The organism is Nocardioides sp. Soil777 (genome assembly GCF_001428425.1).
In the GTDB taxonomy this organism is placed as follows: Bacteria; Actinomycetota; Actinomycetes; order Propionibacteriales; family Nocardioidaceae; genus Nocardioides; species Nocardioides terrigena.
Genome location: NZ_LMSN01000005.1, coordinates 1 through 55,284, shown reverse-complemented (window position 1 = coordinate 55,284; position 55,284 = coordinate 1). Strand labels below are relative to the sequence as shown.

The window sequence follows — 55,284 nt, the reverse complement described above, 5'->3', positions numbered from 1 at the left end:
CGAGCGCACCGGTGACCTCGACCCCGCCGCGGCCCTGCGCCAGCAGGCCCGCCGGACGCCCACGGCCCGCGCAGCCGCCGAGCGCGCCGAGCTGACCGCCGCCGCCAAGTCCGTCGCCAAGGTCTGGCTGCTGCGCCACGAGGTCCAGGGCGTGCCGCTGCCGGCCGACTTCGCCGAGCGCCACCCCGAGGCGATGCTCTCCACCCAGGCACGCGACACGACGACGACCACGTCGACGAGCACCCCCGTGGCCCCGGCCGCCGCGTCCCCCAAGACCGCGGCCGACTACCCCGAGACCTTCACGATCCTCAAGCAGAAGCAGGTGCGCCCGCAGCAGCGCTACTACTGGTGCGGCCCGGCCACGGCGCAGATGATCGGCTGGGGCTGGAACGGCTCGCGGCGCGGCCAGGCCTACTGGGCCGACGAGCTCGGGACCACCACCGCCGGCACCGCGATCACCGACATGGTCCGCACCGTCAACGAGACCACCGGCTGGGGCGGCGCCGACTACGCCGGCGAGTACATCGTCCTCGACATCGGCGACTTCAGCTTCAAGCAGTGGTACCTGCTGATGATGAAGCACGTCCACGACTACCGCGCGCCGGTCGTGCTCCACCCGATCCTGCTCAAGCAGTACTTCCCCTACCTCGACGACGACGCCTCCGGCCACTTCCAGGTCGGCCGCGGCTTCGACCAGAACCCGGGCGGTCGGCCCAAGCTCGGCTACTTCGAGCCGTGGGACCAGAGCAAGTTCGACCCGTCCGAGCCGCGCATCGCGCGCACCCAGTGGCAGAACGCCTACAAGAGCTTCCGGGCCAACAAGGCGCACTTCCAGCACAACGTCGGCGTCTGATGCTCCGCACGCGCACCCGTACGACGCTCGCGGGCGGCCTGCTCGTCGTCCTCGGCGCGCTGACGGCCTGCGGGGGCGGTGCCGACGAGCCGGACGGCACCACCAGCCCGACGCCGGAGCCCACGGAGCAGACGACGGAGACGTCGGAGCCCGAGGACACCGGGACCGCCGGTCCCCTCGACTGGCAGCCGACCGGCCACACCGTCGAGGACCGGGTCGTCCGCGGCGCCGGCTGGACGGCAGTCGCCACCGAGACCGAGGTGTCCTTCGAGCCGGTCGGTGACGGCGAGCCCGTCGTCGTACCGGCCGTCGAGGGCCGCACCGTCGACGCGGTGCTCCTCGAGGGCGACCGTGCCGTGGTCTCCTTCGCCGCGGGCGACGCGACCCCGACCGGGGCGGCCGTGCGGGTCGACCTGGTGACGAGCACTCCCACCGAGATCGTCTCCCCCGAGCCCGCCAACGGCGGCTCGTGGGCCATGCACGACGACAGCCTCTGGTACCCCACGCTCGGCGAGGGCGGCGCCTACTGCCTGGCCACCCTGGCGGTGTCCGACGGCAACGGCGAGGACGGCTGGTGCGCGCCCGAGCGGACCGGCTTCAGCAACCTCACCGCGGGTGAGCACGGGGTCGGACTGATGACCTTCGACGACGTGCGCCCGGTCGCCTGCCGCACCGTCCACGTGCTCGACCAGACGGGCCAGCCGCAGCCCGTCGAGGGCCCGACGGAGTGCACGGCCTGGGACGTCGCGCCGACCTCGACCGGGGTCGTCTGGTCCGAGGTGCCCCGCGAGCAGCGCCAGGAGGTCGCCCGCTTCAGCGCGAGCGTCGACGGCGCGGTGGAGTCCCTGGGCCGTGGCACGACCGGCACGCTTGTCCCGTGCGGCGGGGACGCGTTCTTCGTGCGCGACCCGGCGCGACGTACGGACCCGGCCCGGCTGATGCGCTGGGACGGCACCGCACTGAGCGTGGCCTACGAGTCGGAGTCGACCGGCAATGCCTTCCTCGGCGAGCCGGAGTGCGCCGACGGCATCGTCACCGTGTCGTCGTTCGGCGAGTCCGGCGACGAGCAGGTCTGGGCCGAGGTCGGTTAGAGCACGCCGCGCAGCCGGTCGGCGAGGTCGTGCCCGTCGGGCCCCCGCACCTCGGGGCGGGCGTGCCACGCCGGGTCCTCGCGCATCTCGGTCGGCGTGCCGTGGGCGAGGACCTGCTCCCCCATCGACAGCTCACGCAGCGCTATCGCCCGCACCCGCTCCGGGTGCTCGCGCGCGAACTCCGCGTAGATCACCGGGTCGCGCTGGCCGTCGTCGCCGACCAGCACCCAGCTGATCGCCGGGAAGTCGGCGGCCAGGCCGCGCAGGCAGGCCAGCTTGTGCTCGCGGCCGCTGCGGAACCACCCGGTGTTGGTGGGCCCCCAGTCGGTCAGCAGCAGCGGACCGCGCGGGAAGCCGTGGTGGGCCAGGAACCGCGACAGCGCCCGGGCTGCGTTCCAAGGGCCGGTCGAGACGTAGATCGTCGGTGCGGTCGGGCGGTCGGCCAGCAGCCCGGCGTACAGCTCGGCCATGCCGTCGACGGGCTTGCGCGCCTCCTCGGCGAGCACGAACGTGTTGTACGTCGCGAGCAGCAGCCGCGGCAGCCACGTCGTGATCACCGTGTCGTCGATGTCGCTGACGATGCCGAAGTCCTCGTCGTCGGCGACCACGACGACGTCCGCGGTGCCCGGCTGCGCCCCGTCGACCGTGAGGTCGACCTGGTGCCAGCCCGGCGCGAGCCCGGCCCGGGGCAGCCGGGCGTCGACGATGCCGGACCGGTCCGTGGTCACCACGAACGACTCGCCGGCCACGGTGACCGTCACCTCGACCCCGCCGACCTCGGCAGTCAGGAAGTTGCGCCAGCCGCGCCGCAGCTCGTTGCCGCGGCCGGTCCGCTCCGCAGGGCGGTCCAGGACCACGCGGGCCAGGACGCGCACGAAGTCGGCGCCGCCGTAGCCGGCGTACCCCACGATCCGCGGCTGCCAACCGGCGCGCGTGAGGAGACCTCCGAGCGCACGGTTCCACCGGTCCTCGACGACGGATGCCAGGTGGGGCCTGCTCATGGCGCCGAGTCTGGCAGAGATCGCTAGGGTCGGCGGGTGAGCTTCACCGGATTCCCCGTCGCCGCCCTCGACTTCTACGACGACCTCGAGATGGACAACACGAAGTCGTTCTGGGAGGCCCACAAGACCGTCTGGACCGAGTCCGTCAAGGCGCCGATGACCGCCCTGGTGACCGACCTCGAGGCGGAGTTCGGCAGCGCGAAGGTGTTCCGCCCCTACCGCGACGTGCGCTTCGCGAAGGACAAGACGCCGTACAAGACCCACCAGGGCGCCTTCGTCGGCGTCGCGCCGCGCACCGGCTGGTACGTCGAGGTGTCGGCGCGCGGGGTCCGCACCGGCGCCGGCTTCTACGACGCCGACGGCGAGCAGCTCGCGGCCTTCCGCACGGCCGTGGCCGAGGAGCGCCGCGGCACCGAGCTCGAGCGGGTCCTGGCCGCGATCGAGGCCGAGGGCTTCGAGGTGAGCGGCGAGCAGCTCAAGACCGCGCCGCGCGGCTACGACCGCGAGCACCCGCGGATCGGGCTGCTGCGGCACAAGCAGCTCTTCGCCGGCCGGACGATCGGCTTCGAGCCGGTGGTGCACACCCCCGAGCTGCTCGACCTGGTCCGCGACGACTGGCGGGCGCTGCGACCGCTCGTGGAGTGGCTCGCCCGCGCCTGACGCGCCTCACGCGTACCAGGCATCGCTGGTGGCGAGCGCCTCCATCTCGGCCATCGTCAGCACCGGTTCGGGGGCGACCACGACGCCCTCCTTCTCGCCGGTGCTGTTGTATGCGATCACGTCGACCTGCCAGCCGTCGACGGTGGCCAGGGTCAGTGACCGCTCGAGGAACGTCGGCGGGACCCCGGTCCCGCCGGACTGGCGCACGTCCTCGCGCAGCAGACGGGAGCCGTCGGACAGCGTCGTGCAGTCGGGTTCGACGGCCGGCTCGCAGATGTGGCTCGGCGCCAGTGGTTGCTCGCCGTCCTCCACCACCAGGGGGTTGTTGTACCACCGGATGCGGAACGAGACGAACCCGCTGCGGACGGTCCCGTAGAAGAGCCGGGGCAGGTCCTTCCCGGACTCGTCGACGAAGACCTCGTGCACGTCGCTGGCTCCGGTCATGTCCCGGATCGTCTGCGCCATCTCGCTCGGTGGGACCAGCGGCCGCAGCACGTCCGCGGGCGGGGCCACGTCCGGGGGCCCGGCGGTCGGGCCCGAGGCAGCGGGCTGGACCGGCCGCGGGTCGCGCGCGGTCTGCGGGTCTCCGCCGAGGAGCTGGGGTACGGCGAGCGCCGTGGCGCCGACGACGGCGACGGACGCGAACGTCGTACCGATCCGGGCGCGGCGACGACGGGTGCGGCCGCGGGAGACGCCGCCGGCGACGAGCCGGTCGACGTCGGGGAGGACGAGGTCGTCGGCGGTGCGCCGCAGCAGCAGGTCGACGTCGTGGTCGGGGATGGTCATCGGGAGCCTCCGGACTCGATGAGGTCGTCGAGCGAGGTGCCCAGCACGGCGCGCAGGCGGTCGAGCGCCCGAAGCGTGCGGTTGCGCACGGCCTGCCCGCTCACACCGAGCGCGGCAGCGGTGTCGGCGACTGAGGTGTCGTCGAGGTACCGCATCACCAGCACGGCGCGGTCGAGGGGCGCGAGCTCCTCGAGCGCGGCGGCGAGCGTCAGCCGGGTGGCCGCACCGTCTTGGTGCTGGGGTCCGGTCACGGCCTGCTCGGGCAGGTGCTCGGTCGGGCGCTCGTGGTTGCTGCGGCGGCGCTGGGCGCTGATGTAGGTGCGCACCAGCGTGGTGTGGGCGTAGGCGGCGGGGTTGTCGATCGCGCCGACGAGCGGGCGGTGCCACCGGACGAAGACCTTGGCCAGGGTGTCCTGGACCAGGTCCTCGGCGCGGTGCGCGTCGCCGCAGAGCATCCAGGCAGACCGGTAGAGCTGGGGCGTCCGCGCGCGGGCGAACTCCTCGAACTCGTCGTGCCTGCGCGACATCTCGCTCCTCGGGGTGGGCCGGCGTCACTCCTCAGACGCGCCCCACCACCGAGTTGTTGCACACCCCCACCCCGACGTTCACCGTCCGGTCGGCCGGGGGTGCCACGGTGCCGCCATGGCCAAGCGCACCGTGTACCTGCACCTCGGTCCCGCCGTCCCGGGCATCACCGCCCCCCACGAGGCGCTGCGCGACCACCCGGTGCTGGTCGCGGCGGGCGTCGCCCTCCCTGCGCTGGACCAGCAGGCCATGGACCGCGCCGACGTCGAGATCCGTCGCCGGCACAAGGCGGTCGGCGTACGACGCAAGGACGTCGAGGGCGCCTGGGCGAAGGTCTGTCGCAAGGCCTACAAGCTGAAGGGTGACGTGCTGGTCAGCCAGCCGGACTTCCTCGACGCGGACCCCGACCAGGTCGCGCTGGCGATGGACGGGTTGGTCGGGATGCGGCTGCACGTCATCGTCACCCCGGCCGCGCAGCCCGAAGGAGCTGCAGCCGCCGACCTGGTCGGCCCCTGGGCGGCGTACGTGAAGAAGGCCTCGCGCATCCACGTGCTGCCGGTGGGCGAGGACCCGACGGCCGACGCGCTCGCCGCAGACCTTGCACGGGTCGTCCTCGAGGCGCGGGAGGCCGAGGTGGAGCGCCGGCTGCTCAAGCTGACGAAGCAGCGCCGCAGGATCCGCGAGCGGCTCACGCGGGTCGACGCGGCCTGACTTCCTCGCTCAGTGCGGCTGCCAGGCGTCCTCGTCGGCAGTGAGCGAGGCGACCTCGGGCGGCAGGGTGCCGTCGGCGAGGTCCTGGATCGAGACGCCCTCGAAGACTCCGCGCAGGGAGCTGCGGGCCGCGATCCAGACGTGCTGCAGGACCTGGGCGGACTCGCCGTAGGCGACGGCCTCGGGCCGCAGGCCGTAGACGGAGACGAGCGGCCCGTCGACGGCGCGGATGACGTCCGCGACGGTGACGGTCTCCGGACCGCGGGCGAAGCGCCAGCCACCGGACTGGCCGCGCTGGGACACCACGATGTCGGCGCGGCGCAGGTCGGCGAGGATGGCCTGGAGGAACCCGTGGGGGATGTCCTGGGCCTTGCCGAGCTGCTCGGCGCTCACCGCAGAGCCGTCGGAGCGGACGGCGATCTCGATCAGCGCCCGGAGGGCGTAGTCGGCCTTGGCGGAGACGCGCATGGGAGCAGTTTGTCAGACATGTCGGTCAAGTCACTCCACGTTGGCCCCCGAGTGGTCCTCGCGGCGTCCGCGGGAGGGCGTGCAGACGGCGGCGACAGGAGCCAAGGACCCTGTCGCCGCCGGCCGGGGGTGCGTGACGGCGTACGCCGCTCAGGCGGTCGCCGGCTCCACCGGACGGTCGTCCGAGTCGGCCAGGGCACGCGCGAGGCGCTCCTGCTTGACCGCCCAGGCGATGCCGGTCACCCAGAGGGTGAAGAGCACGGCGGCGGCGAGGGCCACGACGACGCCGGGGGCGCCGAGGGACTCGAGCACCGTCTTGGTGTTGGTGAGCACGATGAGGCCACCGGCCGCGACGCCGAGCACACGGGCGGCGAGGTGCTTGACCAGCCAGGCCGCGATCGGCGCGGCGACCACACCGCCGGCCAGCAGGGCGCCGGCGTAGCCCCAGTTGATGCCCTGGCTGCCCAGCGCGAGGATGAAGCCGAGCGAGCCGCCGACGGCGACCACGAACTCCGAGGTGTCGATCGAGCCGACCACCTTGCGGGGCTCGAGGCGGCCGCTGGAGAGCAGCGACGTCGTGCCGACCGGGCCCCAGCCGCCGCCGCCGATGGCGTCGAGGGCTCCGGCGACCAGGCCCATGGGGGCGAGGAAGCCGGCCGAGGGACGCGCCTTGAACTGCGGGCGGCGACCGCCCAGGCGCAGGAACCGGTAGATCACGTAGATGCCGAGGCTCAACAGGATCGTGGCAACGATCGGCTTGGCGACGGCGGCGTCCAGGTTGGACAGCGCCGTCGCGCCGATGAACGCGCCGACGAAGCCGGGCACGGCCAGGATCGAGACGGTGCGCCAGTCGACGTTGCCGAGCTTGTGGTGCGAGGCGCCCGAGACCAGCGAGGTGCCGATCTCGGAGAAGTGGACGGCGGCGGAGGCAGCGGCCGGGGCGACACCGGCAGCGATCAGCAGCGTGGAGGACGTGACGCCGTAGGCCATGCCCAGGGATCCGTCGATGAGTTGTGCGATGAGCCCGACGAAGCCGAGCACGATGAGCTTGCGCATGGAGGTGCGACCCTTCGATTGCGTATGTCTATGGAGAGAGTAGAGATACGTAATCTAGGTGGTCAAGACGTGGAGATACCCAGAACCAGTGATCCGCGACATGTCGCGTTCGTGTTGCGCAGGACCGTCCGGCGAGGCATCATTTTGTTACTGGCGAGTAGCAGCACGGGCTGCTCGCCGCCGGACCCGCTCCGCGGGGACGGCCACCACTGGACCGGATCCCTCCCAGGACCGGTGCCCCGAAACGGAATAGGTGGATCGTGAGCCACTACAAGAGCAACCTGCGCGACATCGAGTTCAACCTCTTCGAGGTGCTCGGCCGGGACGAGGTCCTCGGCCAGGGTCCCTTCGCCGAGGTCGACGGCGAGACCGCGCGCGAGATCCTCGCCGAGGTCGCCCGCCTGTCCCGCGACGACCTCGCCGCGTCGTACGTCGACAGCGACCGCAACCCGCCGGTCTTCGACCCCGAGACCCACACCGCCCCCGTGCCGGAGTCCTTCAAGAAGAGCTACCAGGCCTGGATGGACTCCGAGTACTGGCGCCTCCAGATCCGCGAGGAGCTCGGCGGCACCCCCGCCCCGTCCTCCCTCGTCTGGGCCATGGGCGAGATGGTGCTCGGCGCCAACGCCCCCGTGTGGATGTACGCCGCGGGCGCGCCGTTCGCCGGCGTCGTCTACAACAACGGCAACGAGCGCGACAAGCGTGTCGCCGAGCTCATGGTCGAGCGCCAGTGGCCGTGCACCATGGTCCTCACCGAGCCCGACGCGGGCTCCGACGTCGGCGCCGGTCGCACCAAGGCCACGCCCAACGAGGACGGCTCGTGGAACGTCACCGGCGTGAAGCGCTTCATCACCTCCGCCGAGGGTGGCCTCAGCGACAACACGATGCACCTCGTCCTCGCCCGCCCCGAAGGCGTCGAGGGCGCCGGCGGCCCGGGCACCAAGGGCCTGTCGCTGTTCTGGATGCCGACCTACCACTTCGACCACGAGACCGGCGAGCTCACCGGCGAGCGCAACGGCGTCTACGTCACCAACGTCGAGCACAAGATGGGCATCAAGGTCTCCAACACCTGCGAGGTCACCTTCGGCGACCCGCAGGTCGGTGGCGGCGAGCCGGCCCGTGGCTGGCTGCTCGGCGAGGTGCACAACGGCATCGCCCAGATGTTCGACGTGATCGAGAACGCCCGGATGATGGTCGGCACCAAGGCCATCGCCACGCTCTCGACCGGCTACCTCAACGCGCTGGAGTACGCCAAGGAGCGCGTCCAGGGTGCCGACCTGACCCAGGCGGCCGACAAGACCGCCCCGCGCGTCACCATCACGCACCACCCCGACGTACGCCGCTCGCTGATGACGCAGAAGTCGTTCGCCGAGGCGATGCGCGCGCTCGTGCTCTACACCGCCACGTGGCAGGACCGCGTCCAGGTGGCCGAGCACGCCGGCGAGAAGGACGAGCTGGCCGCCGCGGTCAACGACCTGCTGCTGCCGATCGTCAAGGGCTACGGCTCGGAGCGCTCGTGGGTGCTGCTGGGCACCGAGTCCCTGCAGACGCTGGGTGGGTCGGGCTTCCTCCAGGAGTACCCGATCGAGCAGTACGTCCGCGACGCCAAGATCGACACCCTCTACGAGGGCACGACCGCCATCCAGGGCCAGGACTTCTTCTTCCGCAAGATCGTCAAGGACCAGGGCCGCGCGCTGGGCCACCTGGCGAAGGAGATCGAGTCCTTCATCGCCTCCGAGGCCGGCAACGGCCGCCTCAAGAACGAGCGGGCCCTGCTCGCCACCGCGCTCGAGGACGCCAACGCCATCGTCGGGCACATGATCAACGACCTGATGTCGGCCGACGCCTCCTCCGAGAACGGCGACCTGCGCAACATCTACAAGGTGGGCCTCAACACCACCCGCCTGCTGATGGCGCTCGGCGACGTGGTCTGCGGGTGGCTGCTGCTGCGCCAGGCCGAGGTCGCGCTGGAGAAGCTGGGCGGCGACCCGGGCAAGGACAAGGCGTTCTACGAGGGCAAGGTGGCGGCCGCGCAGTTCTTCGCGCAGACCAACCTGCCCCGGCTCACCGCCGAGCGGGCCATCGCCGAGGGCATCGACCTCGCGCTGATGGACCTCGACGAGGCCGCGTTCTGACCTGAGCGTCCCGCGCTTCCCGCGCATGCAACGCGGTGTTGGTCGGGCGAGACAGGGCTTCGATGCCTCGTCCCGCCTGACCAACACCGCGTTACTCGTCTCGGGGGGCATGACAGGTGTCACCCCCAGGTCGTGACAGCCGGACCGGGCACGCGCCGCCCGTCGCCGCCACGCTGGAGGCATGAGCACACCTGACCCTCTCCCGGCGATCCGGGCCACCGGCCTCACCAAGTCCTTCCGCCTCCCCGACGGCTCGACCGTGACCGCCGTCGACGCCGTCGACCTGACCGTCGCCCCCGGCGAGATCGTGGCCTTCCTCGGCCCCAACGGTGCCGGCAAGACCACCACCGTCGACATGCTGCTGGGCCTCACCACGCCCACCGGCGGCACCGTCGAGGTGTACGGCGAGGCGCCCGGGCACGCGGTCGCAGCCGGCCGCGTGAGTGCCGTCATGCAGACCGGCGGCCTGCTCCCCGACTTCACGGTGCTCGAGACCGTGCAGGCGATCGCCGTCCTCCACGGCCGCCGCGACCGGGTCGACGAGGTCGTCGAGCGGGCCGGGCTCGGCCCGCTCGCGCGCCGCCGGGTGCAGGCGTGCTCCGGCGGCGAGCAGCAGCGCCTCAAGTTCGCCCTGGCCCTCGTGCCGGACCCGGACCTCATCGTGCTCGACGAGCCCACCACCGGCATGGACGTCGGCGCCCGGCAGGCCTTCTGGGAGGCCATGCGTGCCGACGCGGCCACCGGGCGGACGATCGTCTTCGCGACCCACTACCTCGTCGAGGCCGACGAGTTCGCCGCCCGCACGGTGCTCATGAAGGACGGCCGCATCGTCGAGGACGGCCCGACCGCCGACGTGCGCGCCGCGTTCGGGGGGCGCACCGTCTCCTTCCGGCCTCCCGCCGACGTGGTCCACCGCGACGGCGTGGACCCGGAGTGGCTGGCCCGGGTCGGCCAGGCCCTGGCCCCCCTCGGCGTGACCGGCGTCGACGTCTCCAGCGCCAGCCTCGAGGCGGCCTTCCTGGCCCTGACCGCAACCGACGTCCCCACCCCCGACCCCGACCCCGCTCACCTCGACCGCACCGACCTCGCAGGAGCTCCCCGATGACCGCCACGACCCTCCCTCCGTCCCGGACACCCGCCCGTTCCGCCGGCCGCTCGCCCGCCGCGCTCGCGGGCTACGCCGCCCTCGACCTGCGCCGCCAGGCGCGGGACCGGGTGCAGATGTTCTTCGTGGTCGGGCTGCCGGCGTTCATGTTCGTCGTCTTCGGCCTCGGCTCCGACGAGCCGGCCGGCAGCGCCGACGTCGCGATGTACGTCATGGTCTCGATGGCGGCGTACGGCGCCGTCACGGCGACCACCGGCGTGGCCGGCAGCGCCGCCCTCGAGCGGACCACCGGCTGGGGCCGACAGCTCGCCCTGACCCCCTTGCGCCCGATGTCCTTCCTCGCGCTCAAGACCGGCCTGGCGATGGTCGTCGCGGCGGTCCCGGTCGCCCTGATCTACGCGATCGGCGCGGCGACCGGTGCGAGCGGCACCACCTCGGACTGGATTCTCTCGGCGGCCATCGTGTGGGCGGGCTCGGCGCTCTTCGCGGTCTACGGCCTGGCCGTCTGCCTGGCCTTCCGCAGCGACAACTCCGTCGGCATCGCGTCGGGCCTGATCGTGATCATGGCCTTCCTCGGCAACGTCTTCACCCCGATGTCCGGGCTGATCCTCGACATCGGCCGCTTCACCCCGCTCTACGGGTACGCCGCGCTGGCCCGCTACCCGCTCACCGACGGCTGGACGCCGACCGGCACCCACGACCCGCTGTGGCTCCCGGTCGCTAACGTGCTCGGGTGGACGGTGATCTTCGCGGCGGTGGCGCTCTGGGGCCTGCGTCGGGGGCAGGAGCGGGTGTGACCCCCGCGGACCCGTCGTACCTGACGTCACCCGTCTCCCCGTGGGAGCGGTGGGCGTGGGTCTTCGCCGGGATCTGGCTGGTGTTCCTGGTCTACCCGGTCATCGAGACGTTCCAGTCCACCGACTCGGTCGTGGTCACCACCCTCGGCCTGACCTTCATCGCGGCGTTCGCCGTGGTCTACCTGGCCGGCTACGGCTGGCTGGCCCACCGGCCGTGGCTGGTCTTCGGGCTGCTCGTCGCGCTGGCCCTGGCGACCGCGACCATCATCGGCGTCGAGGCGATCGGGCTGACGCCCTACCTCGGCGTGTACTCCGCGCTGATGCTGCCTTCCCCGTGGTGGCCGCGCACCACCCTCGCGGTGGCGCTGCTCCCCCTGCTGTCCCTGGTCGCGGGCGACGGGTTCCCGGTGTTCTTCTTCCTCATGGTGTGGCCGATCATCATCGGGATGGTCCTGCTGCGGCTCTTCACCGAGGGCGAGCACCGTGCCGACGAGAGCCGGGCGATGCTCGCGCTGGTCGCCGAGCGGGAGCGGGTCGCCCGCGACGTCCACGACGTGCTCGGCCACTCGCTCACCGCGATGAGCATCAAGGCCGAGCTGGCCGCCCGCCTCATCGACGTGGACCCCGACCGGGCCCGCGCCGAGCTGGAGTCGATCCAGGAGACGGCCCGCCAGGCGCTCGCCGAGGTGCGCGCCACCGTCGGTGGTCTCCGGGCGGGCAACCTCGAGGCCGAGCTGGCGGCGGCGCCGCAGGTGCTGGCCGACGCGGGCATCGAGACCCGGGTCCTCGGGTCCGTCGCCGACACCGACCCGCGGCACCGCACCCTGCTCGCCTGGGTGCTGCGGGAAGCGGTGACCAACGTCGTCCGGCACGCCCGCGCGTCCTGCGTGGTCGTCGAGCTCGGGCCGCGAGGCATCACCGTCACCGACGACGGCACCGGTCTCGCCGGGCCCGCGGGAGGGACGACCCCGGAGGGCAACGGCCTGCGAGGCATGCGCGAGCGGGTGTCCGACGCGGGCGGCACCCTGGAGCTGCTCGACGCGCACCCGGGCACCCGCGTGCAGGTGGTGCTGCCGTGATCCGGCTGCTGCTGGCCGACGACCAGGCACTGGTGCGCGGCGCCCTGGCCGCCCTGCTCGACCTGGAGACCGACCTCACCGTCGTCGCCCAGGTCGGTCGGGGCGACGAGGTGCTCGCCGCCGCCCGCGAGTCCGGCGCCGAGGTCTGCCTGCTCGACATCGAGATGCCCGGGCTCACCGGTCTCGAGGTGGCCGAGCAGCTGCGGGCCGAGCTGCCCGGCGTGCGGTCGCTCATCGTGACGACGTTCGGCCGGCCGGGCTACGTACGCCGGGCCCTGGACGCCGGCGCGGCCGGGTTCGTCGTCAAGGACACGCCCGCGCGCGAGCTCGCGGACGCCGTACGCCGCGTGCACGCGGGCCTGCGGGTCGTCGACCCCGGCCTGGCCGCCGAGTCACTGATGGCGGGACCCTCGCCGCTCACGGTGCGCGAGGCCGAGATCCTGCGGCTGGCGCTCGACGGCTCACCGGTGGTCGCGATCGCCCGGGCCGCACACCTCTCGCAGGGCACGGTGCGCAACCACCTGTCCGCGGCGATCGGCAAGACCGGCGCCAGCACCCGGGCCGAGGCGGCCCGGGTCGCCCAGTCACGCGGATGGCTGTGAGGCGCTAGGACCCGAGGTCGGCGAGCGGGACGTCCGGGTCGGCGAAGCCCTCGGGGACCGGCTTGCCCACCAGCGCCCGGATCGTGTCGGTCGCGTCCCAGTCGTTGGCCTGCATCCCGGCGACGACGGTGCCGTCCTTCGCCCACAGCACGGTGAGACCGGCGACCAGGTCGTCGCCGCGCACGACCACCTCGTCGGCGCCGTCGGGCCCGACGCTGCCGACGTACTCCATGCCCATGTCGTACTGGTCGGTGAAGAAGTAGGGCATCCGGTCGTAGGGCTCGTCCTCCCCGAGCATGGCGCGCGCGGCGGCCTGGCCCTGGTGCATCGCGGTGTCCCAGTGCTCGACGCGGATGCGCCGGCCCAGCGCGGGGTGGTCGTGGTTCGCGACGTCGCCGACCGCGAAGACGTAGGGGTCGCTGGTGCGCAGCGTCGAGTCGACCAGGATGCCGTTGTCGACCTTCAGCCCCGCCTCCCGGGCGAGCGTCTCGTCGGGGACGGCGCCGATGCCCACGACCACCAGGTCCGGGGTCACCTCGTGGCCGTCGGACAGCCGCACCGTGCCGTCAGCCGCCGAGTCGATGCTCGTGCCGAGGCGCAGGTCGACCCCGTGGCCGCGGTGGAGCTCGGCGAACTTCACCCCCAGCTCGGGACCGAGGACCCCCAGCAGCGGCTGCTCCGCGGGCTCGACGACCGTGACCTCCGCCCCGGCGAGGCGGGCCGCGGCGGCGACCTCGAGGCCGATCCAGCCCGCGCCCACGACCAGGATCGTGCCCATGAGGGCGTCCCGGAGGGCCAGCGAGTCGTCGAGGGTGCGGAGGTAGGTGACGGGCACGCCGGCGGAGTCGAGGTCGTCGAGCCTGCGGGGCGTGGCCCCGGTCGCGATCAGCAGCCGGTCGTACGGCGCCGACTCGGCGCCGGCGTGGACCTGGCGGCGGTCGAGGTCGATGGACGTCACCTCGGTGCCGGTGCGGAGGTCGACGTCGTTGTCGTCGTACCAGTGCTGCTCCATGACGTGCGCCGACTCCGGCGTCGCGTCGCCGAGGAGGATCCCCTTGGAGAGCGGCGGCCGCTCGTAGGGCAGGTGCCGCTCGGCGGCGAGCACCACGATCCCGCCCTCGTGGCCGTGCTCGCGGAGCTCGCGGGCGGCGTGTGCGGCGGCGATGCCCCCGCCGATGATGACGATGTCCATGAGTGCCCCTGGGTGAGTGCGCCGGCCGCGATGAGCGGACGCTCGCACGCTACGCGCGCGGAGGGTTCCACCGCCACACACCCAGGGGCATCAGGTCGGCCCTCGAGGGTCCGACCCTCCAGCTCAGACCTCGCGGCGCTCCTCGACGTGCGTGGTGCGCGAGCGCTGCTGGTTCATCACGAGCGCGAGCACGAGCGAGAGCACGCCCGCGGCGACCAGGATCCAGCCGAGGGTCTCGCTGGCGACGTACTCGTCGAGCGCGCCCCCCAGGTCCACGGCTCCGGTCAGCAGGATCAGACCGAGGACGAGCAGGACGATGCCGAGACCAATACCCATGATCCACTCCTTCGTACGACGGCGCCGGTGCGCCGCCTCTCCCCCGAGGGTATTGCGGGCTCGTCCGGATTCCGCGCACCGGCGGCCTCGGAGGGGTCCCTGCGGCCGGTGCGACCTGCGGTACCCACGACCGCAGGTCGCATGGCCCCGGCCGGGGCCCTTCCTCGCGCGCGATAGGACCTGCGGTACCCACGACCGCAGGTCGCATGTCCCCCGCCGGGGCCCTTCCTCGCGCGCGATACGACCTGCGGTACCCACGACCGCAGGTCGCACTGGTCGCGAGGCCCTCCGTGGCGCGGCGAAAAGCCCGCGACTCAGGTCGTGGCGCCCCCGAGGGGCAGGTCCAGGACACCGACCCCGTCGGCGGAGATCTGGACCGGAACACCCCAGTCCTGCTGGTGCATGTGGCAGGCCGCGCCGTCGCCGCCACCCTCGTCGCAGGAGGCGGCGCGGGCGGCGACGTGCAGCACGCCGTCGCCGACGGCCGGGTCGAGGACGAGCTCGCGACGCAGGTCGGTGCCGCGGCCCTCGCCCTCCCGGAGCAACGCCGGCGGGGTGGCCGTCACCAGGAGCTGGGAGGGCGGCCCGAAGCGGTCGTCGACCTTCTGTCCCGGCGGCGGGGTGAAGGAGATGTCGAGGACCAGCCGGGCGGCCACGTCGGTGACGGGGCGCTGGGTGGTGTGGCTGAAGTCGACCGCCGCGACGCCGGCGTCGAGGGGCACGCGGGTCAGCCGGTGCCCGGCGGACTCGACGACCACCAGGCCGCCCCCGTCCTCCTCGGACCAGTACAGCCCGCTCGGCTCGGCGAGGTCCACGGCCAGCGTGGTGAGCTCGCCGTCGGCGAAGCGTCGGACGGCGCCGTTGTAGGTGTCGGCCACCGCGACCGACCCGTCCGGCAGGACGGCCACCCCGAGCGGGTGCTGGAGCAGCGCGTCGGCGGCGGGACCGTCGCGGAAGCCGAAGTCGAAGAGGCCGGTGCCGACAGCCGTGCGGACCACGGCCGGACCGCCGTCGGAGACCGGCGCCTCGATCCACCGCAGCGACGACGTCTCGGAGTCGGCCAGCCACATCCGGTCGCCGTCGGGCGCGAGCCCGCTCGTCTGGGCGAACCACGCGGTGGTGGCCGGGCCGTCGAGCAGGCCCTCGTTGAGGGTGCCCGCGGCGACCTCCACCGCCCCCGTCACCGGGTCGTAGGTCCAGAGCTGGTGGATCCCGGCCATCGCGATCCACACCCGGCCCTGCCACCAGGCCACGTCCCACGGGCTGCTGAGCCGCTCGGTGCCGTCGCCCTGCATCCACTGGGTGCCGTCGCCGGCGAGGGTGCTCACCTCGCCCGTCGCCAGGACGAGCCCGGCGATCCGGTGGCCGACGGTGTCGGCGACCACGACGTCGTACCCGACCCGCTCGGCGATCTCCGAGGGCAGCAGGCAGAGCCCGTTGGGCTCCCGGAAGCCGCCGAAGCGGCGTACGACGGCGCCCTCCAGGTCCAGGACGACCACCTCGTCGTGACCCGCGTCGGCGACGAGCACGGAGCCGGACGGGGCCAGGGACAAGGTCAGGGACGACGGCAGCGGCACCGCCTTGGCCGGGAAGCGCAGGTCGCTCGGCTCCACGACGGGAGGGACGTACGGCGAGTCGCCCGGCTGCAGGGTCCCGCGCTCGCGGTGCTGGGGGACCAGCTCCTCCAGCAGCGAGGCGATCGCGTGGGCGTGACCCTCGCCGGCGTACTGCGCGACGACGTAGCCCTCCGGGTCGACCAGGACCAGGGTCGGCCAGGCCCGCGCGGTGTAGGCCTGCCAGGTGGTCAGCTCGGGGTCGTCGAGCACCGGGTGGTGCACGGCGTAGCGCTCGACGGCGGCGACCAGCGCGTCCGGATCGGCCTCGTGGACGAACTTCGGCGAGTGCACGCCGACGACGACCAACTCCTCGGCGTACTGCTCCTCCACCGGGCGCAGCTCGTCGAGGACGTGCAGGCAGTTGATGCAGCAGAACGTCCAGAAGTCGAGCAGGACGAAGCGGCCGCGGAGGTCGCGGATGGACAGCGGCGCGGCGGTGTTGAGCCAGCCTCGGCCGGTGAGCTCGGGGGCGCGGACATGCATCCGCCCATTCTCGCGCGGCGCCGGTGACGCCGGTGCCACTAGGGTGCGCCCCATGAGCACATCCCCCGCGGACGGCAGCGGCGACAGCGCGCTGACCGGCTACGTCGACCTGTGGTGGCAGGCCGTCAACGACTTCACCGCCCTGCTCGAGAAGGTGCCTGTCGAGCAGTGGGGCACCCCGACCGACCTGCCCGGCTGGGACGTGCACGCGGTCGCCGCGCACACCGCGCACCTCGAGTCGCTGCTGGCCGGCGGCGAGCACGTCGACGTGGAGATCGGCGACGCCCCGCACGCCCGCGGGATGATGGGCCAGTTCACCGAGCAGGGCGTCGTCGCCCGCCGGGACGCCACCCCCGACGACCTCATCAACGAGATCCGGGCGGCCGCGACCGCCCGCCACACCGCGCTGCTCGCCGACCCGCCGACCGACCCGGCCGCCCCGGCCCCCGGTGTCTTCGGCGCCATCGGCTGGACGACGCTGACGCTGCTGCGCAACCGTCCGCTGGACCTGTGGATGCACGAGCAGGACGTACGCCGCGCCGTCGGCCAGCCGGGCGGGCTCGGCGCCGACGCCGCCGCACACTCCACCGACTACCTCTGCGAGAGCCTCGGCTACGTGCTGGCCAAGCGGGTCGGCGCCGACCCGGGCACCACCGTCGTCGTCGAGGTCGAGGGGCACGAGCCCGTCGCCGCGACCGTGACCGACGAGGGCCGGGGGCGCCTGCTCGACGAGGTCCCCACCGAGCCGACCGTGGGGCTGCGCACCGACCGCGAGTCCTTCATCCTGCTGGCCGGCGGTCGTCGCGAGCCCGAGGCCGGCCGCGTCGAGGTCTTCGGCGACACCGACCTCGCCCGGCGGGTCCTCGCCGGGCTCGCGGTCACGCCGTGACCGATGGCGTCCCCCAGCCGCACGCCAGCAACGGCTGGGACCTCCACGACATCCCCGACCTGACCGCCCGCACCACGCTGGTCACCGGCACCACCCTGGGCGGGCTCGGTCACCACACGGCCCTCGAGCTCGCCCGCGTCGGCGCCCGCGTCGTCCTGGCCGGCCGCAGCGACGACAAGCTGGCCGCCACCGCCGCGGCGATCACCGCCGAGGTCCCCCGCGCCCGGCTCGAGCGGCTGGTGGTCGACCTGTCCGACCTCGGCTCGGTACGCCGCGCGGGCGACCGGGCCTCCGCGCTCGGTCCGATCGACGTGCTCGTCAACAACGCCGGCATCATGGCCGTCCCGCTGCGCCGGACCGCGGAGGGCCTCGAGTCGCACATGGCGACCAACCACTTCGGACCCTTCCTGCTGACCGGGCTGCTGCTGCCGCAGGTCACCGCCGCCGGCGGCCGCGTGGTCACCCTCTCGTCCAACATGCACAAGGCGGCCCGGCAGGCCCCGCTCGGCGACCCGCGTCACCAGGAGGGCCGCTACCGCCGCTGGCAGGCCTACAGCCAGTCGAAGCTGGCCAACCTGCTCTTCACCTTCGAGCTCGACCGCCGGTGCCGCCGGGCGAGTCTGCCCGTCAAGGCGCTGGCCGCCCACCCGGGCTTCGCCGGCACGCACCTGATGGCCAACGGGCAGTTCGGCCGCGGCCGCGGGGGTGCTGCGTCGATCCTCGACGCCGCCGTCAAGGCCGTGTCGCAGTCGGCGGCGATGGGCGCGTGGCCGACGTTGATGGCCGCGACCGCCGACCTGCCGGGATCGACGTACGTCGGGCCGAGCGGGCTGGGCGAGATGTCCGGCACCCCGCAGGTCGTCACCCCGCGCCGGCTCGCGCTCGACGCGGACGCCCAGCGCCGGCTGTGGGAGATCAGCGAAGAGGTCACCGGCATCACCTATCCGTGAGGCCTTCCCGGCGTCGGTGCCGACCCCTAGGGTCGGCCGCGTGAAGAACCTCGGCGCCGCGCTCGCCCTCCCCACGCTGCTCGTCACCCTGCTCGCGACGCTGGTCGCCGGCCCGGCGCACGCCCGGTCCGGGGCCGAGGACAACCCGTGGCTCCAGCAGCGGGTGCTCAACATGGCCCACTCCGGCGGTGAGCGCGAGGCCCCCACCAACACGATGTACGCCTTCAAGCGCGCGGTGGCGCTCGGCGCCGACATGATCGAGCTCGACGTGCAGTCCACCCGCGACAAGCAGCTCGTCGTGCTGCACGACGCCCGCGTCGACGAGACGACCGACGGCACGGGCAAGGTCGAGGCCATGCCCCTGCGTCAGGTGCGCCGCCTCGACGCGGCGCACTGGTTCGTCCCGCGGCGCGGCACCACCCACGACGCGGCCCAGCGGAAGTACCGCTTCCGCGGCGTGCGCACCGGCGACCGGCCGGCACCTGACGGCTACAAGCGCACCGACTTCGCGGTCCCCACGCTGGCCCAGGTCCTCCGGCGCTTCCCCGACGTGCCGATCAACATCGAGATCAAGGGCACCGCCGACTCCGACACGGCCTCCTACGTGCGCACCGGCCGGCTCCTCGCGGCACTGCTCGACGACGCCGGTCGCGACGACGTGATCGTGACGTCCTTCAACGACACCGCCCTCGCCGACTTCCACCGGCGCTCGCCGCAGACCGCGCTCGCCCCCGGGCAGCAGGGGATCACCGCCTACTTCCTCTACGGCACCCGCCCGATCGAGGGCACGGTGGCCCTCCAGGTGCCGGTGGAGAACTCCGGCATCCGGATCCTCACCCCCGAGTTCGTCGCCCGGGCCCACCGCGACGGCTACGCCGTGCACGTGTGGTTCAGCGGCACGGCGCCGGACGACGCGGCGACCTACAACGCGATGATCGACGCCTGCGTCGACGGCCTCATGCCGGCGCGCCCGACGCTGCTGGAGCGGATCCTCGACGAGCGCGGCATCGAGCGCCCGGGCCGCCCGGGCGTGCACCCCTGCACCTGACGGGCCCGGGGCAGCTCAGTCCGACGCGTCCTTGGGCTGCCGGTCCTGCACCCGCACCATCCCGGCCAGCGTCGCGACGTACGCCGTGCCGTCGGGCGCGAGGGTGAGCGCCGCGTGGTCGTTGTCCATCAGCACCCCGGTGCCGGTGCGCACGCTGAAGTACGACCGCCCGGTGCGCACGTCGATCCCGGTGAGGTACCACGCGCTCACGCCCCACCACGACGGCCGCTTGGCGTAGGCGTAGACCAGGCCGGACGCCAGGGACACCCGTGGGACGCTCGACGGGGCGACCACCTCGCTCGTCCACCGCACCCGGCACTCGCCCCCGGAGCGGTCGGCCGGCACGTCGACCCGGGCCATCCCCCCGGAGGTGCCCCGGCCGAGGAGGGTGCGCACCGGGCTCGCGTAGCCGTGCGTGTTGGCGACGACCACGCCGCTCCCGACGCTGGCCAGCGCGGTGCCGCTGGCGCTGGCGTCGTCCTCGAAGACGGCCGCCCGGCAGATCTCCACGCCCGTGGACCGCTCCAGCATCAGGACGTGCATGCGCGGCTCGGCGTTGTCGGTGATCGCGACGACGCCGCCGTCGAGGACGACCGGCGCGGTGCCGCTGCCCCGGGTGGTCTGGCCGGTCTTGCGCTCCGTGCCGCGGTCGTACTCCGTGCGCCAGGCGATGCCCGGGGTGCCCGACCCGTCGAGGACGAGGCGGTGGAGGGCGTGGGTGGTGACGACGTACGTCGCGCCGGTCTCGTCGGTGCTGAACGGGCCGGCGACCTCCTCGCCGAGGTCGAGGACGCGCACCTCACCGGAGTCGGGGGCGACGGTGCCCACCAGCCCGTCCTGGGTGGCCCACCAGATGCGGCCGGCCCAGTCGGGCAGCAGGGCGACCAGGCAGTCGTCGTTGGGGACATGAGGGGACAGGTCCCACGTGCGCGCCGTGGTGAGGTCGGGCTCGCCGTCGGCGTCGGCCGTGGAGACCGCCAGCACCCGGCGGTCGGACGTCGCCACCACCATCCGGTCGGCGGCGTCGAGGTAGGGGTGGGCGCCGCAGACCTCGTCGTCACCGTCCTCGGGGGCGGGGAGCCGCTTGGTCGCGAGCGGTCGCATCGAGTCGGGGTCGATGACGTGCAGCGCGCGGCCCCCACGGGCCTCGCACAGGCCGACCAGCCGGTCGCGGCTGTCGAGGGCGAGGGTGGCGCACTGCTCGAGGCCGTACCAGGCGGTGTCGACCTCGGGCTGGAGCCCGACCGGGCCGAGCCAGGGGCTGGTGCCGGTGCTCCACGCGTCGCCGAGAGCGGTGCCGGCACCGTTGCGGGCCAGGTGCGGGTTCTGCGGGATCGTGCCCGCCGGCACGGGGGTCGCGGACGCCGGCCGGCCGACGTACGACGGGGCGACGAGCACGCCCGTTGACTGCGGGACCGGCAGCCAGCCGTCGGGCAACAGGACCACGATCCCGGCGAGCACGGCCACCACCGCGGCGGCGATGCCGGTCCCGCGCCAGGTCACCCAGAAGCGGTCCAGCACCCACCACCGGACCCGGGGCACGCACAGCGCGACGGCGACCGCGACCGGCACCCACGGGCCGAGGGCCACCCAGGCGACGAGCAGCGCGAGGAGCAGCCAGATCACCGGCACTCCCCCGCGTCAGACATGGCCGCAAGGGTAAGGCCGCGGGTCATCCGATCCGGGCACCCGCGCGGGCGCGGACGCGGCGTACGACCTCGGGCCGGTGAGGTGTGCCACGCTCCCCGGCCCACGGACCTCCAGCGCCTACAGTGCGAGGGTGGGCGCACCCGAGGACTGGCTCCTCACCCAGGCCGAGCGGGGCAACCCGTCCACCCGCCTCGACGCCCGGCACCCGGGCGACCGGGCCTGGTCGGAGGGCAACCGCGTGCGGCCCCTGGTCGACGGCGCGACCTACTTCGCCGAGCTCCACGAGCGGCTCGAGGCGACGCGTCCCGGCGACCTGGTGCTCTTCACCGACTGGCAGGGCGACGCCGACGAGCGGCTGACCGGTGAGCCCGGCAGCGAGGTCGTCGAGGTGCTGGGACGTGCCGACGAGCGGGGGGTCGACGTGCGCGGGCTCGTGTGGCGCTCGCACAACGGCTCGATCGGCTTCACCGCCCGCGAGAACGCCCAGCTCGGCCGGGCCCTGCAGCAGCGCGGGGCCGAGGTGATCCTCGACATGCGCGTGCGCACCGGTGGCTCGCACCACCAGAAGCTGGTGGTGATCCGGCACCGTGACGACCCGAGCCGGGACATCGCCTACGTCGGCGGCATCGACCTGTGCCACTCGCGCCGCGACGACGCGACGCACCGCGGCGACCCGCAGGCCCTGGACTCCATGGCCGACGAGTACGGCGCCACCCCGCCCTGGCACGACATCCAGGCCGCGATCAGCGGGCCGGCGGTGCACGACGTCGAGACCGTCTTCCGGGAGCGCTGGGAGGACCCGACCACGCTGCGCCGCAGCCCGATCGTGGTCGTCCATGACCGCCTGCGCGGGCTGGACACCAGCCCGGACCCGTTGCCCGAGCAGCTCCCACCCCCGCCGCCGGCCGGCCGGCACGCCGTCCAGCTGCTGCGCACCTACCCCGACCTACGACAGGGTCGCGACTACGCGTTCGCCCGCGGCGGCGAGCGCAGCGTGGCCCGCGGCTACACCAAGGCGGTCGAGCGGGCCCGACGGCTGATCTACGTCGAGGACCAGTACCTGTGGGGCGACCACGTCGGCAACGTCTTCGTCGAGGCGTTGCGCCGGCACCGCGACCTGCACGTCGTCGCGGTCGTGCCGATGCACCCGGACGTGACCGGCCTCAACCGGACCGCCCAGCTGGTGGGCCGCCGCCGGGCGATGCTCGACATGCACCGCACGGCGCCCGACCGGGTGGCCGTCTACGGACTGGAGAACTCGGCGGGCACGCCGATCTACGTGCACGCGAAGACCTGCATCGTGGACGACACCTGGGCGACCATCGGCTCCGACAACTTCAACCGGCGGTCCTGGACCCACGACTCAGAGCTGTCGTCGGTCGTAGTCGACCCGGACGGCGAGTACGCCCGCGACCTGCGGCTCACGCTGGCCGCCGAGCACCTCGAGCGGACGCGCGAGGACGTCGAGGACCTCGCCGAGCCCGAGGCCATGTTCGCGGCGTACGCGCAGGCGGCGGCCGCGCTGGACGGCTGGCACGCCGGGGGTCGGTCGGGCCCGCGCCCGCCCGGTCGGCTCAGGCGGCTCGAGCCTCCGTCGATCGGGCCCGTACGACGCGCGCTCGCGCTCGCGCCGTACCTCTGGGTCCACGACCCGGACGGCCGGCCCCGGACGTTGCGGCGCGGCGACCGCTTCTGAGGGCAGGGTCCGTCAGAGGACGCCGTCGACCAGGTGGAGCGGCGCGAGCTTGAAGTTCTGCGTCCCGGACGTGCCCGGCGCGTCGTTGTAGCCGTCCTGGCACACGAAGAGTCCCTGGGGGAACGCCGGGCCGAGGTAGCCGCCCTGGGCGGCGATGCCGTCGGTCTGGTCGCAGTCGTCGGAGGTGGGGCCGTCGACGATCCGGAAGCGGCCGAGGTGCTGGCCGGTCACCGCGTCGTACCGGCTGTACCAGTTGTCGCGCGGCGCGACGACGTTCTGGGCCGAGGCGATCAGCTCGCCGCCCACGAGGGCCAGGCCCTCGACGTCGGCCGAGAGATTGGCGTCGAGCGAGGCGAGCCTGACCCGCGGCGGGACGGTGCCGGCGGCGGTCAGGTCGTACTTCCAGATGCCGACGTCCTCCTCGGAGAGGTAGAGGGCGCCCGTCGCGTCGTCGGCCACGCAGCCCTCGCCCTCGCTGCCGAGGAAGAACTGCCGCACGGCAGGCTGGACCTGCAGGAGGGTGTCGGCGTCCGCGTCGGTCAGCGGGTGCATCCGCACCCGGAACGTCGAGCGCTGCACGTTCACGACGTACAGCCCGTCACCGACCCCCGGCGCGCCCGGGTCGTACATGCACAGGCCCTCGCCCCCGGTCGAGGCGTTGCCGCTCTGCTCCTGCGCGGGCTCCAGCCGGGGCCCTTCCTCGGTGGTCGCGACCCGCCAGAGCCGGATGCCCGACTGCGCCGCGGCCACGATGTCCGCACGGACGTCGACGTTGCCGACGAACCCGGCCGTTTCGATCCTCTGGACGACCTGGCCCGACAGGTCGAGGACGGTGAGTCGTCGGACGGTCTTCTCGTTGGTGACCACCAGCGACGCCGCCGGGTCACCGGTGTCGACCCAGATCGCGGGATCGTCGGCCGTGTCCCCGACCACCCCGGTGGGCACGGTCTCGGTCGTGGAGGCGACCCTGACGGTCTCGCTCGGCGGCGGGGGCGGCGGGGGCGTCTCCGTCGGGGTCTCGGTGAACGTCGGGGTCTCCGTCGGCGTGGGCGTCTCGGTGCCCGTGGGGGTCTCCGTCGGCGTCGGCGTCTCGGTGCCCGTGGGGGTCTCCGTCGGCGTCGGGTCCGGCGTCGTCACCGAGACGGAGAACTGGTCCGCCCAGAATCCCTGACCGGGTGCCACCGAGGTCGCGTAGACGATGAAGGACAGGCTGTTGCCCGCGCCCCGCGCGGCGTACGAGAGGGCCAGGCGGTGCCACCCGGTGTCCGGCGCCTGGAGCGGCTGGGTCAGCACGCCGGGCGAGCTGCCGCTCGGGGTGATCTCCTTGACCTTGAGGTTGATGGTGCGGCCTGCGACCTCCGAGCGCACCCACACGCTCAGGTCGTAGACCTGGCCGGCGACGGTGCTCGTGACGTTGCTGGGCTTGTCCCGGAACCCGACGTCGCGCGCGACGGTCTGGGAGTTGCTGGCGCGGACTGCGTACGCCCCGTCGTAGCCCCCGGTGGTGCGCTCCACGCGGGACGACGCGTTGTACGCCGAGCTCCACGGCGCCAGGGCCGTCTCGACGCTCGTGTTCGTGACGAGCTCGGTGGTGGCCGCCGACACCGGCGACTCCACGGCGGCCAGGATCGGGACGAGCGAGAGGCTGGCGACCAGGCCACTCGCTGCCCAGAGTCGTCGACGCCGCCCCGGCACAGGCATGGAGGTCCCTTCGTGAGGTGTCCTTCGAGACTAGGCCGTCGACGCCGGGCCCGACCGTCACGAACGTGGTAATTCCCCGCAGCGCACCGGTCCGTCAGGTCGGCGGCGCGACCGGCTCCTCGCTCTTGGTCTCGGAGACCGAGCCCCCGAAGTACATCTGCGCGAGCTCGGGGTCGCCGAGCACCGCGGCGGCGGGCCGCTGGGTGATGACCCGGCCGCTCTCCATGACGATGCCGTCGGTGGCCATCCGCATGCCGAACCGCACGTTCTGCTCGACGAGGAGGATCGTCTTGCCGCTGTCGGAGAGCAGCATCACCGAGTCGTAGAGCACCTGCAACGACTTGGGGTCCAGGCCCAGCGACGGCTCGTCGAGGAGCAGGAGCACCGGGTCGAGCATCAGGGACCGGGCGAACTCCACCATCCGGCGCTGCCCGCCGGAGAGGTTGCCGGCGTTGTCGTGGGAGCGGTCGGCCACGATCGGGAACATCGAGGCGACCTGCTCGTAGCGCTGCTTCACCAGCGCCTTGTCGCGCCGGATGATGTAGGCCCCGAGGAGGACGTTCTCCCGCACCGACATCGTCGGGAAGAGCGCGTTGGACTGGGGGACCTGCGAGATGCCCAGCTCGAGGATCTCGGCAGCGGAGCAGGCGTGGATCGGCTTGCCGTCGAGGTGGACCTCGCCCTGGCGCGGCGTGAGCAGCCCGCTGACCGTCCGGAGGACCGTCGACTTGCCGGCGCCGTTGGGACCGACGATGCACGCGACCGAGCCCTTGGCGACCGAGATGTCGACGCCTTGGAGCACGTCACCACCGCCGTAGCCGGCCACGATCCCCTGCATCCGCAGCATCGGTCGGGCGGTGGCGTCCGGCGGGGTGGTCCCGCCGGCCCCGGTCGGCGCGCCGGCCGCTGCCGGCTCGTTCGACTCGCTCATCGGCGGGCCTCCTCGATGTGGAAGTCCTCGCCGAGGTAGGCATCGATCACGGCGGGGTCGTTCTTGATCTCCTCGGCGGTCCCCGAGGCCATCGTCCTGCCGCGACCCAGGACGTGCACCGGGTCGCAGAGCCCGAGGACGAAGGGCATGTTGTGCTCGACGATGAGGAAGGTCTTCCCGTAGGAGTTGAGCTCCCGGATCATCTCGCCCATCCGGTCGATGAGGACCGGGTTGATGCCGCCGGCCGGTTCGTCGAGCAGGATCAGCTTGGGGTCGAGCATCAGGATCTGGGCGAGCTCGACCAGCTTCTGCTGGCCGTAGGACAGCGCCTGCGCCCGCTGGTCGCGGAAGTCGCGCATACCGACGAACTCCAGCAGCTCCTCCGCGGCGCGCGCCTCGCTGCCGCTGACGGCGATCTTGCCGAGCCCACGCATCGAGAAGGAGGACTGGGCGGCGACGACGTTCTCCAGCACCGTCATCTCGCGGAACAGCCGGGTGATCTGGAAGGTCCTGCCCAGGCCGCGGTGCGCCCGCTGCCAGGACCGCATCCCGTCGATCCGCTCCCCCGCCAGCACGATCTCTCCGGCATCGGCGCGGATGGTGTCGTCGATCAGGTTGAAGAGCGTCGTCTTGCCCGACCCGTTGGGACCGATCAGCCCGGTGATGGAGCCCTCGGGGACGACGAGGCTGGCGCCGTCGACGGCCTTGACGCCGCCGAAGTGCTTCACGAGGCCCTTGACCTCCAGCAGCGGCCGGTCGGGCACCTCGGACCGGTCGACGACCTGGACGCGGTCGGTGAGCGAGGCCAGGCTGCCGCCGGTGCCGATGCGGGCACCCACGAGCCCCGCCTTGCCGTGCGTACGACGCCAGCTCAGCGCCGACTCGATCGCGGGCAGGATGCCGCGCGGCAGGAAGATGACGACCAGGACGAGCAGCCCGCCGAAGAGGAACAGGCGGGCGTTGCCGCCGCCGAAGCTGTTGTTGGCGATCTCGTTGAGCGGCTCGATGAGGAACGCGCCCAGGACCGGCCCCCACAGGGTGGCCTTGCCGCCGATGAGCATCGAGAGCACCAGCTGGACGCTGATGAGGATGCTGAACATCCCGCGCGGGTCGATGAAGGTCAGGTAGTAGCCGTAGATCGCGCCCGCCATGCCGACGAAGACGGCGCTGGCCATGAAGGCGATGATCTTCTCGACCGGCAGGTTGATGCCGATGGTGGCGGCCTTGGTCTCGTCCTCGCGGATCGCGATGAGGCCCATGCCCAGCTTGGTCCGGCGGATCCACCAGGACATCAGCAGCTGCAGCGCCAGCACGATGACGAGGGCGTAGTAGAAGGGCAGGTTGATGATGTCGCGGTCCCAGTCGGGCAGCGGCATGGTCAGCCCGGCGGTGCCGTTGGTGACCGACACCCAGTTGACCGCGAACACCTGCACCAGGAACAGGAACGCGACGGTGATGATCACGAACGCCGGGCCCGACGAGCGCAGGGACACCAGCCCGAGCACCAGGGCGATCAGTGCGGCCACGACGCCCGCGACCGGCACCCACCACCAGATGGAGACGTCGGGGTTGCGGGCCGCGAGCACGCCGATGGTGTAGCCGCCGAGGCCGATGAAGGCGCCCTGGCCCAGCGAGATGTAGCCGGCGAAACCGGAGATGATGTTGAGCCCGCTGGCCCCGATCGCGAAGACCAGCGAGAGGATGATCATGTTCTGGTAGTAGCGGTCGTCGGTGACGAGCGGGTAGACGAGCAACGCGACCGCGGCGGCCAGGGCGACCGCCCGGCCGATCCAGATCGGCTGGGTCCAGGGTCGGCCGGCGGGGGTGCGGGCGGCAGGACTGTCGGTCATGCGGCGACGGCATCCTCTCGGAGTCGGGTCCCGAGCAGGCCCTGCGGACGGATGAGCAGGACGGCGAAGACGATGGCGTAGGGGACAGCCGTCGCCCACGAGGGAGAGACGTACGTCGAGGTGAAGGTCTCGGCGAGGCCGAAGAGGATGGCGCCGAGCACCGCCCCGTTGAGGCTGCCCAGCCCGCCGAGCACGACGATCGCCAGCAGCCGGGCGATCCACTGGTAGTGCGACCCCGGCACGAAGGGGTAGAGCACGCCGGTGATCGCACCCCCGGCGCCCGCGGCGGCGATGCCGATCGCGAACACCAGGGCCGCCACCGACGCGGTGCGGATCCCGACCAGCTGGGCCGACGACGGGTTGGTCGCCGCCGCCCGGATGGCCCGGCCCAGCCAGGTGCGGGTGAGCACGATCCAGAGCACGACCAGCACCGCGACCGCGATCAGGCCGCCGTACACCTGGGCCTTGGGCAGGAAGATCCCGCCGATGGTGAACGACTCGTCGCCGTACGCCGGCCGGATCGCGGTGGAGTTGTTCCCCCAGATCTCGCCCATCGCCCCCTCCAGCACCAGCGCCAGCCCGAAGGTCAGCAGCACGGTGGAGGCCATGGGGGCGGACCTGATCGGCGAGACGACGATCTTGTAGGTCGCCCAGCCGATCGCGAAGATCACCGGGGTGGTGATCACGATCGCGAGGAGCGGGTCGATGCCGACCACGTCCCACAGGGTGTAGGTGATGAACGAGGCCAGGACCAGGAAGGCCCCGTGGGCGATGTTGATCACCTTCATCACCCCGAAGATCAGGGTCAGTCCGCTGGCTGCCAGGGCGTAGACACCGCCCAGCAGCAGCCCGAGGACGAGGCTCTGGAGGAAGACGGTCATCAGCCGGCGCCGCCCGGCGCCCAGTTGCGGGTGATCTCCGCGGTCGCAGCCTCCTCGGGGAGCACGATCTGGGGAGCACCCTCTCGCCACTGGCCGATCAGGAAGTCACCCTGGGGCGCCCCCGTCTCGTCCCACGAGAGCGGGCCGAGGATGGTCTCGACCTCGTTCTCGTGCAGCCAGTCGGCGAGCGCCGTCTGGTCCTCGATGCTGCCGACCGCCTCGACGGCCGCCTGGAGCACCTCACCGGCCGCGAAGGCGTCGGCGGCGTCCTCGGGGACCTCGCCCTCGCCGTACATCTCCTCGTACTTGGCCACGAACTCGGCATTGCCGGGGGTGTCCGCGTCGGGCGAGTGGCTGACGGCGTAGAAGATGCCCTCGGTGTTCTCCTCGCCGATGCCCTCGGTGAACTGGCTGCCGAAGGACGGGGCGTTGGTCTGGAAGAACATCTCCGGGGTGAAGTCCGCCTTGAGCATCGCGCGGGTCATGCCGATGCCGTCCTCGAACTGCGCACCGTGGACGACGAGCTCCGGGTCGGCGTTCTTCATCGCGCTGACGATCGTGTCGAAGTTCTTGGTGTCGATGGCGTAGGTCTCCTCGTAGACCGTCTCGACGCCGGCCTCCTCGAGGATGGCCTGGATGCCCGCGACGTTGGGTGCGGCGAACGGGTCGTCGAGGGTCGGGTACGCCGCGGTCTCGGGCATCTCGCCCTCCGGCAGCGCGGCCACCCACTCGGCGAAGACCTTGCCCTGCTTGTCGGCCGTCGACTGCTGGGCGAAGAAGAGGTACTCGAAGCCGCGGTTGAACATGTCGGGAGAGCCGCCGGCGGGCTCCACGTAGACCATCTGCTCGCGCTCGGCGACGGCGGACGCAGGCAGGTTGAGCAGCGAGGAGAAGGTCCCGAGGAGGAGGTCCACCTGGTCCTGGCTGATCAGGGCGTTGTAGTCGGTCACGATGGTGTTCTGGTTGGAGGCGTCGTCCTTGATGACCAGCTCGATCTCGCGATCCAGCAGCCCACCCTCGGCGTTCACCATCTCCTGCCACACCTTGTAGCCCTGCTCGGCCGCCTGGCCGGGCTGGGAGAACTCGCCGGTGAGCGGCAACGAGGTGCCGATGACGATCGGGTCGTCGCTGCCACCCTCGCCGCCACCGTCGTCGCCACCGCACGCGGCCAGGCTGGTGACCAGGACACCGGTCACTGCTGCGGCCATCAGTCCTCGGCCACGACCTCGGGAAATCTGGACCATGCTTCCTCCTCGGTGAATCCGCAATCGATTGCGGCATCGCCAGTGTTGTGAACTGCGCCACATGTGTCAAGGGATGCCGCCCAATTGCAACCTCGGGAGCGCGAGGAGCGCCCCTGCACGCGCCGAAGTCGCCCCATTCGGGGACGTCGGGCGACACTGACGCCGACGGCTGACAGGGGGCCCGGCGTCCTTCTGGTGGTTGCAATCGGTTGTGGCCGCTGCCACTCTGGCCCCGGAGAGGAGCACCACATGGAGAGCACCCCGGTCCCGGACGACCTGCCCGAGCGCGCGGAGGTGGTGGTCGTGGGCGCGGGGCACAACTCCCTGGTCGCGGCGGCCTACCTCGCCCGGGCCGGGCTCGAGGTGCTCGTGCTCGAGGCGGGGCCGACGGTGGGGGGCAACACCCGCACCGAGGAGCTGACCCTCCCCGGCTTCGCCCACGACTCCTGCAGCAGCGCGCACGTGCTGATCCAGAACAACCCCCTCGTGCGTGACGACGAGCTGGGCCTGGTCGCCGAGCAGGGGCTGCGCTACCTCACCACCGACCCGGCTGTGGTGATGCCGCAGCCCGACGGCGACGTGCTGGTCATGCGTCCCGACCTGGCCGACACCACCGACGAGATCGCCCGGTGGTCATCTCGTGACGCGCGGGCCTTCGGGGTGATGGTGCGCGCCTGGCGGGGTGGCCTCGGCGCGGCCCACGGTCGGTGGAGCTCCGCGCTCCCGCAGCCCGAGGGCCCCACCACCCACGCCTACCTGGCCCTGCGGTCGCGGAGCGCCTGGGACGTCGTCCACGAGACCTTCGAGCACCCGGTCGTCCGCTCCTTCGTGCTGTGGCTGGCGATGGCGACGATCCAGGACCCGCGCCGCCCCGGGACCGGCTTCCTCCCCTCCTCGCTGGCCGTCGGTCGCCTCGACCACGGCTGGACGACCCCGGTCGGGGGCAGCCAGGCGCTCCCCGACGCGCTGGTGCGCGTCATCACGGCACACGGCGGCCGGGTGGTCTGCTCGGCCACCGTCTCCGGCTACGTGACCGACGGCGACCGGGTCACCGGCGTCCGGGTGGGTGGTCGGACCGTCGCCGCGGACCGGGCTGTGGTGACCGGCGGCCACCTCGCCGTCGTGGCCGACCAGGTCGTCGGCGGCGCCCCCTCCCCCGACCTGCTCGAGGCGCGGGACACCTGGCGCCCGGGCCTGAGCGTGCTCGCCGTCCACGCGGCCCTGCGCGGCGACCTCGCCTTCGGCGACGCCGGGATCGCCAGTGCCGCGGCGGGTTTCGGCACCGCCGGCGGCATGGCCCGCCACCTCGACCGCTGTGCCGCGGGCGAGGTCGACACGGACGACCCGTGGCTGCTGGTCGTCAACCAGACCGTCGTCGACCCCAGCCGGGTGGCCGACACCGGAGGCACCTTCAAGATCCTCACCATCGCGCCGTGGCAGCGCGCCGACGGACGGGACTGGGCCGACACCAAGGACGAGTACGGCGCGGCGCTGGTCGAGCTGGTGCGGCAGCGCACCCGCGGCCTGGGCGAGGTCGACATCCTCTCGATGCGGACCGAGTCGCCCGTGGACGTCGCGACCCACAACCCGCAGAACCTCGGCGGCTCCTGCCACGGCGGTGAGTTCCTGCTCGACGACCACGTGCTGCCGGGGTGGCCGCGCTACGACACCGGCCTGGCGGGTCTCTTCCTCACCGGCTCCACGACCCACCCGGGCGGGTCGGTCTCGGGACGGCCCGGGCGCAACGCCGCCCGCACCGTGCTGACCGCCCTGGGCCGGGACCCGCTGGAGGTGATGGGACCCACCTGAGGGTCCTCGCTCGGGGGGCCCGGGCGCGAGCGGTCGAGCTCGTCCGCCCCGGAGCTCACGGGTCCCCGGGGCGGACGAGGGTCTCAGCGGGCGAGCAGGGCCGCGATCGCCTCCTCGGTGCCGCGCACCACCCGCTCGGTGTCGATGCCGAGCAGGCGTCCCCCGCGCTTGCGGAAGCGGCCGTCGACGATCACGGTGTCGACGTTCTCCGCCCCGGCGGCGAGGGTGAGGCTGTTGGCCACGTCGATGACCGGGGCCATGGCCACGTCGTGGCGACGGACCATCACGACGTCGGCGCGCTTGCCCGGGGTCAGCGAGCCGGTCACGTCGCCCAGCCCGAGGCTGGTGGCCGCGTCGAGGGTGGCCATCTGCAGCACCCGACGGGTGTTGATCGAGAGCTCCTGCTCGGCGACCCCGCGGTGCAGCCCGGTCGTCAGCCGCATCACCGCCCACATGTCGGCCGACCCGACGAGGGACAGGGTGTCGACCGAGAGCGTGAGCAGCACGTTGCTGTCGACCATGGCCTTGACCGGGGAGATGCCGTATCCGATCAGCAGCTCCGACATCGGCGAGATGCTGACGCTCGCGCCGGTGTCGCGGATCGCCGCCCGCTCCGCCTCGGTGGTGTAGAGCGCGTGGATCAGCTGGGTGTCCGGGCCGAGCATGTCCTGCTCGCCCAGCTGGCGCACCATCTCGAGCGCACCCTGCGCGCGGGTCGAGTTGGCGTGGTAGCTCACCGGCAGCCCGAGGGCGCGCGCGGCGTCGTACTCCGGACGGAAGACCGCCTCACCGACCAGGCCCGGCGGACGCCCGGCCAGGCCGAGGTGCATCAGCGGCAGCCGCCCGCTGTCGAACCACTCGCGCTTGACCCGCGCGATGTCGTCGAGGTCGATCACCGAGGTCCCGGGATAGCCCTGCGGCGTGCCGTAGGAGAACCGCCCCCGCAGCCCGATCTCGCGGTGGGCCCGGAGGTTGGCGTCGGCGTGGTCGGGCGAGCGCAGGTTGTGCGACCAGTCGTTGACGGTCGTGACGCCGCTGTTGAGGGCGTCGACCAGCGCGAGCCGGGCGCCCTGGTAGAGGTCGGACGGCAACGCGCGGACGCCGTTGGCGACGTTGAGGGCGAAGTACGCCGTCGCCGGCGACGAGCTCGACATCGACCGGAACAGCGTGGTCCACAGGTGCCAGTGCGTGTCGACCAGGCCGGGCATCACGATCGTGCCGCGGGCGTCGATGCGGGCCGCCCTCGCCGGGAGGTCCCGCCCGACCGCGACGATCCGGCCGTCCTTGACGTGCACGTCGCCGCCGTCGAGGTCGCCGACGGCCGGGTCCATCGACAGCACGTAGCCACCGGTGAGGACGTACTCCCGGGGACCGGGCCCGTGGTCGCGACCGCCCCCGCGCCCCGCCGCCGCGGGTGAGGCCACGGCGGTGGCGCCGAGCGCACCCGCGGCCGCCGCGGCGCCCCCGAGCACCGAGCGCCGGTTGAGCCCTGCCTTCTGGTTGTTCTCCATCTGGTGTCCTCCTGGGACCCCGGGCGCCGGGCGGCGCCGTCGATCAGGCGAGCAGCCGCACGGGGCGCTCCAGCAACCCGGTCAGCTCCGCCAGCCAGCGCGCGGCGACGACGCCGTCGACGGGCCGGTGGTCGACCGAGAGGGTCAGGCTCATCACGGAGCCGGGTACGACGGAGCCGTCCTGGACGACGGGCTCCTCCCGCACCGCGCCCACCGCGAGGATCGCGGCGTGCGGCGGGTTGATGATCGCGGCGAACTCCTCCACGCCGTACATGCCGAGGTTGGTGACGGTGATCGAGCCGCCCTCGAGCTCCTCCTGCCGGAGCCGTCCCTCGCGGGCGCGGCCGGCAAGCTCGCGGACGGCGGTCGCCACCGACGACACCGACCGGTGGCCGACGTCGCGCAGCACCGGGGTCACGAGGCCGCGGTCGGTCGCGACGGCGACGGCGATGTCGGCGGTGTGCCAGCGGCGTACGGCGTCGTCGGTCCAGGTGACGTTGAGGTCGGGCACCCGCTCGTGGGCCAGGGCGACGGCCTTGACGACGAGGTCGTTGACCGAGACCTTCACCTCACCGTCGAGCGCCTCGTTGAGCTCGGCGCGCAGGGCGAGCAGCCGCTCCACCCGCACCGTGGTGCGGACGTAGAAGTGCGGCGCCTCGCGCTTGCTGGTGGCCAACCGCTCAGCGACGGCACGCCGCAGGCGGGTGTGGGGCACGTCCTCGAATCCGGCCCCCGAGGACGGCTGGATCGCGGTCTCTGTCGGGGTCGGTGCGGCGGTCGGGGTGGCCGGAGGGGCGGGCGGTGACACGGCCCGGCGCGAGGCGAGCAGGGCGTCGACGTCGCGACGCAGCACCCGCTGGCGCGGTCCGGTGCCGGGGATCTCCTCGATCGCCAGCCCGGCGTCGCGGGCGATCTTGCGCGCCAGCGGACTGGCGAAGACCCGTCCCGGCCGACGGGCCGGAGGCGGGGCGTTCTCGGCGGCCGGCGCTGGGGAGTCCGCGACAGGCGACTCGGGCGCCGGCTTGACGACCGGGGCGCCGGAGCCCGGGTCCACGTCGGGCTCGGTGCGCTCGACCGGCTGGTCGGGGACGTCGCGCCGCTCGGCGATGACGGGGGCCGAGTCCTCGGCGACGCCGAGCTCGCGCAGCAGGGCGGCCAGGTCGTCGACCCGCTCCCCCACCGCGCCGAGCACGGCGATCGGGGCGCCCACCTCGACCTGCGACCCGGCAGCCACCAGCGCCTTGAGGACGACGCCGGCTGCCTCGGCCTCGACGTCGACGAGCGCCTTGTCGGTCTCGACCGTCGCCAGCGCGTCGGCTGCGGCGAACTCCGCCGACTCGGCCACCAGCCACTCGGCCAGCACCGCCTCGGTCGCGTTGGCCGAGACGCCCGGCATCCGCAGCACGCGTGCCACGTCAGTACCTCGCGATCTCGGTGAGCTCGGCGATGACCTCGTCCTTCTGGGCGATCGCCGCTCGCTCCAGCACCTTGCTGATGCTGGGCGAGGCCTCGGCGCCGGTGACCCGGCGGACGGGGGCGTCGAGCAGGTCGAAGAACCGCCGGTGGATCTCGTCGGCCAGCCACCCGCCGTACGACGTGCCGACCGCGCCCTGCTCGGCGATCAGCACCTGGTTGGTCTTGGTGAGCGATGCCTCGATGGTGTCCCAGTCGATGCTGGCCCGGTCGAGCCAGCGCAGGTCGATGACCTCGGCGTCGACCTGGCCGAACTCCTCGACCGCCTCGAGCACGAACGGCACCATCCCGAGGTAGGTGAGGATCGTGGCGTCCTTGCCCTCGCGGCGGATCGCCGCCTTGCCGACGGGAAGGCAGAAGTCGAGGTCGTCGACCGGGCCGGGGCCGACGGCGTTGTAGAGGTCGACGTGCTCGAGCACGACGACGGGGTCCTGACAGCGCAGGGCCGCGTTCATGAGGCCGACGTAGTCGTAGGGCGTGCTCGGCGCGACGATGCGCCAGCCCGCCGAGGTGGCGAAGATGCCGGCGGGGTCCATCGAGTGCTGGGACCCGTAGCCGGTGCCCATGGCGACCTTGCTGCGCAGGACGAGGGGGACGGCGCCGTCCCCGCCGTACATGTGGCGGGCCCGGGCGACCTGGTTGAAGAGCTGGTCGGCGGCGACCCACATGAAGTCGGCGTACATGAACTCCACGACCGGCGTGAACCGTCCGTCGAGGGCGACGCCGCAGGCCAGCCCGGTGAAGGCGTTCTCGCTGATGGGCGTGCCGAGCACCCGGTCGGGGAAGCGCTCGCTCAGCCCCCGGGTCGCGCCGTTGGTGCCGCCGTTGAGCCGGTGGACGTCCTCGCCCATGACGATCACCCCGGGGTCGGTCTCCATCCGACGGCCGAGGACGGCGGCGATCGACTCGACCAGCTTCATGTCGTGCACGGGCACGGCGTGCCCCTCGGCGGCCACCACCCGGGCGTCGTCCATCTCGGAGAGGTCGCCGCGGACGCCGACGTCGACCCACGCGGGGTCGGGCCACTCCGCCGCGCGGATCCGGCGCTGGCCGGGCTTTCCGTCGGGGACGGGCTCGAGGAGCACGCCGCCGATCTCCTCCATCACGGCCTTGGCCTGGGCCAGCGCCCGGTCGGCCTCGCCGTCGCCGAGGAGGCCGAGCCGCTCGAGGTGGGCGGAGGTGATGGTGAGCGGGTCACGCAGTCGCCACGCCTTCTCCTCCTCCTTGTCGCGGTAGCCGAACGCGCTGCCGGCGAAGCCGCCGTTCTGGTGGAAGAAGCGGTAGGTGTCGACCTCGACCACGGTCGAGCCGCGACCGGCCCGCATGTGCTCGACGGCCTCGGTCATGACGAGGTGGACGGCGAGCGGGTCCTGGCCGTCGACCTTCCAGGACGCGAGGTTGAAGCCCATACCGCGGGCGGAGAGCCGGGGCTCGGCGGTGGCCTCCTCGACGGAGGTGGACACGGCGTAGCGGTTGTTCTCGATGAAGAAGCAGATCGGCAGCGCCCAGGCGCCGGCGAGGTTCATCGTCTCGAGGGTGGAGCCGATGTTGACCGCCCCGTCGCCGAAGTAGGTGACCGACACCGCGTCCGTGCCGGAGCGCTGGTGGGCGAAGGCGAAGCCGGCCGCCTGGGGGACGCCGCCGCCGACGATGGCGTTGGTGCCCATCGCGCCGGCCTCCTTCCACTGCAGGTGCATCGAGCCGCCACGACCGTGGCTCCAGCCGCGGTCGAGGCCGGCGATCTCGGCGAGGGTGCGCAGCAGCACGTCGCGCACGTCGTCGGACGGGGGCGCGAGCGGGTCCATGCCCTTGGGCTCGACGTGGTGCAGCGCCTTGGCGAGGAACTGGTGGTGGCCACGGTGCGACCCGTTGACCGAGTCCTCGCTGGTGAGGGCGAGCACGGAGCCGACAGCACCACCCTCCTGGCCGATGCTGGAGTGGGCAGGACCGTGGATCAGCCCGGCGCCGGCGAGGTCGAGGACGTACTGCTCGAAGGCGCGGATCCAGACCAGCTGGGCGTAGAAGGTGCGCAGCAGCTGCGGGTCGGCGGCGTCCCAGTCCTCGTCGGTGGCGACGACCTCGACCCACGGGGCCGCGGGCGTGAGCGGGCGGTGCTGGGGCATGGCTCTCCTCCTCGGTGACGCCGCCACTGTGACACCGATTGGATCCAAAATCTAGAGTCGTGAGTGATGGACGCCACACTGTTGCGCGTGCTTTGCTGGCTCTCTGTCCCGTTTCGGATCCAGAAGGGGTGTCGATGGCACTGCCGGGCCTGCGTCGGATCGACCACGTGGGCTTCACCGTGCCCGACCTCGAGGAGGCCCACCGGTTCCTCGTCGACGTGCTCGGCTGCGAGTACCTCTACTCCCTCGGACCCTTCTCCCACCCGGACGCCGGCGACGACTGGATGACCCGGCACCTCGCCGTGCACCCCGACACGGTGATGGTCGAGAACCGCTGGTTCCGCCTCGCCGGCGAGACCCTCCTCGAGGTCTTCCACTACTCCGCCCCCGATCAGCGGACGCAGCCACCGCGCAACAGCGACGTGGGCGGCCACCACGTCGCGTTCTACGTCGACGACCTCGACGCCGCCGTCGACCACCTGCGTACGGCGGGGGTCGAGGTTCTCGACGGACCGACCGCGAGCCGCGGCCCGGCCGAGGGCAACCGGTGGATCTACTTCCGCAGCCCGTGGGGGATGCAGTTCGAGCTGGTGTCCGCCCCGGACGGCAAGCTCTGGGACCGGGAGAATCCCCGTCCATGAGCGAGACGAGCAGTGCCACGGGCAGCACCTCCGACATCGGCAGCACCCGCGTCGCGGCGTACCTCCGCGAAGCGATCCTGGGCGGCGAGCTCCGGCCCGGCGACCGCATCCGGCAGGAGGAGGTCGCCGAGCGGCTCGGCGCGAGCCGGCTGCCAGTGCGCGAGGCGCTGCGGATGCTCGAGGCCGAGGGCCTCACCGAGCACGAGGCCCACAAGGGGGCCCGGGTGCCGCGGCTGTCGCCGCACGAGGTCGACGTCGTCTACCGGATGCGCGAGCGCCTCGAGCCGCTCGCCCTTGCGGAGAGCATGCCGCAGCTCGGGCCCGACGAGCACGCCCGGCTCGAGGAGGTGCAGCAGCGGATCGAGGACAACGAGGACCTCGAGAAGTTCCTCGACCTCGACCGCGAGTTCCACATGCTCACCTACTCCGGGTGCCACATCGACCCCCTCATGTCCAACGTGACCCGGCTCTGGAACTCCACCCAGCACTACCGCCGCGCGTTCGTCGCGCTCGGCGGCCGCAGCCGGATGTGGGTCGTCAACTCCGAGCACCGGCTGATCCTCGACGCCGTGGTCCGCCGCGACGCCGACGACGGCGAGCGCTTCCTCGGCGGCCACATCCGCCGCACCCGCATCGAGCTCTCCCACCACCCGGAGGTCTTCGGGTGACCGGCTTCGAGGTCAACGGCGCGCGCGTCGACGTCGGCGGGGACCCGGACACCCCGCTGCTGACCGTGCTGCGCGACGACCTCGGACTGGTCGGCACCCGCTTCGGGTGCGGCCAGGGACTGTGCGGCGCCTGCAACGTGGTCCTCGACGGGGCCGTCGTGCCCTCCTGCCAGACCCCGGTGTGGCAGGCGGAGGGCCGCTCGGTCACCACCGTCGAGGGACTCTCCGCCGACGGCACGCCGCACCCCGTGCAGCGCGCGATCCTCGACCGGCAGGCCGCCCAGTGCGGCTTCTGCATCTCCGGGATCGTCGTCCGCGCGGCCGCCCTGCTCGACGAGGAGCCGACCGCCGACGCCGCCCGCGTGGCCGAGGCGCTCGACGCCAACCTCTGCCGCTGCGGCGCACACCGGCGCATCGTCGACGCGGTCCTCGCCGCCCGGGAGCCGACCGCGTGACCGACCTCGCTCCCCACGTCGTCACCAACCCCCGGCTCGGCAGCTGGGTGGCGGTGGCGGGCGGTGCGGAGAGCCCCGTCGTCGAGGTGCGGGTGGGCAAGGCCGAGCTCGGCCAGGGCATCGCCACCGCGCTGGCCCAGCTCGCCGCCGACGCGCTGGAGCTCCCCCTCGACCGGATCCGGATGGTCGCGCCGCACACCGCGCTCGGGCCCGACCAGGGCCTCACCGCCGGCAGCCTGTCGGTGCTGCAGACCGGACCTGCGCTCGCGCACGTCGGGGGCGTGGTGCGCGCGCTGGCCGGCCCGACGTGCCCGGTCGAGGAGTACGTCGCCCGCATCGCCGCCCTCGACCCCGGGCTGGACCTCACGACCGTGGCGCCCCTCGCACCGGTCGCGGCGGTGGCCGTCGGCCGCAGCGAGCCGCGGCTCGACCTGCCCGACAAGGTCCTCGGCCGGCCACGCTTCCTGGCCGACCTGCGACCCGAGGGACTCCTGCACGGCCGGGTGCTGCGCCCGCCGTCGGTGGGTGCCGCGCTGCGGTCGGTGCCCGACGGCTGGCCCCCTCGAGACGGCTCACCCCTCGCCTCCTCAGGGACCGAGGCGAGGGTGACGCTGGTGCGCGACGGCTCCTTCGTCGGCGTGGTCGGCGAGCGCGAGGCCGACGTCGACCGCGCGCTCGAGCAGCTCCGCCGGGACGTCACGTGGGACGAGCGCGACCTGCTGCCCGACGCCGACGACCTGCCCGGCTGGCTGCGGTCCGGCACCCACGAGGAGGTGCCGGTCCTCGACGAGGAGGACGCCCCGGGCCCCGGGCCGGGCGTCGTCGAGGCGTCGTACTCGCGACCCTTCCTGGCCCACGCCTCCATCGCACCCAGCGCCGGCCTGGCGGTGTGGACCGAGGCCGGCGTGCACGTCTCCTCGCACAGCCAGGGCATCCACGGCCTGCGCGACGCGATCGCCGCCACCCTCGACCTCGAGCCCGCGACCGTCGTGGTGGAGCACGTCGAGAACGCCGGCTGCTACGGCCACAACGCCGCCGACGACGCGGCCTTCGACGCCGTCCTGCTGGCCCGGGCGGTGCCCGGGCGGCCGGTGCTGCTGCGCTGGACCCGTCCCGACGAGCTGACGTGGGGGCCCTTGGCCCCGGCGATGACCGCGACCCTGCGGGCCAGGCTCGACGGCGGACGGATCACCGGCTGGTCCCACGACGTGTGGAGCACGGGCCACAGCGCGCGACCCGGCTACGCCGGCCAGCCCGGCCTGCTCGCCGGCGCCGACCTCGCCGCCCCACTCCCGCTGCCCCCCTCGACCGACCCGCCCCCGGCGGCGGGCGGCGGGACGACCCGCAACGCCCTCCCGGCGTACGACGTGGGGCCCCGGCGCGTGGTCGGCCACCGCAAGACCGACTCCCCGCTGCGGACCTCCGCGATGCGGGCGCTCGGTGCGCACCTCAACGTCTTCGCGATCGAGTCCTTCATGGACGAGCTCGCCGAGACCGCCGGCGTCGACCCGGTGGCGTTCCGGCTCGACCACCTCACCGACCTGCGGGCCCGGCACGTGGTCGCGGAGGCCGCCCGGCTCGCCGGCTGGGACGACGAGCCGCCGGAGGACACCGGTCGCGGCCTCGCCTACGCCCGCTACAAGGACCGGGGCGCGCACTGCGCGATCGTCGCCGACGTCGAGGTCACCGATGAGGTCGTCGTACGCCGCCTCGTCGTCGTCGCGGACGTCGGCCGGGTCGTCAACCCCGACGGCGCCCGCAACCAGCTCGAGGGCGGCGCGACCCAGGCGACGTCGTGGACGCTCAAGGAACGGATGGGTTTCGACTCGCGGCGGCTGCTCGGCACCGACTGGGAGGCCTACCCGGTGCTGCGCTTCTCCGAGGCCCCCGAGGTCACCGTCCACCTCGTCGACAGCGACGCCCCCTCGACCGGGGCCGGCGAGGCCGCCCAGGGGCCGACCTCGGCCGCGATCGCCAACGCGGTCCACCGCGCCCTCGGGGTCCGCGTCCGTGACCTCCCCCTGACCCACGACGCCGTCGTCCGCGCCATCGAACAGTCCGACTGACACCCGAGGAGCCACCATGAAGCAGCCCCGCATCTCCTACGTCGCCTACGACGACATGGACCCCCGCATGCAGGCCGAGATGGACCGCAGCGCCCGCGAGGGCACGCCCCGCCCGGAGACCAACGCGGTGCGCGCGCACGTGCCGGCGGCGTTCTGGGCCTTCGCCGAGCCGTGGGAGAAGATGTTCCGCAACGGCGTGTGCGACCACGCGATCAAGGAGCTGTGCCGGGTCTACATCTCCCGCACGGTGAGCTGCGAGTTCTGCGGCAACCAGCGCTCGGTCAAGGGCAGCCAGCAGGGCCTCGTCGAGGGGCAGTACGACGACCTCCTCAACTTCGAGTCGTCGGACAAGTTCGACGACCGCCAGAAGGCCGCACTCGCCTACGCGCAGGCCATCGCCTGGAACGAGGACGACCGCGACGGGTTGTGGAGCCGGCTGCACGCCCACTTCAGCGAGGACGAGCTGGTCGAGCTGGGGTGCGTCATCGCGCTGACCTTCGGCCAGCAGAGCTGGATCCGCTTGCTCGACGTCGACCACCACCAGTACATGGCCGGCACCGCGGCGTCGATGGCGCCGGGCTTCGAGGACGCCGAGGCGCTGGCCGCGTCCAAGGCCAAGGAGGACTACTGGGCCGCCGGTGCCCCGGGCACCTCCGGTTCCTCCCGGTGAGCTCGAGCGCCGTCGACTGGGGCTCGCCCGGCACTCCCGTGCTGGTCGAGCCGCTGGCCGGCTCCGACCGGCCGGCGCACTACCTGGCGGCGGAGACCCTCGACGGCCTCTACGCGCCGTACGCGCTCCGGCTGCCCGACGGGCCGGGACCACACCCGTTCGTGCTCGTCGCCTACGGCAACGGCGGCGGCGGCATCGGGTGGCTGCAGGACCGGGTCCACCGCTTCCGCCACGTCACCGACGTGCTGCTCGACGCCGGCTATGCGTGCGCGTGGGTCCGCTACCGCACGGAGGTCGAGCTCGGCTACCAGACGGGCGGGCCGCTGCGTACGACGGTGCGGCAGGGCATGGGGCTGATGAGCCGCGCGCCGCTGGAGTACGAGGACGAGGTCGCGATCCTGCGGCACGTCGCGGCCCACCCGGCGATCGACGCCGACCGGCTCTTCCACGTCGGCGTGAGCCACGCCGGCGAGATGCTCTTCAAGCTGCTCTCGCAGTATCCGGGCCTGCTCCGCGCGGGGGTCGCGGCCGAGCCCGCCTCGCACGAGCTGCTCACGCTGCGGCTCGACGACGTGCCCACCGTCACCAGCGACGGCGGCCTGCGCGACATCGAGAGCATGGAGATCCGGAGCACCGAGCGCGCCCGCGCCCGGGTCGCCGACCCCGACGAGGTGTCGGCACGGCTGGACGGGGTGGACATCCCGGTCCTGGTGCTCGGCCGCGACCAGGACGAGCTGCAGGGCATCTTCCGGCTGACCTACGAGCTGCTGGCCGAGAAGCGCTCGGACGCCGAGTGGCGGTCGTGGTCGCACGACGTGCACGGCTACATCTACCCCGAGTCCGACGCGGCCGGAGTGGCGCAGGTCGACGACGTGCAGCGCGAGGCCCTGGCGGTGATCGTCGACTTCCTGGACAGGCACAACGCGTGAGCGACCGACGACAGGCACGAGAGGAGCGAGGCATGTACAACGACATCGAACGCGTGGGATTCGTGGGGCTCGGGGCCATGGGCTCCGGGATCGCCCGGCGGATCATGGACGCCGGCCACCCCGTGGTCGGCTGGAACAGGACCAGGAGCAAGGCGCAGGACCTCCTCGACGCCGGCATGGGGTGGGCGGACACGCCCCGCGAGGTCGCCGAGCAGTGCGACGTCGTCTTCACGATGCTCACCAACACCGCGGCCGTCGAGGGCGCGGCGCACGGCGACGACGGCCTGCTGGCCGGGCTCGGCGCCGGCACGGTGTGGGCCGACCTGAGCACCATCGCCCCCGAGCGCAGCGTGGCGCTGTCCGAGGAGGTGGCCGCCACCGGCGCCCGCTACCTCGACACCCCCGTCTCCGGTTCCCCGGCGACCCTGGCCGCGGGCCAGATGTCGGTGATGGTCGGCGGCGAGCGATCGGCGTACGACCACGTCGAGAAGCTGCTGCACGCCATCGGCCCCAAGGTCACATACATCGGCCCCAACGGCCACGCGATCCTCACCAAGGTGGCCATCAACCTGTCGCTGGTGGTGTCGGTGACGGCCTTCGCCGAGGCGGTGACGCTGGTCGAGAAGGCCGGCGTCGACCGGGCCGCCGTGGTCGACGCGGCACTCAAGAGCGTGATCGCGTCGCCGGTCATCGGCTACCGCGCGCCGCTGCTGGTCGACGACGACAACGTCTTCGCCGACGTCGAGCTGCAGCAGAAGGACCTGGTCCTGGCCCAGGAGCTCGGCCGCACGCTCGGCGTCATGCTGCCGACGTGCTCGGCCGCGAGCGAGATGCTCAGCGCCGCACGCAGCAGCGAGCTGGCCGACCGCGACTTCCTGGTCAGCGTGGCCGACGTCTACCGCCGGGCCGCGGGGGTGAAGGTCCGATGACGACCCCCGACGAGGCCCGGGCGCCGTACCGCACCACCGTCGCCGACGTCCCGCTCGAGCAGGGCCTGCGGGAGGAGGAGGGCTGGATCGACATGCAGGTGCAGTACCTCATCAACTCCGAGCGCGGCGGCTCCGACGGCCTCACCGTGGGCCGCACGGTGCTGCCGCCCGGCGCCCGCCACGACCGCCACTTCCACACCGACGCCGACGAGTTCCTCGTGGTGATGTCGGGCCGCGGCGAGATCCACACCAACAAGGGTCGTGAGCCCTCGCAGGCCGGCGACGTCATCTTCACCCCGCGCGGCAACTACCACGGGTTCGTCAACACCGGCGACGAGGACGTGCTGCTCATCTGGGGCTGGAGCGGCGCCGGGTCGCTGGCCGCGGCGGGCTACGGGATGCCGGGTCCCGACGACGAGTTCGACGACCCGTCATGAGCCTCGACCCGCGCGTCGCGGCCGGTACGACGCGGATGCTCGCCGCGCGGGCCGCGGCCCTCTCCCCGGAGGTCGCCCCGCTGGGGTGGAAGCTCGGCTTCGGGGCACCTGCGGCGCTCGCCAGGTTCGCCACCGACCGCCCGCTCGTCGGCTTCCTGACCGACGACCGGCTGCTGGCCTCCGGCTCCGCAGTCGACGTGTCGGGGTGGACGGCGCCGATGCTGGAGGCGGAGGTGGCCGCGCACCTCGGCCGCGACGTGGCGGCCGATGCCTCCCCGGCCGAGGCGCTGGCCGCGGTGGCGGGCTGGTCGGTGGCGATCGAGCTCGCCGACCTCGACCCGCCGCCCACCGACATCGAGGAGGTCCTGGCCGGCAACATCTTCCACCGCCACGTGCTGCTCGGGCCGCTGTCCCCGTCGTTGCCCGCCGACCTCTCCTTCTCCGTGTCCTGCGACGGGGAGGTCGTCGCGTCGACCTCGACGCCCTTCGAGCTGACCGGTGGGCTGGGGCCGATCCTCGCCTCCGCGGCCTCGACACTTGCATCGTGCGGCGCGTCCCTGTCTGCTGGCGACGTGGTCATCACCGGATCCGTCATCCCACCCCTCGACGTCAGCGGCGGCGGGGCCTGGCACGTCGTCGCGCCCGGCCTCGGCGAGGTCTCCGTCCAGCTGGACCTGCATCCCGGTGGTTGAGGAAGGCCAGTCCCCTCCGGTGGTTGAGGAAGGACGAAGTCCTGTCTCGAAACCCCCGAGACCGCCCGAGAACGGGGTGAAGCGCTCCCACAAGCCCATGACCGGTGCCGTGGCGATCCTCGCCACCGCCCTCATCGCGATCAACCTGCGCCCCGGCGCCACGTCGATCGGCCCCGTCCTCGAGGAGGTCACCGCGGGCCTCGGTATCGGCTCCGGCACGGCGGGCATCCTCACCGGCCTGCCGGGGTTGTGCTTCGGGCTGGTCGGCGCGACGGCCGTGGGGATCTCCCGCCGGATCGGTGTCACGACGGGCATCGCCGCCGGCCTCGCCCTGGCCGGGACCTGCCTCGTCCTGCGCGGGCTCACCGACGTTCCGTGGCTGTTCCTCGTCCTGTCGGCGCTCGCGCTGGCCGGGATGGCCGTGGGCAACGTGATGGTCCCGGCGTGGATGAAGGCGCACGCCCCGTCGGACAACGTCCTGCTGCCCACCGTCTACGGCACCACCCTGATCGTCGGCGGCACCCTCGGCTCGGCCCTCACCGCCCCGGCCGCCGCGCAGGTCGGGTGGGGGCCGGCCCTCGCGATGTGGGGGGTGCTGGCACTGGTGTCGCTGCCGCTCTGGGCGTGGCTGGCCGTCCGGGAGCGCTCCTCGCGACCGGCCGAGGCACCCGCGCCGCCCGACCCGACCCTGCGGATCTACCGCTCCCGCACGGCCGTGGCCCTGACGACCCTGTTCGCCGTGCAGTCGATGCACGCTTACGTGCAGTTCGGCTGGCTGCCCCAGATCTACCGCGACGCCGGCCTCTCCCCCGGCTATGCGGGCGCCATGCTGGCCACCGTCACGTCGTGCGGCATCGCCGGCGCGCTGCTGATGCCGACGGTCATCGACCGCTCCCCCAGCCTGGCGCCATGGATGCTCGGCTTCGCCGTGGCGATGCTGGGCGGCTACCTCGGACTCGTCACCATCCCGGCCACCCTGCCGTGGCTGTGGGCGCTGCTGCTCGGCTTCTCCGGCCTGGCGTTCCCGACGACCCTCGCGCTGCTCACCGCCCGCACCCACGACAGGCGGATCACGGCCCGGCTGTCGGGCTTCGTGCAGCCGGTCGGTTACCTGCTCGCGGCGCTGGGCCCCGTGACGGTCGGGCTGCTGCACGCCGCCACCGACAGCTGGACGATCCCCATCCTGCTGCTGATGTCCACCGTCGTCCCCTTCACCTGGGCCGGGCTGCGCGTCTCCCGACCGGTGTACGTCGACGACGAGCTCGCCACCGGGTGACGTTCGGCCCTTACCCGCACCGGCGAGCGGCTGTTGGCTGGGTGGTGAGAGGGAGGTGGCGCGGTGGAGGCGTGGGTCGACCTGTACTGGCTGCCCCTCGGGGCGGGCGGCCACGTCGTACGCCTGAACGGTCGTCTCTACGAGCGACTGGCCGCGCGGCGCGAGCACCGCCCACCCCTGGACCTCTACCACTCCGGGCTCATGGTGGGCGTGGACGGCGTCACCTACGCGGTGGAGATGGGACCTGTCTGGAACGTCTCCGACCCCCACCGCGGGGTCCTCTGCGAAGGCCCGGTCGCGTCCGAGCAGCTCGGCCGTTTCCGGGCGTTCCGCTACGAGGTGCGCTGCTGGCCCGGCGGCCGCATCCCGGACATCGCCGAGGCCGTCGCCAGCCCCGTCCGTACGACGGACGACCCGGCGCAGGTCGCGGCCGTGCTCGACGTGCTCGCGCAGGTCCCGCCCCTCACGTGGGGTCGCGACGAGCTGCACGCGGGCGAGATGTGGAACTCAAACTCCGTGGTCTCGTGGGCGCTCGCGCGCTCCGGTCACGACACCGACGCCCTCCGCCCGCCCGCCGGCGGCCGCGCCCCGGGATGGGACGCGGGCCTCCACCTGGCCATGCGGCAGCGTCGGACCGAGGGTCCGCTCCGCCGGTGACACGGCGCCTCGGAATCGGCTGGCCGTGAACCACCGGCTCCTCTAGGTTCTGCCGCATGAGCTTGAAGTGGGAGCAGGTCATCGTCCACGCGCAGGACCCGGTCGCGTTGGGTCGGTGGTGGGCCGAGGCGCTCGGCTGGGTCGTCGTCCACACCGACGACGTCAACGAGTTCGAGATCCGCCCGGAGGCCGACCGCACGCCGGGGCTGGACTTCGTCCGCCTCGACGAGCCCAAGCAGGCCAAGAGCCGGCTGCACCTCGACTTCCGGCCGGACAGCCAGGCCGACCAGGACGCCGAGGTGGCCCGACTGATCGCGCATGGTGCTCGGCGCGTGGACGTCGGTCAGGGCGATCGTCCGTGGGTCGTGCTGGCGGACCCGGAGGACAACGAGTTCTGCGTGCTCGGCCCGAGCTCGGAGTAGGTGCCGTCGGGGGCTCGTAGACTCGACCCATGCCCGGCCTGGAGCACACCGTCACCATCGCGGCTCCGCCCGAGGCGGTCTGGGCGGTGGTCGTCGACGTCGAGCGCTGGCCCGAGCGGATCCCCACGGTCGAGGCCGTGGAGCGGCTCGAGGCCGGTCCCCTGCGCGTGGGATCCCGGACGCGGTTGCAGCAGCCCCGGCTGCCCACCGCGGTGTGGACGGTCACCGAGCTGACCGACGGGCGGTCCTACACCTGGGAGTCGAGCTCGCCGGGCGTCACCGTGACCGCGTCGCACGTCGTCGAGCCGCACCCCACCGGGAGTCGGCTCACCCTCTCCGTGACCGTGTCCGGCCCGCTCTCCGGGATCGGCTGGCTCATGACGAGGTCACTGACCGGGCGGTACGTCGGCACCGAGGCCGACTCCGTCAAGTACGCCGCCGAGGCGCCGGCCGAGTAGGCACGGGCCCCGGCTTCGCCGGGACGACCCCGCGAGATGTCAGGCGCAGTCGCGGCAGAGGTCCTTGCCCGGGGACTCCCGACGCGACTCGTGCTGGACGAGGAAGCAGGAGGTGCAGGTGAACTCGTCGTTCTGCCTCGGCGTGACCTCGATGGAGAGCTCTTCGTGGGAGAGGTCTGCGCCGGGGAGCTCGTAGGACTCGGCCAGCTCGGTCTCGTCCTCGTCGATCTTGCCCGAGGTCTTGTCCTGCTCACCCGACGTCAGACGTCGCGCCTCGCGGCTCTCTTCCTTCTGCTCGTCCTCGGTCTTGCGCGATGCGTCGTAGTCAGTGGCCACGTGGGGTCCTTTCGGGGTCGAGCGCGCATCGTAGGCCCGGACGACGTCGCACGGTGCATCGAGACGCAGGGGTGGACATGCAAGCCCGGCGAGACGACCCGGAAGGCCGTCCGACAGGCGGTGACGAGCGACCGCAGTCGGCTCTCGAGAGGCTCAGACGGAACGCTCGAAGGTCACGATGAGACCGTCGACCCCGCCCGGCCCGACCCGGCCCTTGATCTCCGTCGAGGTGATCGCCTTCAGCCGCCACCCCTGCCGGGCGTGCTCGTTGAGCATCGTCTCGAGCTTGTCGCCCGACATCTTGCCGCCGAGCATCTTCTCGCGGATCTCCACCACTTTGTATTCGTAGGCCATGGATCGGAGCGTAGGCCGCCTGACCATGGAGCTTCAGGGACAGAAGTCCCGTCTCCGGCGACGACAGGCCCTGATCAGGGGATGACCCGGGCGTTGCGGTACTGCTCGGCGTACGCGAAGAACGTCGCCCGGCTGTCGCGGGTGGCGGAGAACCCGGCGGCGCGGCTCTTGTTCATGTCGGTGACGACCTCCATGTCCCGCCCGAGGTCCGCGTCGGAGTGCCACCAGGACGCGACGCGGGACAGTTCCGGCTCGACGAGGTCGTGCGTCGCCGCCAGCTCGCTCCACACCGGCTCCGTGCCGGCCATCGAGACCTCCAGGGGGCGGGGCGCATCGGCGTACCCCTCCCACTCCAGGTCGAACCACGCCGCGACCTGGGGCCACAGCCAGCGCCACCGGAAGACGTCGCCGTTGGCGGTGTTGAACGCCTGGTCCTGCCCCGCCGGCGTCCGCGCCGCCCACAGCATCTGCTCGGCGAGCAGGTCGGCGTCGGTGACGTCCGTCAGCCCGTTCCACTGCTGCTCCGAGCCCGGGAAGACGAAGGGCAGGTTCTGCTCGCGGCACAGCGAGGCGTAGGCGCACACCGTGGCCACCATGTTCATCGCGTTGCCGGTGGCGAACCCGAACACCGTGTGCGAGCGGTGCACGCTCCAGGTGAAGCCGTCGCGCTCGGCGGCGGCGAAGAGCTCGTCCTCCTGCGCGTAGTAGAAGTTGGGGTAGGGCAGCCGCTCCTCGTCCTCGCGGAAGGGCGTGTCGGGCATCTCGCCCTGGCCGTAGGCCTCGAAGGGCCCGAGGTAGTGCTTGAGCCCGGTCATCAGCGCGACGTGCTTCAACGACCCGGCCGGCGACAGCGCCGACAGCAGGTCACGGACGGCTCCGCCGTTGACCCGGATGTTCTCGGCCTCGGTCTCCATCCGGGTCCACGCCGTGATCGCCACGAAGTCCGGCCTCACGTCGGCGAGCGCCTCGGCCAGGCCATCGGGGTCGCCGAGGTCGGCACGGACAGGGCGTACGTCGGGGTGCGGCGTGGTGCCGCTGCGCGAGAGGCCGTAGGTCTCCCATCCCTCGTCGACGAGTCGCCGGGCGACGGACTGCCCCACGATCCCGGTGGCTCCCACCACCAGGGCACGGCCCGGGGACGACGTGGATGACTCGGACATGCGTGGTCCTCTCAGCGGTGGGCGAGCGTCGTACGACGACCGCTGCTCGACACTACGGTCCGACCCCACTCACCGGAGCACGGCCCGGTGCGAGCGGTGCCGAGCTCAGACGTGACCGCTGAGCTGGGCCAGCCGGACCGCCAGGGCGTCCACCATCGCGCTGGCCTGCTTGGCCGAGACGGCCGAGGTGCGGTCGCCGCCGTGGCTCGACACCGGGAGCACGTCGACCGACAGCTTCGCGCCGCCGGCGAGCGCCCGCAGCTCGTCGATCTTGTTGCCGAAAGGTGAGCCACTCCCCGGGGAGTAGTACTCCATGACGTCGTCCAGCTCGTCGGCGAACAGGTCGGTCTTGGTGACGGCGATGACCAGCCAGACCGGCCGGTCACGGCGCACGGCCATCGAGGCGATCCGGTGCGCGGTGATCGCCCAGTCCTCGAGCTCCGCGGCGAGCAGCTCCTCGCGGGTCGCCGTCGCCAGGCCGGACGTGCCGGCCACGCGCCGGGGCGTGGCATGACCGTTGGCGACCACGTGGATGATCCCGTCGACCGGCTCGTCGTGGAAGACCTCGTCGAGCGCCGAGAGCCGCGTCGCCGCGTTGTCCCCCGGCACCACCAGGAACCGGAAGCCCTGCAGCCGGCGCGAGCGGCGGGTCCGTCGCTCCATGACCGCGGACCCGACCTCGCCCACCCCGTTGGCGGACGTACGCCGCGCGAGCCGGTTGGCCAGCTCGGTCTTGCCGACCCCGGTCATCCCGGTGACGGCCACCGTCGGGAAGCGTCCCCGGAACAGCCGGCCCATGCGCTCCGGGGCGGCCGCGAGGCCGGACAGCACGCCGCCGGCGATGGTCGCGCCGAGGGCGGCGCGTCCGGAGGTGGGCAGGACCGTCCGGAAGCGGGTGGATGAGCGGGACACGAGACTCCTCGGGCTACGCATGCGGGAGGGCGGGCACGACCGAGCCTACGTTCGGCCCGGCTCGCGCCCGGTCACAGGACGCCGGGGTCGAGGTCCAGCGTCGTGCGGTCGCCGTCGGCGAGGAGGTCGAGCATCGGAGCGATCTTCGGCAGCTCACGGCCGAAGAAGTACGCCGTCGCGGACCGCTTGCCGTCGTAGAACACGCCTTCCTTGCCGTCCGCCACCAGCCACTGCTCCAGCCACAGCCAAGCCACCACCAGGTGGCCGGCGGCTTCGAGGTACGCCGTCGCGTCGGCGAGCATGGCCTGCTGGTCACCGCGGGTCGCGATCGCACCGGTGACCTCGACGAGCCGCTCGGCGGCGGCCGCGAGCTGCGCGGCGTACCTCTCGCCGTCGGCGTCCCCGGTGCCGCTGGCGCGGCGCGCGGTCTCGTGGATCCGGCCGACGAGCAGGGACAGCCCGGCGCCGGCGTCCATCAGCACCTTGCGACCGAGGAGGTCGAGGCCCTGGATGCCGTGGGTGCCCTCGTGGATCGCGTTGAGCCGGTTGTCGCGGTAGTGCTGCTCGACGTCGTGGTCGCGGGTGTAGCCGGCGCCGCCGAGCACCTGGATGGCCAGGTCGTTGGCGGCCAGGCACCACTGCGAGGGCCAGCTCTTGGCGATCGGGGTGAGGACCCCGAGCAGCTTCTCCGCCTCGGCGGTCACGGCCGCGTCGTCCAGGGACGCGATGTCGTCGACCAGCCGCGAGCAGTAGAGGTTGAGCGCGAGGGCGCCCTCGACGTACGACTTCTGGGCGAGCAGCATCCGGCGGACGTCCGGGTGCTCGACGAGCGGCACCTGGGGCGACTCCGGCGAGGCACCCAGCGGCCTGCCCTGCAGCCGCTCGCGCGCGTAGGCCAGTGACTTCAGGTAGCCGGTGTAACCGAGGGCGGTGGCGCCCAGGCCGACGCCGATCCGGGCCTCGTTCATCATGGTGAACATGGCCGGCAGGCCGCGGTGCTCGGTGCCGACGAGGTGGCCGACGGCGCCCGGTCGTCCGCCGGGCGTGAACGCGCCGTCGCCGAAGATGGGGGCGGTGTTGACCGTGCCCCGGAATCCCATCTTGTGGTTGATCCCGGCGAGGACGACGTCGTTGCGCTCGCCCACCGTGCCGTCCTCGTCCACGAGGTACTTCGGCACGAGGAACAGCGAGATACCGCGGGTGCCGAGCGGGGCGTCGGGGGTGCGGGCGAGCACGAGGTGCACGATGTTGTCGCCCATCTCGTGGTCACCGCCCGAGATCCACATCTTGCGGCCGAAGAGACGGTAGGTGCCGTCGGGCTGCGGCTCGGCCCGGGTGGTGATGTCGGCAAGGTTGGAGCCGGCGTGCGGCTCCGAGAGGGCCATCGTGCCGAAGAACCGGCCGGTGGTCATCGGCTCGACGAACAGGCCGACCAGCTCCGGGGTCGCGTGCACCGTGAGGAGGTTGGCGTTGGCCAGGGTGAGCAGCGCGTAGCCCGCCGTGCCCACGTTGGCCGCGTGGAACCACGCCATGCACGCGCCGAAGACCGACGAGGGCAGCTGCAGCCCCCCGGCCTCCTCACTCAGCGGCGCCGCGAGGAACCCCGCGTCGGCGAAGGCCCGCAGCGCCGGCTCGACCTCCGGGACCAGCTCGACGCGCTCCCCGTCGAAGCGTGGCTCCGCCAGGTCCGCCGCCCGGTTGTGCGGGGCGAAGTGGTCGGTCGCGATCCTCTCGGCGAGCCCCAGCAGGTCCTCGACGACGTCGCGGGAGTGCTCGGCGTACCTCGTGCGCTCGAAGAGCCTCTCGGTGTCGAGCCACTCGAAGAGCAGGAACTCCAGGTCCCGGCGCGACATGATCTGGCTCATCGATACTCCCTCGGTGGCTCGGCTCGCTCCATGACTACACGACGCGCGCACGGACCCGCGATCCAGGCGCGCTCGAAGTTAGGGGCGCTGACGGCTCGGGACTCCCCGAGCCACCTGCTGTGAGCGTGAAACCGCTCACACTCGATGCGTCGCGCCAGCGTGGAGACGCCGGTTGCGGCCGCATCCCGATTCGACCGACCCCGCCATCGCATGTTGTCGTGGTGGGGTCGCTGGCGGTGTCCTCCACCCGAGAGGCGCCTCCCTTCGTGAGGTGTTGCACGCCGCGGCCTCGACGCCCGGACCGACGGCGTCGCGTCCGAGCGCCGCCGCCGGCGCACCCCACTGCGTGAGGTCACTGCCTGTGCTTGTCACTCCCAGAACCTTCCTGCCCACCCGTCTCCGCGGCGTCGCCGCCGGCACTGCCGCGGCCGCCCTGGCCATCACCCTCGTGCCCGGCGCTGCCGCCGCCCAGGAGTCCACCCGTGCCGACGGCCAGGTGGCCGTCCGGCTGAAGGTGGCCACCCAGCCCGCCGTCGAGGTGGCCGTCCCGCCCCGCGCCTGGCCGACCGCCGTGGTCGAGGGCCAGGGCGTCGCCGTCGACGGCAACGACCTCGTCGAGGTCGTCCGTGACGGTCGCAAGGTCAGCGGGAGCAGGAAGCGCGTCCAGTACGGCGACACCGTGCGACTCGTCGCCGTCGAGAAGACCCGCAAGACCAAGACCGCGCGCGTCCGCGCCGGCGTCGTGGAGGTCCCCACCACCAAGCTCGCCCCCGGCCGCCGCAAGGTGGTCCGCCCGGGCAAGGCCGGCATGCGCCGGATCGTCGCGGTGCGCACGCTCCACAACGGCGAGCCCGCGACGTACCGCGTCGTCTCCCGCAAGATCGTCCGCAAGCCGCAGGCCCGCCGGGTGCTGGTCGGCCGCCAGCCCTGGTCCGTGCCGGGCACGGACGGGCTCAACTGGGGTGCCCTCGCCGGGTGCGAGTCCGGCGGCAACCCGCGCGCGGTCAACGCGGCCGGTTACTACGGCCTCTACCAGTTCAACGTCGCCACGTGGCGCAGCGTCGGCGGGTCCGGCATGCCGCACCACGCGTCGGCCGGCGAGCAGACCTACCGCGCCAAGAAGCTGTACGCCTCGCGCGGCCGCTCCCCGTGGCCCACCTGCGGTCGCCTGCTCTGAGCCGCTGAGGAGCCGTGGGAGAGCGCCTACGCTGGTGCGGTGAGTGACGCGCTGGACGCCGGGCCGTTCTTCCACGGCACCAAGGCCGACCTGCAGGTCGGGGATCTCCTCACGGCCGGGTTCAGGTCCAACTACCGGCCCGAGGTCGTGATGAACCACGTCTACTTCACGGCGACGCCCGACGGAGCCGGGCTGGCGGCGGAGCTCGCCGCGGGCGAGGGCGCTCCCAGGGTGTACGCCGTGGAGCCGACGGGGGCGTTCGAGGACGACCCCAACGTGACCGACAAGAAGTTCCCCGGCAACCCGACCCGGTCCTACCGCAGCAGCCACCCGCTCAGGGTCGTCGGCGAGGTCGCGGACTGGACCCGGCTGACCCCGGAGGCGCTCCAGGCCTGGCATGACCGGCTCGCGGTGATCCTCGCGGACGAGCGCGGCGAGATCATCAACTGACCTGGATCGCCGCTGCTCGAACGGGCTTCGGACCGGTGGGTCCTAGGGTCGACGGATGGAGCTCACCGATCCGTCCCCCGAGGACCTCACCCACCTCCACCGTTGCATCGACCTCGCCCGCGAGGCGCTGGACGCCGGCGACGAGCCGTTCGGCTCGGTCCTGGTCGACCCGGACGGCGTCGTGCTGCACGAGGACCGCAACCGCACCGCGGACGGCGACCAGACCCGCCACCCCGAGTTCGAGCTCGCGCGCTGGGCGGCGACCCACGTCGCGCCGGACGTACGCCCCGCGTGCACGGTCTACACCTCGGGCGAGCACTGTCCGATGTGCGCCGCCGCCCACGCTTGGGTCGGCCTCGGTCGCATCGTGTACGCCGGGTCGACAGCGCAGCTCACAGAGTGGCGACGGGCCCGTGGCGTCGCGCCGGGACCCGTGGCGCCCCTGCCCATCAACGCCGTGGCGCCGGACCTGCCGGTCGACGGGCCGGTCCCCGCGCTTGCCGACGAGCTGCGGGCCCTGCACGTGCGGGGTGCCTCGCCGAGCGCGTAGGCGAAGCGGGAGCTGTGGAGCGGACGCGAGGATTTGAACCTCGACCCATTCCCTGGAGGGGAAGCGTGCTGCAACTACACCACGTCCGCGAGACCAGCCTCTGACGAGCCTGACACGTCCGAAGTATGAACCAGCTCCGGGACTGTCCCGACGGCAGGGTGCAGCTCCCTGCATCACGATCTGGATCACGGTCGACAGACGAGGCCCGCTGCGGTTCCATGGACATGGCCCGCGGAAGGAGCTCACACATGACCTATCGGAGCCCCGGCGTGTACGTCGAGGAAGTCAGCAGCGGGACGCGGCCCCTCGAAGGGGTCGGGACGGCCGTCGCGGCGTTCGTCGGTATGGCTCCCGGTGGGCCGTTCGACAGCCCGACACTGCGCGTCGCGGTCGGGGTCGGCCTCGCCGTCGCTGTTGCTCTGGTCGTGCGTCGCCGACACGCTTCCTGATGGTCGGCTCGGGACGCCGACTCTTGGACGACGACTAGAGAACCGCTCCGCGGGGGGCGACCTCCACCGCGGCAACACCCCGTGCGTACAACACCAGGAGCCGATCGCCGTGCCTGCAACGCAGCGCCCCGGAATCCTGCGACAGCGTGGCGACGACATGATCGATGACCTCGCGTTCACTCCCCGCGGCGCCGTCCTCGTACACGACGTCCAGCGTGTCGCCGCTGAGCAGCCGGACCCGGAGCACGAGCTCTTCCATGTCTCCGCACACTAGACGCGCGCAACGCCGACCCGCCATGAGTCTCCGCGGCCACGGTGCCTCATGATCCGCCCAGCCGGTCGCTCGTTCGCCGCAGGCGCGGTGGCCGCTGCGATCCTGCTGGCTGCCGTGGTGTCCTGCCAGACGACGGACCCCGACGAGGGACCCCGGTCGTCAACGGCTGAGTCGAGCTTCACGGTCGTGCAGATGAATCTGTGCCTCTCTGGCCTGGCCGGCTGCTTCGACGCGACGGGCTACCCCGACATCCTCGACGCCGCGGTGCTGCGCATCCAGGCAGCTGGACCGAACGCGGTGACCGTGAACGAGGCCTGCCGTCAGGACGCCCTCCGGATCGCCCGGCGCACGACCTACGACGTCCGGTTCGTGCCGGTGGAGTACGCCGGTGGGCCGCTCCCGTGCGTCGATCCGGGCGGCCGCGGCCTGTTCGGGATTGCCGTGCTGACGCGAAGACCCATCCTCCGCTCGGAGAGCGAGGCCTTCGTGGCGCAGGCCGACCTGGAGGAACGACGCTGGCTGTGCGTCTCCACGGACGACCGTGTCGACATCTGCACCGCACACCTGGAGCCGGACTCGAGCGAGGCGGACACGACGAACGACGCCCAGTGCGCGGAGCTCGGCCTGGTGCTCACGCACCGCGCGACACAGCTCATGATCTTCGGCGGAGACCTGAACCGCCACGACGCCTGTGCACCTGCCGGATCCTGGAGCCGCACCGACGCTGCATCCGGCCGGTTCCCGGGAGTCCAACACGTCTACGGAAGCCCGGCGTTCGAAGACCCGGTCGCGCAGGTGCGACCGTGGCGATTCAGCGACCACGACCTGCTTGTGGTCAGCGCCCAGGTGGTGTTGAGACCACCCCGGGGCCCGGTCGTCGGAACGGCATTGCCAGGACCGGGACGAGTCTCCATGGTGGGTTGATGGCCACACCACCCCAGCACCTGAGCCGTCCCGCAACCTGAGGTGTGGGCCACACCTCACCGGCCGCCGGAACACGATCGCGACGCCACCGGTTGTGAATCAGTGCCGGCCCGGTCCATCCCCCCGGGCTCTACACATTGCCGCTACGAGCGGCCACTCGCCGAGTGTCGGCGGCGCTCGAAAACTGAACAGTTTCGGTGGTGAAAAGTGAGCACTCAACGATTGGAGTGTGATCACTTTGGAGGACTGGGCGCTGATCAGGAGGCTGGCTGCGGACGGGG

Annotated in this window: 55 protein-coding genes and 1 tRNA gene (1 of these 56 only partly in view); 32 read left to right on the top strand and 24 right to left on the bottom strand. The window is 72.7% G+C overall.

What is annotated here, in order from left to right:
• A protein-coding gene (locus tag ASG88_RS05810) for a C39 family peptidase (RefSeq protein WP_056886493.1) crosses the window boundary here: on the top strand, window positions 1-853 show its 3' portion. 440 nt of this gene lie to the left of the window's left edge; only the last 853 of its 1,293 coding nucleotides appear in the window; the start codon falls outside the window, past its left edge; its stop codon occupies window positions 851-853.
• Window positions 853-1,944, top strand: coding sequence for a hypothetical protein (locus ASG88_RS05805; RefSeq protein ID WP_056886492.1), 1,092 nt, complete (start codon window positions 853-855; stop codon window positions 1,942-1,944). The genes ASG88_RS05810 and ASG88_RS05805 overlap by 1 nt, the downstream gene beginning before the upstream one ends.
• On the opposite strand, the gene ASG88_RS05800 is transcribed toward ASG88_RS05805, so the two are convergent.
• Window positions 1,941-2,945, bottom strand: a complete 1,005-nt coding sequence (locus ASG88_RS05800; protein WP_056886491.1) for an App1 family protein — start codon at window positions 2,943-2,945, stop codon at window positions 1,941-1,943. The genes ASG88_RS05805 and ASG88_RS05800 overlap by 4 nt on opposite strands.
• 36 nt (window positions 2,946-2,981) lie before the next feature.
• On the opposite strand from ASG88_RS05800, the gene ASG88_RS05795 reads away from it, so the two are divergent.
• Entirely contained in the window at window positions 2,982-3,605 is a 624-nt protein-coding gene (locus ASG88_RS05795) for a DUF2461 domain-containing protein (protein ID WP_056886490.1), read from the top strand.
• A 6-nt stretch (window positions 3,606-3,611) separates the two neighbouring features.
• On the opposite strand, the gene ASG88_RS05790 is transcribed toward ASG88_RS05795, so the two are convergent.
• Together ASG88_RS05790 and ASG88_RS05785 are read right to left on the bottom strand one after the other, a co-directional pair.
• The gene (locus ASG88_RS05790; protein ID WP_056886489.1) at window positions 3,612-4,391 is read right to left on the bottom strand and encodes a hypothetical protein; all 780 of its coding nucleotides are present in this window, start codon (window positions 4,389-4,391) and stop codon (window positions 3,612-3,614) included.
• Window positions 4,388-4,918 (bottom strand): SigE family RNA polymerase sigma factor, encoded by a 531-nt coding sequence (locus ASG88_RS05785; RefSeq protein ID WP_056886488.1) that lies wholly within the window; start codon window positions 4,916-4,918, stop codon window positions 4,388-4,390. The genes ASG88_RS05790 and ASG88_RS05785 overlap by 4 nt, the downstream gene beginning before the upstream one ends.
• Window positions 4,919-5,033: 115 nt before the next feature.
• Between ASG88_RS05785 and ASG88_RS05780 the strand changes: the two genes are divergently transcribed.
• Window positions 5,034-5,627 (top strand): hypothetical protein, encoded by a 594-nt coding sequence (locus tag ASG88_RS05780; protein WP_056886487.1) that lies wholly within the window; start codon window positions 5,034-5,036, stop codon window positions 5,625-5,627.
• Between the two features lie 9 nt (window positions 5,628-5,636).
• Here the strand turns inward: ASG88_RS05780 and ASG88_RS05775 are convergent, their stop codons facing one another.
• Both ASG88_RS05775 and ASG88_RS05770 read right to left on the bottom strand, forming a co-directional pair.
• Window positions 5,637-6,095 carry an RrF2 family transcriptional regulator gene (locus ASG88_RS05775; protein ID WP_056886486.1) on the bottom strand — a complete coding sequence of 153 codons (459 nt, stop codon included), beginning with the start codon at window positions 6,093-6,095 and terminating at the stop codon, window positions 5,637-5,639.
• Window positions 6,096-6,245: 150 nt separating this feature from the next.
• Complete coding sequence (locus tag ASG88_RS05770) at window positions 6,246-7,151, bottom strand: sulfite exporter TauE/SafE family protein (protein ID WP_056886485.1); 906 nt, start codon at window positions 7,149-7,151, stop codon at window positions 6,246-6,248.
• Window positions 7,152-7,411: 260 nt separating this feature from the next.
• Here ASG88_RS05770 and ASG88_RS05765 point away from each other — a divergent pair, with 260 nt between their 5' ends.
• The 5 genes from ASG88_RS05765 (at window position 7,412) to ASG88_RS05745 (ending at window position 12,869) form a co-directional block, all read left to right on the top strand.
• Window positions 7,412-9,286: an acyl-CoA dehydrogenase gene (locus tag ASG88_RS05765; protein WP_056886484.1), complete on the top strand. Its 1,875-nt coding sequence runs from the start codon at window positions 7,412-7,414 to the stop codon at window positions 9,284-9,286.
• Window positions 9,287-9,467: 181 nt separating this feature from the next.
• The gene (locus ASG88_RS05760) at window positions 9,468-10,391 is read left to right on the top strand and encodes an ABC transporter ATP-binding protein (protein WP_082599981.1); all 924 of its coding nucleotides are present in this window, start codon (window positions 9,468-9,470) and stop codon (window positions 10,389-10,391) included.
• Window positions 10,388-11,188: an ABC transporter permease gene (locus ASG88_RS05755; protein WP_235534746.1), complete on the top strand. Its 801-nt coding sequence runs from the start codon at window positions 10,388-10,390 to the stop codon at window positions 11,186-11,188. The genes ASG88_RS05760 and ASG88_RS05755 overlap by 4 nt, the downstream gene beginning before the upstream one ends.
• A complete protein-coding gene (locus tag ASG88_RS05750; RefSeq protein ID WP_056886483.1) occupies window positions 11,185-12,267 on the top strand; it encodes a sensor histidine kinase in 1,083 nt (360 codons plus the stop codon). The genes ASG88_RS05755 and ASG88_RS05750 overlap by 4 nt, the downstream gene beginning before the upstream one ends.
• Complete coding sequence (locus ASG88_RS05745) at window positions 12,264-12,869, top strand: response regulator transcription factor (RefSeq protein WP_056886482.1); 606 nt, start codon at window positions 12,264-12,266, stop codon at window positions 12,867-12,869. The genes ASG88_RS05750 and ASG88_RS05745 overlap by 4 nt, the downstream gene beginning before the upstream one ends.
• 4 nt (window positions 12,870-12,873) lie before the next feature.
• Here ASG88_RS05745 and ASG88_RS05740 read toward each other — a convergent pair whose 3' ends face one another.
• The 3 genes from ASG88_RS05740 to ASG88_RS05730 all read right to left on the bottom strand — a co-directional run bounded on the left by ASG88_RS05740 (window position 12,874) and on the right by ASG88_RS05730 (window position 16,496).
• A complete protein-coding gene (locus tag ASG88_RS05740) occupies window positions 12,874-14,061 on the bottom strand; it encodes an NAD(P)/FAD-dependent oxidoreductase (protein WP_056886481.1) in 1,188 nt (395 codons plus the stop codon).
• Between the two features lie 123 nt (window positions 14,062-14,184).
• Window positions 14,185-14,397: a DUF6458 family protein gene (locus ASG88_RS05735; protein ID WP_056886480.1), complete on the bottom strand. Its 213-nt coding sequence runs from the start codon at window positions 14,395-14,397 to the stop codon at window positions 14,185-14,187.
• A gap of 314 nt (window positions 14,398-14,711) precedes the next feature.
• Window positions 14,712-16,496 carry an NHL domain-containing thioredoxin family protein gene (locus ASG88_RS05730; RefSeq protein ID WP_157559580.1) on the bottom strand — a complete coding sequence of 595 codons (1,785 nt, stop codon included), beginning with the start codon at window positions 16,494-16,496 and terminating at the stop codon, window positions 14,712-14,714.
• A gap of 52 nt (window positions 16,497-16,548) precedes the next feature.
• Here ASG88_RS05730 and ASG88_RS05725 point away from each other — a divergent pair, with 52 nt between their 5' ends.
• The 3 genes from ASG88_RS05725 to ASG88_RS05715 are packed head-to-tail and all read left to right on the top strand — an operon-like array spanning window position 16,549 to window position 19,383.
• On the top strand, window positions 16,549-17,385 hold the full coding sequence (locus ASG88_RS05725) for a maleylpyruvate isomerase family mycothiol-dependent enzyme (RefSeq protein ID WP_056886478.1): 837 nt from the start codon (window positions 16,549-16,551) through the stop codon (window positions 17,383-17,385).
• Window positions 17,382-18,335, top strand: coding sequence for an oxidoreductase (locus ASG88_RS05720; protein WP_056886477.1), 954 nt, complete (start codon window positions 17,382-17,384; stop codon window positions 18,333-18,335). The genes ASG88_RS05725 and ASG88_RS05720 overlap by 4 nt, the downstream gene beginning before the upstream one ends.
• Window positions 18,336-18,375: 40 nt before the next feature.
• Entirely contained in the window at window positions 18,376-19,383 is a 1,008-nt protein-coding gene (locus ASG88_RS05715; protein ID WP_056886476.1) for a glycerophosphodiester phosphodiesterase, read from the top strand.
• Window positions 19,384-19,398: 15 nt separating this feature from the next.
• Here the strand turns inward: ASG88_RS05715 and ASG88_RS05710 are convergent, their stop codons facing one another.
• Window positions 19,399-21,009 carry a hypothetical protein gene (locus tag ASG88_RS05710; protein ID WP_056886475.1) on the bottom strand — a complete coding sequence of 537 codons (1,611 nt, stop codon included), beginning with the start codon at window positions 21,007-21,009 and terminating at the stop codon, window positions 19,399-19,401.
• A gap of 154 nt (window positions 21,010-21,163) precedes the next feature.
• Here ASG88_RS05710 and ASG88_RS05705 point away from each other — a divergent pair, with 154 nt between their 5' ends.
• Window positions 21,164-22,729 (top strand): phospholipase D-like domain-containing protein, encoded by a 1,566-nt coding sequence (locus ASG88_RS05705; RefSeq protein WP_056886474.1) that lies wholly within the window; start codon window positions 21,164-21,166, stop codon window positions 22,727-22,729.
• A 12-nt stretch (window positions 22,730-22,741) separates the two neighbouring features.
• On the opposite strand, the gene ASG88_RS05700 is transcribed toward ASG88_RS05705, so the two are convergent.
• The 5 genes from ASG88_RS05700 to ASG88_RS05680 all read right to left on the bottom strand — a co-directional run bounded on the left by ASG88_RS05700 (window position 22,742) and on the right by ASG88_RS05680 (window position 29,336).
• Window positions 22,742-24,430 carry a phytase gene (locus ASG88_RS05700; protein ID WP_157559579.1) on the bottom strand — a complete coding sequence of 563 codons (1,689 nt, stop codon included), beginning with the start codon at window positions 24,428-24,430 and terminating at the stop codon, window positions 22,742-22,744.
• A gap of 94 nt (window positions 24,431-24,524) precedes the next feature.
• Window positions 24,525-25,361, bottom strand: a complete 837-nt coding sequence (locus ASG88_RS05695; protein ID WP_200956365.1) for an ABC transporter ATP-binding protein — start codon at window positions 25,359-25,361, stop codon at window positions 24,525-24,527.
• Window positions 25,358-27,211: a branched-chain amino acid ABC transporter ATP-binding protein/permease gene (locus ASG88_RS05690; RefSeq protein ID WP_082599980.1), complete on the bottom strand. Its 1,854-nt coding sequence runs from the start codon at window positions 27,209-27,211 to the stop codon at window positions 25,358-25,360. The genes ASG88_RS05695 and ASG88_RS05690 overlap by 4 nt, the downstream gene beginning before the upstream one ends.
• Complete coding sequence (locus ASG88_RS05685; protein ID WP_056886472.1) at window positions 27,208-28,092, bottom strand: branched-chain amino acid ABC transporter permease; 885 nt, start codon at window positions 28,090-28,092, stop codon at window positions 27,208-27,210. Before ASG88_RS05685 ends, ASG88_RS05690 begins: the two co-directional genes overlap by 4 nt.
• Window positions 28,092-29,336, bottom strand: a complete 1,245-nt coding sequence (locus tag ASG88_RS05680; RefSeq protein WP_056886471.1) for an amino acid ABC transporter substrate-binding protein — start codon at window positions 29,334-29,336, stop codon at window positions 28,092-28,094. Before ASG88_RS05680 ends, ASG88_RS05685 begins: the two co-directional genes overlap by 1 nt.
• A 249-nt stretch (window positions 29,337-29,585) precedes the next feature.
• Between ASG88_RS05680 and ASG88_RS05675 the strand changes: the two genes are divergently transcribed.
• Window positions 29,586-31,145, top strand: coding sequence for a phytoene desaturase family protein (locus ASG88_RS05675; RefSeq protein ID WP_056886470.1), 1,560 nt, complete (start codon window positions 29,586-29,588; stop codon window positions 31,143-31,145).
• An 83-nt stretch (window positions 31,146-31,228) separates the two neighbouring features.
• Here ASG88_RS05675 and ASG88_RS05670 read toward each other — a convergent pair whose 3' ends face one another.
• From ASG88_RS05670 to ASG88_RS05660, 3 genes are read right to left on the bottom strand one after another with little or no spacing between them, the layout of a single operon-like run.
• Window positions 31,229-32,656, bottom strand: a complete 1,428-nt coding sequence (locus ASG88_RS05670) for an amidohydrolase family protein (protein WP_082599977.1) — start codon at window positions 32,654-32,656, stop codon at window positions 31,229-31,231.
• Between the two features lie 43 nt (window positions 32,657-32,699).
• Entirely contained in the window at window positions 32,700-34,070 is a 1,371-nt protein-coding gene (locus tag ASG88_RS05665; protein WP_056886469.1) for a 2-oxo acid dehydrogenase subunit E2, read from the bottom strand.
• A gap of 1 nt (window position 34,071) precedes the next feature.
• Complete coding sequence (locus ASG88_RS05660; RefSeq protein WP_056886468.1) at window positions 34,072-36,252, bottom strand: thiamine pyrophosphate-dependent enzyme; 2,181 nt, start codon at window positions 36,250-36,252, stop codon at window positions 34,072-34,074.
• A 134-nt stretch (window positions 36,253-36,386) separates the two neighbouring features.
• Between ASG88_RS05660 and ASG88_RS05655 the strand changes: the two genes are divergently transcribed.
• From ASG88_RS05655 to ASG88_RS05595, 13 genes are all read left to right on the top strand, one after another.
• Window positions 36,387-36,893, top strand: a complete 507-nt coding sequence (locus ASG88_RS05655) for a VOC family protein (protein WP_056886467.1) — start codon at window positions 36,387-36,389, stop codon at window positions 36,891-36,893.
• Window positions 36,890-37,561, top strand: a complete 672-nt coding sequence (locus tag ASG88_RS05650) for a GntR family transcriptional regulator (protein ID WP_056886466.1) — start codon at window positions 36,890-36,892, stop codon at window positions 37,559-37,561. The genes ASG88_RS05655 and ASG88_RS05650 overlap by 4 nt, the downstream gene beginning before the upstream one ends.
• Window positions 37,558-38,016 carry a (2Fe-2S)-binding protein gene (locus tag ASG88_RS05645; RefSeq protein ID WP_056886465.1) on the top strand — a complete coding sequence of 153 codons (459 nt, stop codon included), beginning with the start codon at window positions 37,558-37,560 and terminating at the stop codon, window positions 38,014-38,016. The genes ASG88_RS05650 and ASG88_RS05645 overlap by 4 nt, the downstream gene beginning before the upstream one ends.
• Window positions 38,013-40,082 carry a xanthine dehydrogenase family protein molybdopterin-binding subunit gene (locus ASG88_RS05640; RefSeq protein ID WP_056886464.1) on the top strand — a complete coding sequence of 690 codons (2,070 nt, stop codon included), beginning with the start codon at window positions 38,013-38,015 and terminating at the stop codon, window positions 40,080-40,082. Before ASG88_RS05645 ends, ASG88_RS05640 begins: the two co-directional genes overlap by 4 nt.
• 16 nt (window positions 40,083-40,098) lie before the next feature.
• Window positions 40,099-40,752, top strand: coding sequence for a carboxymuconolactone decarboxylase family protein (locus ASG88_RS05635; RefSeq protein ID WP_056886463.1), 654 nt, complete (start codon window positions 40,099-40,101; stop codon window positions 40,750-40,752).
• A complete protein-coding gene (locus ASG88_RS05630) occupies window positions 40,749-41,681 on the top strand; it encodes an alpha/beta hydrolase family protein (protein WP_056886462.1) in 933 nt (310 codons plus the stop codon). Before ASG88_RS05635 ends, ASG88_RS05630 begins: the two co-directional genes overlap by 4 nt.
• 32 nt (window positions 41,682-41,713) lie before the next feature.
• A complete protein-coding gene (locus ASG88_RS05625) occupies window positions 41,714-42,610 on the top strand; it encodes an NAD(P)-dependent oxidoreductase (RefSeq protein WP_056886461.1) in 897 nt (298 codons plus the stop codon).
• Window positions 42,607-43,047 carry a cupin domain-containing protein gene (locus tag ASG88_RS05620; RefSeq protein ID WP_056886460.1) on the top strand — a complete coding sequence of 147 codons (441 nt, stop codon included), beginning with the start codon at window positions 42,607-42,609 and terminating at the stop codon, window positions 43,045-43,047. The genes ASG88_RS05625 and ASG88_RS05620 overlap by 4 nt, the downstream gene beginning before the upstream one ends.
• Window positions 43,044-43,739: a fumarylacetoacetate hydrolase family protein gene (locus ASG88_RS05615; RefSeq protein WP_056886459.1), complete on the top strand. Its 696-nt coding sequence runs from the start codon at window positions 43,044-43,046 to the stop codon at window positions 43,737-43,739. The genes ASG88_RS05620 and ASG88_RS05615 overlap by 4 nt, the downstream gene beginning before the upstream one ends.
• 76 nt (window positions 43,740-43,815) lie before the next feature.
• Window positions 43,816-45,015: a CynX/NimT family MFS transporter gene (locus tag ASG88_RS05610; RefSeq protein WP_200956363.1), complete on the top strand. Its 1,200-nt coding sequence runs from the start codon at window positions 43,816-43,818 to the stop codon at window positions 45,013-45,015.
• A 63-nt stretch (window positions 45,016-45,078) separates the two neighbouring features.
• Entirely contained in the window at window positions 45,079-45,672 is a 594-nt protein-coding gene (locus ASG88_RS05605; RefSeq protein WP_056886458.1) for a hypothetical protein, read from the top strand.
• 56 nt (window positions 45,673-45,728) lie between these two features.
• Window positions 45,729-46,094: a VOC family protein gene (locus tag ASG88_RS05600; protein WP_056886457.1), complete on the top strand. Its 366-nt coding sequence runs from the start codon at window positions 45,729-45,731 to the stop codon at window positions 46,092-46,094.
• 29 nt (window positions 46,095-46,123) lie between these two features.
• Window positions 46,124-46,552 (top strand): SRPBCC family protein, encoded by a 429-nt coding sequence (locus ASG88_RS05595; RefSeq protein WP_056886456.1) that lies wholly within the window; start codon window positions 46,124-46,126, stop codon window positions 46,550-46,552.
• 39 nt (window positions 46,553-46,591) lie between these two features.
• On the opposite strand, the gene ASG88_RS05590 is transcribed toward ASG88_RS05595, so the two are convergent.
• From ASG88_RS05590 to ASG88_RS05570, 5 genes are all read right to left on the bottom strand, one after another.
• Window positions 46,592-46,888, bottom strand: a complete 297-nt coding sequence (locus ASG88_RS05590) for a DUF4193 domain-containing protein (RefSeq protein ID WP_056886455.1) — start codon at window positions 46,886-46,888, stop codon at window positions 46,592-46,594.
• A 153-nt stretch (window positions 46,889-47,041) separates the two neighbouring features.
• Window positions 47,042-47,242 (bottom strand): DUF4177 domain-containing protein, encoded by a 201-nt coding sequence (locus ASG88_RS05585; protein WP_056886454.1) that lies wholly within the window; start codon window positions 47,240-47,242, stop codon window positions 47,042-47,044.
• Between the two features lie 74 nt (window positions 47,243-47,316).
• Complete coding sequence (locus ASG88_RS05580; RefSeq protein WP_056886453.1) at window positions 47,317-48,402, bottom strand: SDR family oxidoreductase; 1,086 nt, start codon at window positions 48,400-48,402, stop codon at window positions 47,317-47,319.
• A gap of 105 nt (window positions 48,403-48,507) precedes the next feature.
• Window positions 48,508-49,314 carry a hypothetical protein gene (locus ASG88_RS05575; protein WP_056886452.1) on the bottom strand — a complete coding sequence of 269 codons (807 nt, stop codon included), beginning with the start codon at window positions 49,312-49,314 and terminating at the stop codon, window positions 48,508-48,510.
• 71 nt (window positions 49,315-49,385) lie between these two features.
• The gene (locus tag ASG88_RS05570) at window positions 49,386-51,179 is read right to left on the bottom strand and encodes an acyl-CoA dehydrogenase (protein ID WP_056886451.1); all 1,794 of its coding nucleotides are present in this window, start codon (window positions 51,177-51,179) and stop codon (window positions 49,386-49,388) included.
• A 361-nt stretch (window positions 51,180-51,540) separates the two neighbouring features.
• Between ASG88_RS05570 and ASG88_RS23730 the strand changes: the two genes are divergently transcribed.
• Genes ASG88_RS23730 through ASG88_RS05555 form a run of 3 tightly spaced genes read left to right on the top strand, consistent with a single transcriptional unit; the run spans window position 51,541 to window position 53,356 of the window.
• The gene (locus ASG88_RS23730; RefSeq protein WP_056886450.1) at window positions 51,541-52,356 is read left to right on the top strand and encodes a resuscitation-promoting factor; all 816 of its coding nucleotides are present in this window, start codon (window positions 51,541-51,543) and stop codon (window positions 52,354-52,356) included.
• A gap of 39 nt (window positions 52,357-52,395) precedes the next feature.
• A complete protein-coding gene (gene arr, locus ASG88_RS05560) occupies window positions 52,396-52,806 on the top strand; it encodes an NAD(+)--rifampin ADP-ribosyltransferase (protein WP_056886449.1) in 411 nt (136 codons plus the stop codon).
• Window positions 52,807-52,861: 55 nt separating this feature from the next.
• Entirely contained in the window at window positions 52,862-53,356 is a 495-nt protein-coding gene (locus ASG88_RS05555) for a nucleoside deaminase (RefSeq protein WP_056886448.1), read from the top strand.
• 15 nt (window positions 53,357-53,371) lie between these two features.
• On the opposite strand, the gene ASG88_RS05550 is transcribed toward ASG88_RS05555, so the two are convergent.
• Window positions 53,372-53,445, bottom strand: a tRNA-Gly gene (locus ASG88_RS05550).
• 159 nt (window positions 53,446-53,604) lie between these two features.
• Between ASG88_RS05550 and ASG88_RS05545 the strand changes: the two genes are divergently transcribed.
• Window positions 53,605-53,805, top strand: a complete 201-nt coding sequence (locus tag ASG88_RS05545; RefSeq protein WP_056886447.1) for a hypothetical protein — start codon at window positions 53,605-53,607, stop codon at window positions 53,803-53,805.
• Between the two features lie 34 nt (window positions 53,806-53,839).
• Here the strand turns inward: ASG88_RS05545 and ASG88_RS05540 are convergent, their stop codons facing one another.
• Entirely contained in the window at window positions 53,840-54,064 is a 225-nt protein-coding gene (locus tag ASG88_RS05540; protein ID WP_056886446.1) for a hypothetical protein, read from the bottom strand.
• Between the two features lie 63 nt (window positions 54,065-54,127).
• Here ASG88_RS05540 and ASG88_RS05535 point away from each other — a divergent pair, with 63 nt between their 5' ends.
• A complete protein-coding gene (locus ASG88_RS05535) occupies window positions 54,128-55,003 on the top strand; it encodes an endonuclease/exonuclease/phosphatase family protein (protein WP_056886445.1) in 876 nt (291 codons plus the stop codon).
• Window positions 55,004-55,284: the final 281 nt, after the last annotated feature.

What these genes read in the sequence shown, in the direction of transcription:
- ASG88_RS05620 (WP_056886460.1), top strand. Translation starts at nt 42,607, where the DNA reads ATGACGACCCCCGACGAGGCCCGGGCGCCGTACCGCACCACCGTCGCC.
- ASG88_RS05670 (WP_082599977.1), bottom strand. Translation starts at nt 32,656, where the DNA reads ATGGAGAACAACCAGAAGGCAGGGCTCAACCGGCGCTCGGTGCTCGGG.
- ASG88_RS05625 (WP_056886461.1), top strand. Translation starts at nt 41,714, where the DNA reads ATGTACAACGACATCGAACGCGTGGGATTCGTGGGGCTCGGGGCCATG.
- ASG88_RS05790 (WP_056886489.1), bottom strand. Translation starts at nt 4,391, where the DNA reads ATGACCATCCCCGACCACGACGTCGACCTGCTGCTGCGGCGCACCGCC.
- ASG88_RS05785 (WP_056886488.1), bottom strand. Translation starts at nt 4,918, where the DNA reads ATGTCGCGCAGGCACGACGAGTTCGAGGAGTTCGCCCGCGCGCGGACG.
- ASG88_RS05700 (WP_157559579.1), bottom strand. Translation starts at nt 24,430, where the DNA reads ATGCCTGTGCCGGGGCGGCGTCGACGACTCTGGGCAGCGAGTGGCCTG.
- ASG88_RS05730 (WP_157559580.1), bottom strand. Translation starts at nt 16,496, where the DNA reads ATGCATGTCCGCGCCCCCGAGCTCACCGGCCGAGGCTGGCTCAACACC.
- ASG88_RS05780 (WP_056886487.1), top strand. Translation starts at nt 5,034, where the DNA reads ATGGCCAAGCGCACCGTGTACCTGCACCTCGGTCCCGCCGTCCCGGGC.
- ASG88_RS05680 (WP_056886471.1), bottom strand. Translation starts at nt 29,336, where the DNA reads ATGGTCCAGATTTCCCGAGGTCGTGGCCGAGGACTGATGGCCGCAGCA.
- ASG88_RS05660 (WP_056886468.1), bottom strand. Translation starts at nt 36,252, where the DNA reads ATGCCCCAGCACCGCCCGCTCACGCCCGCGGCCCCGTGGGTCGAGGTC.
- ASG88_RS05585 (WP_056886454.1), bottom strand. Translation starts at nt 47,242, where the DNA reads ATGGCCTACGAATACAAAGTGGTGGAGATCCGCGAGAAGATGCTCGGC.
- ASG88_RS05760 (WP_082599981.1), top strand. Translation starts at nt 9,468, where the DNA reads ATGAGCACACCTGACCCTCTCCCGGCGATCCGGGCCACCGGCCTCACC.
- ASG88_RS05755 (WP_235534746.1), top strand. Translation starts at nt 10,388, where the DNA reads ATGACCGCCACGACCCTCCCTCCGTCCCGGACACCCGCCCGTTCCGCC.
- ASG88_RS05725 (WP_056886478.1), top strand. Translation starts at nt 16,549, where the DNA reads ATGAGCACATCCCCCGCGGACGGCAGCGGCGACAGCGCGCTGACCGGC.
- ASG88_RS05545 (WP_056886447.1), top strand. Translation starts at nt 53,605, where the DNA reads ATGACCTATCGGAGCCCCGGCGTGTACGTCGAGGAAGTCAGCAGCGGG.
- ASG88_RS05540 (WP_056886446.1), bottom strand. Translation starts at nt 54,064, where the DNA reads ATGGAAGAGCTCGTGCTCCGGGTCCGGCTGCTCAGCGGCGACACGCTG.
- ASG88_RS05555 (WP_056886448.1), top strand. Translation starts at nt 52,862, where the DNA reads ATGGAGCTCACCGATCCGTCCCCCGAGGACCTCACCCACCTCCACCGT.
- ASG88_RS05690 (WP_082599980.1), bottom strand. Translation starts at nt 27,211, where the DNA reads ATGACCGACAGTCCTGCCGCCCGCACCCCCGCCGGCCGACCCTGGACC.
- ASG88_RS05655 (WP_056886467.1), top strand. Translation starts at nt 36,387, where the DNA reads ATGGCACTGCCGGGCCTGCGTCGGATCGACCACGTGGGCTTCACCGTG.
- ASG88_RS05805 (WP_056886492.1), top strand. Translation starts at nt 853, where the DNA reads ATGCTCCGCACGCGCACCCGTACGACGCTCGCGGGCGGCCTGCTCGTC.
- ASG88_RS05675 (WP_056886470.1), top strand. Translation starts at nt 29,586, where the DNA reads ATGGAGAGCACCCCGGTCCCGGACGACCTGCCCGAGCGCGCGGAGGTG.
- ASG88_RS05685 (WP_056886472.1), bottom strand. Translation starts at nt 28,092, where the DNA reads ATGACCGTCTTCCTCCAGAGCCTCGTCCTCGGGCTGCTGCTGGGCGGT.
- ASG88_RS05770 (WP_056886485.1), bottom strand. Translation starts at nt 7,151, where the DNA reads ATGCGCAAGCTCATCGTGCTCGGCTTCGTCGGGCTCATCGCACAACTC.
- ASG88_RS05600 (WP_056886457.1), top strand. Translation starts at nt 45,729, where the DNA reads ATGAGCTTGAAGTGGGAGCAGGTCATCGTCCACGCGCAGGACCCGGTC.
- ASG88_RS05595 (WP_056886456.1), top strand. Translation starts at nt 46,124, where the DNA reads ATGCCCGGCCTGGAGCACACCGTCACCATCGCGGCTCCGCCCGAGGCG.
- ASG88_RS05635 (WP_056886463.1), top strand. Translation starts at nt 40,099, where the DNA reads ATGAAGCAGCCCCGCATCTCCTACGTCGCCTACGACGACATGGACCCC.
- ASG88_RS05775 (WP_056886486.1), bottom strand. Translation starts at nt 6,095, where the DNA reads ATGCGCGTCTCCGCCAAGGCCGACTACGCCCTCCGGGCGCTGATCGAG.
- ASG88_RS05650 (WP_056886466.1), top strand. Translation starts at nt 36,890, where the DNA reads ATGAGCGAGACGAGCAGTGCCACGGGCAGCACCTCCGACATCGGCAGC.
- ASG88_RS05695 (WP_200956365.1), bottom strand. Translation starts at nt 25,361, where the DNA reads ATGAGCGAGTCGAACGAGCCGGCAGCGGCCGGCGCGCCGACCGGGGCC.
- ASG88_RS05580 (WP_056886453.1), bottom strand. Translation starts at nt 48,402, where the DNA reads ATGTCCGAGTCATCCACGTCGTCCCCGGGCCGTGCCCTGGTGGTGGGA.
- ASG88_RS05735 (WP_056886480.1), bottom strand. Translation starts at nt 14,397, where the DNA reads ATGGGTATTGGTCTCGGCATCGTCCTGCTCGTCCTCGGTCTGATCCTG.
- ASG88_RS05570 (WP_056886451.1), bottom strand. Translation starts at nt 51,179, where the DNA reads ATGAGCCAGATCATGTCGCGCCGGGACCTGGAGTTCCTGCTCTTCGAG.
- ASG88_RS05535 (WP_056886445.1), top strand. Translation starts at nt 54,128, where the DNA reads ATGATCCGCCCAGCCGGTCGCTCGTTCGCCGCAGGCGCGGTGGCCGCT.
- ASG88_RS05615 (WP_056886459.1), top strand. Translation starts at nt 43,044, where the DNA reads ATGAGCCTCGACCCGCGCGTCGCGGCCGGTACGACGCGGATGCTCGCC.
- ASG88_RS05800 (WP_056886491.1), bottom strand. Translation starts at nt 2,945, where the DNA reads ATGAGCAGGCCCCACCTGGCATCCGTCGTCGAGGACCGGTGGAACCGT.
- ASG88_RS05740 (WP_056886481.1), bottom strand. Translation starts at nt 14,061, where the DNA reads ATGGACATCGTCATCATCGGCGGGGGCATCGCCGCCGCACACGCCGCC.